This is a genomic window from Pantoea sp. GM_Pan_4 (genome assembly GCF_026541005.1).
GTDB classification, from domain to species: domain Bacteria; phylum Pseudomonadota; class Gammaproteobacteria; order Enterobacterales; family Enterobacteriaceae; genus Pantoea; species Pantoea dispersa.
The window spans coordinates 115344-171479 of record NZ_JALNUZ010000004.1 but is presented as its reverse complement, the minus strand read 5'-3'; the positions used below and the strand labels follow the sequence as shown (position 1 = coordinate 171479).

Annotated in this window: 55 protein-coding genes and 1 tRNA gene (2 of these 56 running past the window's edge); 27 read left to right on the top strand and 29 right to left on the bottom strand. The window is 57.8% G+C overall.

The features are described from left to right. Positions 1-316, bottom strand: the beginning of a protein-coding gene (locus tag OXR61_RS11945; RefSeq protein ID WP_021509236.1) for an MFS transporter. The gene continues 839 nt to the left of window position 1, outside the view; 316 of the gene's 1155 nt are visible here — the first part of the coding sequence; it begins with the start codon at positions 314-316; the stop codon falls past the left edge of the window. Positions 317-1208: 892 nt separating this feature from the next. Here OXR61_RS11945 and ompC point away from each other — a divergent pair. After that, the gene (ompC, locus tag OXR61_RS11940) at positions 1209-2318 is read left to right on the top strand and encodes a porin OmpC (RefSeq protein WP_031280043.1); all 1110 of its coding nucleotides are present in this window, start codon (positions 1209-1211) and stop codon (positions 2316-2318) included. Between the two features lie 22 nt (positions 2319-2340). Here ompC and OXR61_RS11935 read toward each other — a convergent pair whose 3' ends face one another. Continuing rightward, positions 2341-2904 carry a TetR/AcrR family transcriptional regulator gene (locus tag OXR61_RS11935; RefSeq protein WP_021509238.1) on the bottom strand — a complete coding sequence of 188 codons (564 nt, stop codon included), beginning with the start codon at positions 2902-2904 and terminating at the stop codon, positions 2341-2343. Between the two features lie 97 nt (positions 2905-3001). On the opposite strand from OXR61_RS11935, the gene OXR61_RS11930 reads away from it, so the two are divergent. Then, the gene (locus OXR61_RS11930; RefSeq protein ID WP_021509239.1) at positions 3002-3457 is read left to right on the top strand and encodes a nuclear transport factor 2 family protein; all 456 of its coding nucleotides are present in this window, start codon (positions 3002-3004) and stop codon (positions 3455-3457) included. Position 3458: 1 nt separating this feature from the next. Here the strand turns inward: OXR61_RS11930 and OXR61_RS11925 are convergent, their stop codons facing one another. Next, positions 3459-3614: a hypothetical protein gene (locus OXR61_RS11925; RefSeq protein WP_021509240.1), complete on the bottom strand. Its 156-nt coding sequence runs from the start codon at positions 3612-3614 to the stop codon at positions 3459-3461. 146 nt (positions 3615-3760) lie between these two features. Continuing rightward, a complete protein-coding gene (locus OXR61_RS11920; RefSeq protein WP_021509241.1) occupies positions 3761-3874 on the bottom strand; it encodes a hypothetical protein in 114 nt (37 codons plus the stop codon). A 141-nt stretch (positions 3875-4015) separates the two neighbouring features. On the opposite strand from OXR61_RS11920, the gene apbE reads away from it, so the two are divergent. From apbE to OXR61_RS11905, 3 genes are all read left to right on the top strand, one after another. After that, entirely contained in the window at positions 4016-5047 is a 1032-nt protein-coding gene (gene apbE, locus OXR61_RS11915; RefSeq protein WP_021509242.1) for an FAD:protein FMN transferase ApbE, read from the top strand. Positions 5048-5064: 17 nt separating this feature from the next. Continuing rightward, a complete protein-coding gene (alkB, locus tag OXR61_RS11910) occupies positions 5065-5706 on the top strand; it encodes a DNA oxidative demethylase AlkB (RefSeq protein ID WP_021509243.1) in 642 nt (213 codons plus the stop codon). An 86-nt stretch (positions 5707-5792) separates the two neighbouring features. Next, the gene (locus OXR61_RS11905; RefSeq protein WP_021509244.1) at positions 5793-7445 is read left to right on the top strand and encodes a multidrug ABC transporter permease/ATP-binding protein; all 1653 of its coding nucleotides are present in this window, start codon (positions 5793-5795) and stop codon (positions 7443-7445) included. 153 nt (positions 7446-7598) lie between these two features. On the opposite strand, the gene OXR61_RS11900 is transcribed toward OXR61_RS11905, so the two are convergent. Together OXR61_RS11900 and OXR61_RS11895 are read right to left on the bottom strand one after the other, a co-directional pair. Then, the gene (locus OXR61_RS11900; protein ID WP_021509245.1) at positions 7599-8324 is read right to left on the bottom strand and encodes a 4'-phosphopantetheinyl transferase superfamily protein; all 726 of its coding nucleotides are present in this window, start codon (positions 8322-8324) and stop codon (positions 7599-7601) included. Positions 8325-8400: 76 nt separating this feature from the next. Next, the gene (locus OXR61_RS11895) at positions 8401-8604 is read right to left on the bottom strand and encodes a hypothetical protein (protein ID WP_010618078.1); all 204 of its coding nucleotides are present in this window, start codon (positions 8602-8604) and stop codon (positions 8401-8403) included. Positions 8605-8998: 394 nt separating this feature from the next. Between OXR61_RS11895 and OXR61_RS11890 the strand changes: the two genes are divergently transcribed. Together OXR61_RS11890 and OXR61_RS11885 are read left to right on the top strand one after the other, a co-directional pair. Next, positions 8999-9502, top strand: a complete 504-nt coding sequence (locus tag OXR61_RS11890; RefSeq protein ID WP_021509246.1) for a hypothetical protein — start codon at positions 8999-9001, stop codon at positions 9500-9502. 143 nt (positions 9503-9645) lie between these two features. Next, positions 9646-9918: a hypothetical protein gene (locus tag OXR61_RS11885; protein ID WP_031280046.1), complete on the top strand. Its 273-nt coding sequence runs from the start codon at positions 9646-9648 to the stop codon at positions 9916-9918. Positions 9919-9951: 33 nt separating this feature from the next. On the opposite strand, the gene OXR61_RS11880 is transcribed toward OXR61_RS11885, so the two are convergent. The 4 genes from OXR61_RS11880 to OXR61_RS11865 all read right to left on the bottom strand — a co-directional run bounded on the left by OXR61_RS11880 (position 9952) and on the right by OXR61_RS11865 (position 12588). After that, positions 9952-10278, bottom strand: coding sequence for a four-helix bundle copper-binding protein (locus OXR61_RS11880; RefSeq protein WP_021509247.1), 327 nt, complete (start codon positions 10276-10278; stop codon positions 9952-9954). A 161-nt stretch (positions 10279-10439) separates the two neighbouring features. Then, positions 10440-10516: transfer RNA gene (locus OXR61_RS11875), tRNA-Pro, on the bottom strand. 72 nt (positions 10517-10588) lie between these two features. Next, on the bottom strand, positions 10589-12337 hold the full coding sequence (yejM, locus tag OXR61_RS11870; protein WP_021509248.1) for an LPS biosynthesis-modulating metalloenzyme YejM: 1749 nt from the start codon (positions 12335-12337) through the stop codon (positions 10589-10591). A 23-nt stretch (positions 12338-12360) separates the two neighbouring features. Continuing rightward, positions 12361-12588, bottom strand: coding sequence for a YejL family protein (locus tag OXR61_RS11865; RefSeq protein ID WP_021509249.1), 228 nt, complete (start codon positions 12586-12588; stop codon positions 12361-12363). Positions 12589-12746: 158 nt separating this feature from the next. Between OXR61_RS11865 and yejK the strand changes: the two genes are divergently transcribed. Beyond that, positions 12747-13751, top strand: coding sequence for a nucleoid-associated protein YejK (gene yejK, locus OXR61_RS11860; RefSeq protein ID WP_021509250.1), 1005 nt, complete (start codon positions 12747-12749; stop codon positions 13749-13751). 64 nt (positions 13752-13815) lie between these two features. Here the strand turns inward: yejK and rplY are convergent, their stop codons facing one another. Then, positions 13816-14100: a 50S ribosomal protein L25 gene (gene rplY / locus OXR61_RS11855; RefSeq protein WP_010618083.1), complete on the bottom strand. Its 285-nt coding sequence runs from the start codon at positions 14098-14100 to the stop codon at positions 13816-13818. Positions 14101-14231: 131 nt separating this feature from the next. After that, complete coding sequence (locus OXR61_RS11850) at positions 14232-15986, bottom strand: DEAD/DEAH box helicase (RefSeq protein ID WP_021509251.1); 1755 nt, start codon at positions 15984-15986, stop codon at positions 14232-14234. A gap of 225 nt (positions 15987-16211) precedes the next feature. Here OXR61_RS11850 and rsuA point away from each other — a divergent pair, with 225 nt between their 5' ends. The 3 genes from rsuA (at position 16212) to OXR61_RS11835 (ending at position 18798) form a co-directional block, all read left to right on the top strand. Continuing rightward, positions 16212-16934, top strand: a complete 723-nt coding sequence (rsuA, locus tag OXR61_RS11845) for a 16S rRNA pseudouridine(516) synthase RsuA (protein ID WP_021509252.1) — start codon at positions 16212-16214, stop codon at positions 16932-16934. Positions 16935-16946: 12 nt separating this feature from the next. Next, entirely contained in the window at positions 16947-18140 is a 1194-nt protein-coding gene (locus OXR61_RS11840) for a Bcr/CflA family multidrug efflux MFS transporter (RefSeq protein WP_021509253.1), read from the top strand. 331 nt (positions 18141-18471) lie between these two features. Further along, positions 18472-18798 (top strand): hypothetical protein, encoded by a 327-nt coding sequence (locus OXR61_RS11835; RefSeq protein WP_021509254.1) that lies wholly within the window; start codon positions 18472-18474, stop codon positions 18796-18798. On the opposite strand, the gene yejF is transcribed toward OXR61_RS11835, so the two are convergent. The 9 genes from yejF to yeiP form a co-directional block, all read right to left on the bottom strand. Then, positions 18792-20381 (bottom strand): microcin C ABC transporter ATP-binding protein YejF, encoded by a 1590-nt coding sequence (yejF, locus tag OXR61_RS11830; RefSeq protein ID WP_021509255.1) that lies wholly within the window; start codon positions 20379-20381, stop codon positions 18792-18794. The two genes, OXR61_RS11835 and yejF, sit on opposite strands and share 7 nt — an antisense overlap. Further along, positions 20382-21404, bottom strand: coding sequence for a microcin C ABC transporter permease (locus OXR61_RS11825; RefSeq protein WP_021509256.1), 1023 nt, complete (start codon positions 21402-21404; stop codon positions 20382-20384). Beyond that, complete coding sequence (locus tag OXR61_RS11820) at positions 21404-22495, bottom strand: microcin C ABC transporter permease YejB (RefSeq protein ID WP_021509257.1); 1092 nt, start codon at positions 22493-22495, stop codon at positions 21404-21406. The genes OXR61_RS11825 and OXR61_RS11820 overlap by 1 nt, the downstream gene beginning before the upstream one ends. A 10-nt stretch (positions 22496-22505) precedes the next feature. Then, positions 22506-24314 carry an extracellular solute-binding protein gene (locus OXR61_RS11815; RefSeq protein WP_021509258.1) on the bottom strand — a complete coding sequence of 603 codons (1809 nt, stop codon included), beginning with the start codon at positions 24312-24314 and terminating at the stop codon, positions 22506-22508. A 65-nt stretch (positions 24315-24379) separates the two neighbouring features. After that, positions 24380-25945: a cyclic di-GMP phosphodiesterase gene (locus OXR61_RS11810; RefSeq protein WP_021509259.1), complete on the bottom strand. Its 1566-nt coding sequence runs from the start codon at positions 25943-25945 to the stop codon at positions 24380-24382. A 227-nt stretch (positions 25946-26172) separates the two neighbouring features. Next, positions 26173-26748: a bifunctional murein DD-endopeptidase/murein LD-carboxypeptidase gene (gene mepS / locus OXR61_RS11805; protein ID WP_031280047.1), complete on the bottom strand. Its 576-nt coding sequence runs from the start codon at positions 26746-26748 to the stop codon at positions 26173-26175. Between the two features lie 514 nt (positions 26749-27262). After that, complete coding sequence (locus OXR61_RS11800; RefSeq protein ID WP_031280048.1) at positions 27263-27970, bottom strand: phosphatase PAP2 family protein; 708 nt, start codon at positions 27968-27970, stop codon at positions 27263-27265. Positions 27971-28015: 45 nt separating this feature from the next. Continuing rightward, positions 28016-28990 (bottom strand): GTP-binding protein, encoded by a 975-nt coding sequence (locus OXR61_RS11795; RefSeq protein ID WP_021509262.1) that lies wholly within the window; start codon positions 28988-28990, stop codon positions 28016-28018. Between the two features lie 99 nt (positions 28991-29089). Further along, positions 29090-29662 carry an elongation factor P-like protein YeiP gene (gene yeiP, locus OXR61_RS11790; RefSeq protein WP_031280049.1) on the bottom strand — a complete coding sequence of 191 codons (573 nt, stop codon included), beginning with the start codon at positions 29660-29662 and terminating at the stop codon, positions 29090-29092. A gap of 152 nt (positions 29663-29814) precedes the next feature. Between yeiP and OXR61_RS11785 the strand changes: the two genes are divergently transcribed. The 4 genes from OXR61_RS11785 to fruA all read left to right on the top strand — a co-directional run bounded on the left by OXR61_RS11785 (position 29815) and on the right by fruA (position 34126). Continuing rightward, the gene (locus tag OXR61_RS11785; protein WP_031280051.1) at positions 29815-30069 is read left to right on the top strand and encodes a YkgJ family cysteine cluster protein; all 255 of its coding nucleotides are present in this window, start codon (positions 29815-29817) and stop codon (positions 30067-30069) included. 277 nt (positions 30070-30346) lie between these two features. Continuing rightward, the gene (gene fruB, locus OXR61_RS11780) at positions 30347-31477 is read left to right on the top strand and encodes a fused PTS fructose transporter subunit IIA/HPr protein (RefSeq protein WP_021509265.1); all 1131 of its coding nucleotides are present in this window, start codon (positions 30347-30349) and stop codon (positions 31475-31477) included. Next, complete coding sequence (fruK, locus tag OXR61_RS11775) at positions 31474-32412, top strand: 1-phosphofructokinase (protein WP_021509266.1); 939 nt, start codon at positions 31474-31476, stop codon at positions 32410-32412. The genes fruB and fruK overlap by 4 nt, the downstream gene beginning before the upstream one ends. Before the next feature lie 16 nt (positions 32413-32428). After that, positions 32429-34126, top strand: a complete 1698-nt coding sequence (gene fruA, locus OXR61_RS11770) for a PTS fructose transporter subunit IIBC (protein WP_021509267.1) — start codon at positions 32429-32431, stop codon at positions 34124-34126. 70 nt (positions 34127-34196) lie between these two features. Here fruA and nfo read toward each other — a convergent pair whose 3' ends face one another. Next, on the bottom strand, positions 34197-35042 hold the full coding sequence (gene nfo / locus OXR61_RS11765; RefSeq protein ID WP_021509268.1) for a deoxyribonuclease IV: 846 nt from the start codon (positions 35040-35042) through the stop codon (positions 34197-34199). A gap of 56 nt (positions 35043-35098) precedes the next feature. Continuing rightward, the gene (locus tag OXR61_RS11760; RefSeq protein ID WP_021509269.1) at positions 35099-36145 is read right to left on the bottom strand and encodes a YeiH family putative sulfate export transporter; all 1047 of its coding nucleotides are present in this window, start codon (positions 36143-36145) and stop codon (positions 35099-35101) included. A 106-nt stretch (positions 36146-36251) separates the two neighbouring features. Here OXR61_RS11760 and OXR61_RS11755 point away from each other — a divergent pair, with 106 nt between their 5' ends. The 5 genes from OXR61_RS11755 to OXR61_RS11735 all read left to right on the top strand — a co-directional run bounded on the left by OXR61_RS11755 (position 36252) and on the right by OXR61_RS11735 (position 41571). Next, positions 36252-36629, top strand: coding sequence for a YkvA family protein (locus OXR61_RS11755; protein WP_021509270.1), 378 nt, complete (start codon positions 36252-36254; stop codon positions 36627-36629). A 9-nt stretch (positions 36630-36638) separates the two neighbouring features. Beyond that, complete coding sequence (gene yieE / locus OXR61_RS11750; RefSeq protein WP_021509271.1) at positions 36639-37505, top strand: DNA-binding transcriptional regulator YeiE; 867 nt, start codon at positions 36639-36641, stop codon at positions 37503-37505. 136 nt (positions 37506-37641) lie between these two features. Further along, complete coding sequence (locus tag OXR61_RS11745; RefSeq protein WP_021509272.1) at positions 37642-39108, top strand: amino acid permease; 1467 nt, start codon at positions 37642-37644, stop codon at positions 39106-39108. 595 nt (positions 39109-39703) lie between these two features. Continuing rightward, positions 39704-40783 (top strand): iron ABC transporter permease, encoded by a 1080-nt coding sequence (locus tag OXR61_RS11740; protein ID WP_021509273.1) that lies wholly within the window; start codon positions 39704-39706, stop codon positions 40781-40783. Next, the gene (locus OXR61_RS11735; RefSeq protein WP_021509274.1) at positions 40783-41571 is read left to right on the top strand and encodes an ABC transporter ATP-binding protein; all 789 of its coding nucleotides are present in this window, start codon (positions 40783-40785) and stop codon (positions 41569-41571) included. Before OXR61_RS11740 ends, OXR61_RS11735 begins: the two co-directional genes overlap by 1 nt. Before the next feature lie 47 nt (positions 41572-41618). On the opposite strand, the gene fghA is transcribed toward OXR61_RS11735, so the two are convergent. The 3 genes from fghA to OXR61_RS11720 are packed head-to-tail and all read right to left on the bottom strand — an operon-like array spanning position 41619 to position 44555. Next, positions 41619-42461: an S-formylglutathione hydrolase gene (fghA, locus tag OXR61_RS11730; protein ID WP_021509275.1), complete on the bottom strand. Its 843-nt coding sequence runs from the start codon at positions 42459-42461 to the stop codon at positions 41619-41621. Positions 42462-42473: 12 nt separating this feature from the next. Further along, positions 42474-43598 carry an S-(hydroxymethyl)glutathione dehydrogenase/class III alcohol dehydrogenase gene (locus OXR61_RS11725; protein WP_021509276.1) on the bottom strand — a complete coding sequence of 375 codons (1125 nt, stop codon included), beginning with the start codon at positions 43596-43598 and terminating at the stop codon, positions 42474-42476. 45 nt (positions 43599-43643) lie between these two features. Beyond that, positions 43644-44555, bottom strand: coding sequence for a LysR family transcriptional regulator (locus OXR61_RS11720; RefSeq protein ID WP_021509277.1), 912 nt, complete (start codon positions 44553-44555; stop codon positions 43644-43646). Between the two features lie 103 nt (positions 44556-44658). On the opposite strand from OXR61_RS11720, the gene OXR61_RS11715 reads away from it, so the two are divergent. The 7 genes from OXR61_RS11715 to mglC all read left to right on the top strand — a co-directional run bounded on the left by OXR61_RS11715 (position 44659) and on the right by mglC (position 52901). Beyond that, complete coding sequence (locus OXR61_RS11715; protein ID WP_021509278.1) at positions 44659-45789, top strand: YbfB/YjiJ family MFS transporter; 1131 nt, start codon at positions 44659-44661, stop codon at positions 45787-45789. Positions 45790-45913: 124 nt separating this feature from the next. After that, entirely contained in the window at positions 45914-46579 is a 666-nt protein-coding gene (gene folE / locus OXR61_RS11710) for a GTP cyclohydrolase I FolE (RefSeq protein ID WP_021509279.1), read from the top strand. Between the two features lie 54 nt (positions 46580-46633). Then, entirely contained in the window at positions 46634-47794 is a 1161-nt protein-coding gene (gene yeiB / locus OXR61_RS11705; protein WP_021509280.1) for a DUF418 domain-containing protein YeiB, read from the top strand. 141 nt (positions 47795-47935) lie between these two features. Then, positions 47936-48976: an HTH-type transcriptional regulator GalS gene (gene galS / locus OXR61_RS11700; protein ID WP_021509281.1), complete on the top strand. Its 1041-nt coding sequence runs from the start codon at positions 47936-47938 to the stop codon at positions 48974-48976. 308 nt (positions 48977-49284) lie between these two features. After that, positions 49285-50280: a galactose/glucose ABC transporter substrate-binding protein MglB gene (gene mglB, locus OXR61_RS11695; protein WP_021509282.1), complete on the top strand. Its 996-nt coding sequence runs from the start codon at positions 49285-49287 to the stop codon at positions 50278-50280. A gap of 71 nt (positions 50281-50351) precedes the next feature. After that, a complete protein-coding gene (mglA, locus tag OXR61_RS11690; RefSeq protein ID WP_021509283.1) occupies positions 50352-51872 on the top strand; it encodes a galactose/methyl galactoside ABC transporter ATP-binding protein MglA in 1521 nt (506 codons plus the stop codon). 18 nt (positions 51873-51890) lie between these two features. Further along, entirely contained in the window at positions 51891-52901 is a 1011-nt protein-coding gene (gene mglC, locus OXR61_RS11685) for a galactose/methyl galactoside ABC transporter permease MglC (RefSeq protein WP_021509284.1), read from the top strand. Between the two features lie 190 nt (positions 52902-53091). On the opposite strand, the gene sanA is transcribed toward mglC, so the two are convergent. The 3 genes from sanA to cdd form a co-directional block, all read right to left on the bottom strand. After that, complete coding sequence (gene sanA / locus OXR61_RS11680; protein ID WP_031280053.1) at positions 53092-53811, bottom strand: outer membrane permeability protein SanA; 720 nt, start codon at positions 53809-53811, stop codon at positions 53092-53094. A gap of 139 nt (positions 53812-53950) precedes the next feature. Continuing rightward, the gene (locus OXR61_RS11675) at positions 53951-55648 is read right to left on the bottom strand and encodes an NAD-dependent malic enzyme (RefSeq protein WP_021509286.1); all 1698 of its coding nucleotides are present in this window, start codon (positions 55646-55648) and stop codon (positions 53951-53953) included. Between the two features lie 158 nt (positions 55649-55806). Next, positions 55807-56136 carry the final stretch of a cytidine deaminase gene (cdd, locus tag OXR61_RS11670; protein ID WP_021509287.1) on the bottom strand. 567 nt of this gene lie beyond the right edge of the window, so only the last 330 of its 897 coding nucleotides appear in the window; the start codon falls outside the window, past its right edge — the gene reads right to left on this strand; it ends in the stop codon at positions 55807-55809.

The following is a 56136-nucleotide window of genomic DNA, read 5'->3' as shown; positions in this document are numbered from 1 at the left end:
TCAACCACATCACATCCAGCGTTGCCAGCAGCGGCAGTACTGCCAGTATCACCAGCGTGGAGCACAGCATAACGCGGCGGCAGCCAAAGCGTGCCACCAGCGCACCGGTCACCGGCATTGCTGCCAGTGAACCAATGCCAAGACACAGCAGCAGGCCGCCCAGCGACGCGCCCGTCAGCTGGAGACGCTGGCTGGCAAACGGCACCAGCGGCGCCCAGGCAGACATGCTTAAACCGGCGATGAGAAAAACGAGGCGTGTTCCCAGATTGACACGCTGATGCAATTTGTTGGGCTGTGCGGCGTCCAGTGCTGTCATAAAGGTGTCGTTGTCATAAGTCGTTCGAGCGACGAAGTTTAGCATTAAAGCTGGCGCGGCACCGCTCAATGAAGGAGAAGAGCAGGGCAAAAATGGTCGCCAGAAAAGAGCATATTACCGATCTTTTGCCAGGCGCTGCGCTTTTCCAGACATTTCCTGGACTTCATAAGCTCTCTGGCTCTTGGTAAGCCGACAGATTCAGTGAAAATTTGGCTTAAGTTGGGGTGAAAATCGATTACTGCGGCAACGCTAACTCACTGAATAATGGTAAAGAATATTCCGCAAACGGCCAGGCAAACGCATCGGCTATATTTCCGTGCAACTTTATTACGTCCGGAAATTAACATTGCGCAATCATGGCTAAGTAATGAACAAAAAGTGCGAAAACGAACAAATAATGGCGTCCTGAGTGGCGGTTAATTTAACCTCAGTAAACAGGTTTACATAAAATTACAGAGTGGAAGAAAAATGGCAGGCAAAAAAATGCCGGACAATCATGTCCGGCGGGAATTAGGGTAAATCTCTCATTCGGGGTGAATGAAGGTAATAATGAAATAAATGATGATAGCGGGAGTAATTGTATGCGCTGAGTGGCGTTAAGTTTTATCATTCAGTGCGGCAGCTTATCTCATCTTATCCCTATGTATTTAAATGAATAAAATTCGGTTTATCAATTAGTGCGATATTTTTTGCCGATGTGTGCTGATTATTAGTTCCGCGAAATTTACATTTAGAAATAACTATTTAATACAATGAAACAATTTCGGAAATTTAGTATCATTTTCGTGATAGATTATTGCTCTCCATAAAATAACAATGGCTTGCCAGCTGAATTTTTAAGCATTCAGTTAGCAGTGGCACATATAAAAGGCACATTACAGAGGGTAATAAAATGAAACGTCGCGTTCTCTCCCTGATGATTCCTGCATTGCTGGTGGCAGGCTCAGCAAGCGCAGCTGAAATTTATAATAAAGATGGCAACAAATTAGACCTCTACGGCAAAGTAGACGGCCTGCACTATTTCTCGGACAACGATGGCCAGGACGGTGACCAGTCTTACCTGCGTTTTGGTTTTAAAGGTGAAACTCAGGTGACCGACCAGCTGACCGGCTACGGTCAGTGGGAGTACCAGGCCGCGCTGAACACCGCAGAATCGCAGGGTACCGCTAACAGCTACACCCGTGTCGGCTTCGCCGGTCTGAAATTCGGTGATGCGGGCTCGTTCGACTACGGCCGTAACTACGGCGTACTGTATGACATCGGCGCCTGGACTGACGTGCTGCCGGAGTTTGGTGGTGACACCTACGGCGCGGACAACTTCATGTTCCAGCGCAGCAACGGCCTGGCGACTTACCGCAACAGCAACTTCTTCGGCCTGGTGGATGGCTGGAACTTTGCCGTGCAGTATCAGGGCAAAAACGACAACCCAACCGAATCCTCTTCCGGTCGTGATGTCCTGGGTGAGAACGGCGACGGCTGGGGTCTGAGCACCACCTATGATCTGGGCTCCGGCTTCGGTCTGGGTGCGGCGATGTTCCAGTCTGACCGTACCAACAATCAGAACGGCAACGCGCCAGGCATTCTTGGTCGCGGTGATAAAGCCGAAGCCTACACCGGCGGTCTGAAATATGACGCTAACAACGTGTATCTGGCGGCGATGTACACCCGTTCTTACAACGCAACCCGCTTCGGCGCGGTGGATTCCGCTGCGTACGGCTATGCCAACAAAGCGGACAACTGGGAACTGGTGGCACAGTATCAGTTTGACTTCGGTCTGCGTCCGTCGCTGGCCTTCGTCTCCTCACGCGGCAGCGATATCGAAGGTTACGGCAGCCAGAACCTGAAAAAATATGTCGACGTGGGTGCGACCTATTACTTCAACAAAAACATGTCGACCTATGTTGATTACCAGATCAACCTGCTGGACGACAACAACTTCACCGATGCGGCCGGTATCAACACCGACGACATCGTTGCGCTGGGCCTGGTTTACCAGTTCTAAGCCGGAGAGCGTGGCCTGCGGGTCACGCTCTGCTCTCCAGCAGCGCGTTCAGCGCCGCCTGCAGCGTTGCCGTCACCTGCTGCGCCGCTTCCCCCATCTGAACCTGCACGATTGCGCCATCTACCAGCAACACGATCTGCCCGGTTTTATCCTGCTGCGCTGTGCTGAGTCTTTCGGCAATGGCGGCCGCCATCTCACGCTTGTGCTGGCGAATCAGTGCGCTCGCTTCCGGCAGGGTATCAGCCAGTTCTGCCGCGCTATTAATAAACGCACAGCCGCGGAAATCCTCCTCCTGAAACCAGCTCAGTAACGCAGCCGGCAGCGCCACGTTGATGGCAGGCTGCTGCGCCAGCGCGCTGCGAAAGCCGCTCATCCAGCGCTGATGACGCTGCTGCAGAAACGCCAGAATTAAGTCATTTTTGGCCGGGAAGTGGCGGTAGAAGGTCACTTTGGTCACGCCAGCCGCGGCAATCACTTTATCGATGCCGGTAGCACGGATGCCTTGCGCATAAAACAGCTGTTGCGCACTGAGCAGGATGCGGTCACGCGCGCTGGCGCTGACATCAAACAGCAGGGGTGCGAGCATAAGAAAAAATTCCTGTTTACGGGGGTAGACAGAATTGTCTACATACGGCAGGATGAATCAAGTAGACAGACCTGTCTACATCATCAGGAGATAAAAAATGCTCATTCCCCCGTTCGATTATCAAAGTGCCTTAGAAAAAGTGCGTATGGCGGAAGATGCCTGGAACAGCTGCGATCCGCAGCGCGTGTCGCAGGTTTACAGTGAAGATACCCGCTGGCGCAATCGCAGCGAATTCGTTAACGGCCGCGCGGACGTCGTGACCTTTCTGCAGCGCAAATGGGCCCGCGAGCTGGATTATCGGTTGATTAAAGAGTTGTGGGCGTGGCACCACGATAAGCTGGCGGTGCGTTTTGCCTATGAGTGGCGCGATGACAGCGGCAACTGGTTCCGCAGCTACGGCAATGAAAACTGGCACTTTGGTGCCGATGGTCTGATGATTCAGCGCTTCGCCTGCATCAACGATTTGCCGATCAGCGCTGAAGCGCGACTGTTTCACTGGCCGGCTGGCAGACGCCCGGACGATCATCCGGGCCTGAGCGAGCTGGGTCTGTAATTTACGACGCGTTGCGCCAGCGTCTGGCCTTTGCCGCCTGCTGCGGGGATGTGGTGGCAGGCGGCAGGCTGCCTTCCAGCGCCACGCCCGCCAGCGTAAAGGCGGAAAAGCTCAGCCAGCGCTGCCATTTATCCTGTTGTTCTGTTGCCTTACTCATCTTGCACCTCGCTGATGTTCAACCCAGCATCAACGCTGCACAATTCATGCCATGCTACCGCTCTCAGCGCCACGCGCCCCGTGGCCGCTTTGTTACACTGCGCCAGCGCTGAAGCGGTGCAGGATGCACGACGCTGGTGCAATGCCTTAACGTCGGCGCGACGGATAGTGCTGAATCAGGCGGTGGCGATAGTGCTGCCAGCAACGGAAGCTTCCGTAAGCAAATAACCCGGCGGTAATAGCAAGAATCATATAAATCATCTGTCGCTCCTGTAAGGATTCTCGTGCAGGAACGCAGTATGCTGTGCCAGCCAGCGATCAACTTCAAGCAGCTTTAGACGGTTTTACAAGCGAGTTATGCTTTGTAATAGGCTGTAGTAATGATTTACAGACGAGGAATTGATGAATTTTCAGAACATTCTGCTGACCGGCATGGTAGCACTGCTGCTGAGCGGGTGCGAGCAAAAACCGGCGCAGCAGGCGCTGGTGCTGGAAGGCAAAACCATGGGAACGGTGTGGCGCGTGAGTCTGGCGGGCGTGGATGCTCAGCGTAAGGCCGCGCTGCAGCAGGCGATTCAGCAGCAGCTCGATCGCGACGATGGCGAACTCTCCACCTGGAAAAAGGACTCGGTGCTGTCGCGCTTCAACCAGTATCAGGGACAGGATCCCCAGCCGGTCAGTGCCGATATGGCCGATATCGTCACCCGCGCGCTGCGCATCGGCCAGCTGACCGGCGGCGCGATGGACATTACCGTCGGGCCGCTGGTGAATCTGTGGGGCTTTGGCCCGGCGCAGCAGCCGGCGCATACGCCATCGGATGCCGCCATCGCCGCCGCCAAAGCGCAGACCGGCCTGCAGCACCTGCGCGTGATTGAGACGGTGAACGGCCAGTGGCTGCAGAAAGATCTGCCTGGCCTGTATGTCGATCTCTCCACCATGGGCGAAGGCTACGCCACCGATCACCTGGCGCGGCTGATGGAACAGCAGGGCATCACTAATTATCTGGTGTCGGTGGGCGGGGCAGTGCTGAGTCGCGGCCTGAATGCCAGCCAGCAGCCGTGGCGGGTCGCCATCCAGAAACCGACCGATCGCGAGAACGCGGTGGAGGCACGCGTTGATCTGCAGGGGCACGGAATCAGCACCTCCGGCAGCTATCGCAACTATTATGAACTGGATGGCAAACGCATCTCGCACGTGATCGATCCGGCCAGCGGCCGACCCATCGATCACCGGCTGGTCTCAGCCACGGTGATTGCCACCACCGCGCTGGAAGCCGACGGCTGGGACACCGGGCTGATGGTGCTCGGCACCGAGCGTGCCAAAGCGCTGGCGCTGAAACAGCATCTGGCGGTGTATCTGATTACGAAGCAGGGCGACGGTTTCAGCCACTGGATGTCGCCACAGTTTAAATCGTTTCTTATCGATCAGCCCTGACCTGACAGGAGGTAACTGTGCTGGATCTATTTAGTGAAGACGCGCCATGGCAGGAGCCGCTGGCCGAGGGCGCGGTGATTCTGCGGCGCCGGGCGCGCGAGCAGGCCGATGCGCTGCTGGCGGCGATTCATGACGTCGCGGCCCTTAACCCGTTTGCCCACCGCATCACGCCGGGTGGCCATCGCATGTCGGTCGCCATGACCAACTGCGGCGATTTCGGCTGGTCGACCGATTCGCGCGGTTACCAGTACACCGAACAGGATGTCAGCAGCGGCCGTAAATGGCCGCCGATGCCCGCACTGTTCCGCACACTGGCGCAGCAGACCGCGCAGGAGGCCGGCTTTGTCGGTTTCAATCCGGATGCCTGCCTGATTAACCGCTATGAGCCCGGTGCCAAACTGACGCTGCATCAGGATAAGGATGAGAAAGACTTACGCCAGCCGATTGTCTCGGTATCGCTTGGCCTGCCGGCCGTTTTTCAGTTTGGCGGTTTCGAGCGCGGCGATGCGACGCAGCGCGTGCTGCTGGAGCACGGCGATATCGTGGTGTGGGGCGGTCCGTCGCGCCTGCGCTATCACGGCATTTTGCCGCTAAAAGCGGGCATCCATCCGCAGGCTGGCGCGTTCCGTTACAACCTGACATTCCGCCGCGCCCAGTAACCGTAAAACGGATGAGAATTATTCTTGCCTTCACCCGAGGCGCCATTAAACTGCAGGCTGCCTGGTTGACCTCTGGATAATTTTTAATGGCATTGCTTCAGGTTGTTTTTCGCCAGTACCGCTGGCCGTTTATTGGCGTGATTGTGCTGACGCTGCTCAGCGCCGCGCTGGGTATCGGGCTGATCGCCTACATCAATAATGAACTGATCGTGGCAGTTAATACCTCGCTCACCGTGCTGCCGGGCTTTCTCGCCCAGCTGTTTCTGCTGATGGCGGTGACGCTGGCATCGCAGCTGGCGCTGACTCAGCTCGGCCACCATTTTGTCTGGCGGCTGCGCGGTGAGTTTATCAAGCGTATTCTGGATACCCGGGTTGAACGCATTGAGCAGATTGGTAACGCTCAGCTGCTGGCCGGCCTGACCAGCGACGTGCGTGCCATCACTATCGCCTTTGTGCGCCTGCCGGAACTGATTCAGGGCATCATTATTACGCTGGGTTCCGCGATCTATCTGGCGTGGCTGTCACCGCAAATGCTGTTGATCACCACGCTGTGGCTGGTGGTGACGCTGATCGGCGGCTGGCTGCTGGTGTCGCGCGTCTATCAGCACATGGCGAAGCTGCGCGACATCGAGGACGAGCTGTACCGCGATTTTCAGACCATCATTGAAGGGCGCAAAGAGCTGCAGCTTAACCGCGAGCGCGCCCAACTGATTTACGACACCGTGTATCAGGAAAATGCCACGGATTATCGTCGTCACATTGTGCGCGCCGATACCTTCCATCTCAGCGCGGTGAACTGGTCGAACATTATGATGCTCGGCGCGATTGGTATTGTGTTCTTCATGGCCAACGGTCTGGGCTGGGCCAATACCGCTGTCGCCGCGACCTATTCGCTGACGCTGCTGTTCCTGCGCACGCCGCTGCTGGCGGCAGTAGGCGCGCTGCCGACGCTGCTCAGCGCACAGGTGGCATTGCGGAAAATTAATACCTTCGATCTGGCCCCTTATAGCGCCGGATTCAACGCGCTGCCGACGGTGAGCGACTGGCAGACGCTGGAGCTGCGCGACGTCTGTTTCCATTATGGCGAGCACGGTTTTGCCGTCGGGCCGATCAACCTGACGCTGCGCCGCGGTGAACTGGTGTTTCTGATTGGCGGTAACGGCAGCGGTAAATCTACGCTGGCGATGCTGCTGACCGGCCTGTATCAGCCGCATTCAGGCCGCCTGCTGCTGGACGGTAACGAGGTGGACTGGCATAACCTTGATGCTTATCGCCAGCACTTCTCGGCGGTGTTCACTGACGTGCACCTGTTTGATCGCCTGATTCGTCGCGGTGGTGAGCCGGCTAATCCGGCGCTGGTGCAGCAGTGGCTGGAGCGGCTGAAAATGCAGGACAAGCTGAAGCTGGAAGGCAACCGGGTACTCAACCTGCAGCTGTCGAAAGGGCAGAGCAAGCGCCTTGCTCTGCTGCTGGCGGCGGCAGAGGAGCGCGATATCCTGCTGCTCGATGAGTGGGCGGCCGATCAGGACCCGCACTTCCGCCGCATCTTCTACCGCGAGCTGCTGCCGTGGCTTCAGGCGTCCGGCAAAACCGTGTTCGCCATCAGCCATGACGATCACTACTTTATTCATGCCGATCGGCTGCTGGAAATGCGCGATGGGCAGTTAAGCGAGCTGACTGGCCGCGAGCGCGAAATGGCCACGCTGGACGCTGTCAAACGCACCGATACCGGCCATTGACGGCTGGCGGCAAAGCTTAGCAAAAACCCTTATTGGGCAGGACGTTGTCAGCGGGATACAGTGAATGGCAGCAGAGATCCTCGTCTCTGCCTCCCTGGAACACTTCTGTCGTCTTGTGTTGTCACCGGCCCGGGCTCATTCCGCGCCGGTTTTTTATTGCGTGCAGGCCGGGTGAGTGAGCAGTGTGACCACGCGCGCCGGCTGCAGCCAGAAGCGTGCGTCCAGCACGGTGCTGCGGGTAAATTCCGCGCTGAAATCCTGACAAAGCTGCAGCCGCGCGCGCTGCTGCGGCAGGTCGAGATCTATCAGCGCAGCCTGATGAAACGCCATGGGCTGATGCAGCCGCGGCCATAGCGCCTTATAAAGACTCTCTTTCAGCGAAAACAGCAGCGTTGCTGCCTGCGCAAAGGGCAGCGGCTGGCCCTCAAGCAGCGCGCGCTCCTGCGCGTTCATCAGCAGTTCCGCCGTGTCCTGCGCGGTTTCCTCTGCCATCACCTGCTCAACATCAATACCCACATACAATGCCTCGCGCGTCGCGGCCATCACCACGCAGTCATGGCTGTGCGACAGTGAAGCACGAATGCCTGCCGGCCAGCACGGTGAGCGATCCGGCGCGTTGTGCAGCACAAAATCAGAGATTCCCAGCTGCGCCAGCTGTTGCCGCACCAGCCAGCGGCTGGCGAGATATTCAATTTTGCGTTTGCTGGCTGCCTGCTGTAGCGCGGACGGCAGCGGCAGTTGCCACTGCGCAGGTAAAGCGGCGTGCCACTGTTGCCGATCAAAGCGGCACCACGCCAGCGACAGCGATTCAGCGGTGTGGCCAGCGGCGGTGATAAATCCACAAGCGGGCAGCGGCAGGGGCGTTTCGGCTGAGAACATAACGAGTAACGGCTGATGGAAAAGCGTGTTTTACCAGTCAGCCGCGGGCAGAGCAAGCCGAAAAGGCTGCTGCGGGTTAGCGATTTGGCGGGATAGCGAAGCTCTTCATCTGCACCACAAAATGGTGGTGGCCTTTGGTAATGCGTGCACCACGGTCGCACCAGTGGCTCGCCAGGCGGAAGAAATCATCGCTGCCAATATCATACGCCAGCTCTACTTTGCTGATGCCTGAGTGCAGGAGTTCTTCCGCATCCTGCAGGTTTTTTGCTTTGATGACCATAACCAGATTCCATCAAATAAACGGGAGCTTTAGGGTAGGGGAAATCTGTGACAGTTTTGTTTCACTTTAATGAATTGCTGTCACAAATCAGTAAAAACGTGATCCCGGTCGGCTTTGCTGACTTCAGTTAAGTACCTGATTCGCAGCATGAATGAAGTATGATGCGAGATTATGCTGCAGGATTTTGCGCCCTGAACAATAAGGTCAGGGCCAGTTGCAGTGGTGACGAATAGCCGCGTCTGGCGCGGTAATGGCGCCGTCATTTTCCATCTCTATCCTACCTGTGGTGGCTGTATTATGAAGCCCATCACACATCGATAGCCGCTTCGTTTAACCGGGGTAAAGCGTGGGCGTAACATGCTGGTGGCTGACGAAAGAGGCTAAGGAGCGAACGATGCAAAAACTGGCTGGCATAATGTTACTGGGTTGCATGAGCGTAGGCGCTGCACAGGCAGCAGATCTCAGCTTCCAGAATGCGCAGGGCAATATTGAAGTGGTGCCTGGCAAACCCACCTTTGTGCATAAATTGCACTACCGCAAACTCTATGATGAAAAGCCGTTCCCGGATGCGGTGATTTATTACTACAGCAACGGGGTGTATAAGATCCTGTCGCAGGGCGAAAATCATTATGGCCTCTACGTGATGCAGGGCAGCGTTGAGGACCAGAGTTACACCATCCGCTATATTTCAGCGCCGTCAAAAGACTGGGGCAACAAAACCGCCTTCCATCAGCTCACCTTTGTGAATGGCGCGCAGGCAAAGGTGTTTATTCAAAACGCGATTACCGATACCGGTGAGCAGATCGCCCAGCAAAACGGCGAGTTTTTGCTGCAGGATCACGATCCCGCAAACGCGGCGGCAGACCGCTGGGATGATGAATTGAAAATCAGACGCTGAAGGTCAAAGCCTTCCCTCTGCGCCGCAACCGTTACGGATCGGGTTGCGGCGCCCGATGTGCCTGCGTTAGCAAAGATTTTCCCTATTCCAGCGAGAATTGTTTCCGGCTGGCAACGCGGCCAAATCTCGATAATTATCAGGGCATGACTAAATATCGTGTAAGAGTGGGTTTTCACAACCCCTCAGCCCTGACCTTCAGGCAGCTGGATGAAATCCTGGAACCGCAACGCTTCTGGCGCAGCGACACGCGCAGCGGTACGTTTCGCTACTTCATGGAGTATGAATATGAGTCGGACGTACGCGATATCTGCGAAGTGTGCGAGCTGGCTTATTCGCAGGCGTGTAAGGTGAAGAAATGTCCGCTGATTCTGGTACAGCCCTGCGAGGCAGAGGTTTCACTCAGCGTTAACGATTGAGACTCGCCGCAGCGAATCTCAATCCTGCTGGCATCATGCCGCCATTTTACGGCACTCTTCTGCACAGCGCTGACAGGCCTGAGCGCATTGCTGGCAGTGCTGGTGTTGATGCTGCTGGCACGCCTGCGCGCACTGCTGGCAGATGTCGGCGCAGAACTGACAGAGTTGCTGCACCGATTCACTGTTTAGTGCCATAAACTGCGCCGTGAGGCGACAGGTATTGGCGCACTGCATATCCAGCCTGATGCATTCGCGCATCATCTCCACATTTTCCTCATCCAGACAGGATGTTGCGCAGTGGTCGCACGCGGCTGCGCACAGATAACAAGCCTCCACGCAGCGTTTATATTCATCAAGCATGTTTCCTCCTTGCATTGGTGATTAACCGTTTAAGCCTGGAAAGGATTGGTCATTATGCAATGAAGGAAAGCGTTAGGATTTATTACCGCGCTGTGCTTAACGCCGCGATTTTACAGCAGAAAATAAAAAAGCAGCCATAAAGGCTGCTTTCTTTGGGATTTTGGTCGGCACGAGAGGATTTGAACCTCCGACCCCTGACACCCCATGACAGTGCGCTACCAGGCTGCGCTACGTGCCGAACGTGGAGGGTTATACTACTGGTTCCGTTGGCGATTGCAATATGCCGGCAGCTTAACTGCCTCATAATTAATCAGTTTGCCGTGAACCGTTTCTCTTCCGTCAGCACCTGCAACAGTAGCGCCAGCTGAGGTTTATGATCTTTCAGCTCTTTGCCCTGGGCATCGTACGCGCTGTAGTTACCGTTGTTGCTGAGCACCAGCGTCACCGTTGGCGTAGTCACCACCAGTTTGCCATCTTCACTGCTGGCGACCCAGTTATGGCTGCGCTGCGCGGCAAACAGATCTTCACCCTGTGAATAGTTAACCGGATTGGTGCGCACGTGCAGCAGGCGCTGCATCAGCGTGGTCATCACATCCTGCTGATCGGTCAGGCGATCGATGCTCTGCGCCGGGGTATTCGGCCAGTGCACCACCAGCGGCACCTGCAGCGTCGCGCGGTTGCCCGGATTATCGCTGTTGTCGAAGGTAATGGCGCGCTGCGCCGTGATCACCACCACGGTATTCTTCAGCGCATCATTCTGCTGCAGCGTATGCAGCACCGTTGCGATTTGTTCATCCACGCCTGTCGCCTGGCGCATATAGCTGCGCTGGCGCGCTTTGGTGCTGTCGCCGGTTACCGTCACGCCGTTGAGCGCGATCCATGAGAACCAGGGCGCGCCGCCTTTCTGACCATTGAGCCAGTTCTGCCACTGCGTCACCGTGGTGCTGTTGGGCTGGGTATCAGCCTGCGGCAGGCTGTAATCCGCCAGCAGCGCCTGACGGTACAGCGGCTGGCTAAAGCCATCGGAAGAGAACAGGCCGAACTGATAACCCTGGCTGTTCAGCGCGCCGAGCAGGGCAGAGGGCATGCGCGCCGCCAGCACGCCGTCCATGTAGCTGGAGGAGATACCATAGAACAGGCCGAACAGGCCTTTTTCCGGCTGCAGTCCGGCGCTGTAATGCTGGGTAAAGCGCACATTTTCACTGGCGAACTGATTGAGCGACGGCAGCGCTTTATCCACCGTGGCATTGTTCAGTCCGTCCACCGTCAGAATCAGCAGGTTGTGGCGCGTTCCGCCATCGCGGAACGTAATATCGCTGAGCGGATACTGCACCGACAGCGCTTCCGGATCGCCCTGTTGCACCAGACGGCGCTGATACTCCTGCGCATCCAGCAGGCCGTGTCGCTCCAGAAAGCGCCGTGCGGTCATCGGATAGGAGAGCGGCAGGTTGGCACGCTGCATGGTAATCGGCCGGTAGAAGTTGGCGTCGGCCCAGATATACAGCAGATGACTGGCAAAGAAGGCGCTGATAAACAGCGCGGCCAGCGGCTTGCCAAACGAACGCCGGTTAAGGCTGCGCAGCTTTTGCCAGCTCCAGGTGGCAAATAGCATCTCAACGAGGAAAATCAGCGGTACGCTGATAAACATCAGCTGCCAGTCGCGCGCCATCTCGCTTTGATCGGGGTTGACCACCAGTTCCCACACCACCGGATTGAGGTGCAGATGGAAACGGTTGAACACCGCGCTGTCGACCATAATCAGCGTCAGCCCGGCCGTGGCGACCACGGCGGAGAGCACGCGCAGCAACCGCTGCGACATGGCGACAAACGTCAGCGGGAAGATAATCAGCAGATAAGCGGCAAACACGATAAAGCTGAAATGGCCAATCCAGCTGGTAAACGCATAAATACGGCCGGCGAGGGAAGAGGGCCAGTCGGCGACCAACAGGTAGCGGCTGCCTAAAATAAGCGCAAACAGAATATTAAACAGGGCAAACCAGTGCCCCCAGCTGATCATCTGGGAGACTTTTTCACGGTAGCGCTGCCGGTTGGTTACCATATTTATGAGGTCAAATCTGCAATTTAGTGGGCGTTGTCATCGCGCACGGAAGACTGCAGCGCTTCCGCAAACGAGCGGGCGAGGCTGCGGCGCTGGGCCGGTGCGATGTCGGTGTTGATCAAATTGGTCACCATGTTCCCCAACACCATCAGGGAAAGATCGGTTGGCGCTTTGTCTTTTTCAAGAACCTGCGCCAGCTGCGCGAGAAGCTGTTCGACGCGCGCGTCGCTGTAACGGGATGATTGTGGCATATCGTCGACTAATCAAGTGTGAAAACGCGGTATATTACCGTAACAACGCACTTTTTTCCGCAATTTTATCGCAAGCAGAACGATCAGTTTGTGCGCGCAGTTGAAAGCGGCTGCGGGCGGTGTTTGAATACGCGCCTGAGCCAAAAGGAGAGTCTACCATGAGTCTGGATATCGACCAGATTGCCCTGCATCAGTTAGTCAAACGTGATGAAAACCAGCTGGAACTGGTGCTGCGCGATACTCTGTTACCTGCCACGCAGGCGGTAGAAGAGATGGCGGAAGAGTTACACCGCGTCTATAGCGCCAAAAGCAAGGCTTACGGCCTGTTTAATGAAGACAGCGAGCTGGCGGAAGCGCTGCGCAACTGCCGTAAAGGGCAGGATGACTTCCTGGCGTTCAGCCGTGCGGCTACCGGACGCCTGCGCGACGAGCTGAGCAAATACCCGTTCGCCGAAGGCGGCGTGGTGCTGTTTCTGCACTATCGCTATCTGGCGGTGGAGTATCTGCTGGTGGCGGTGCTGAACAGCCAGTCGAGCATGCGCGTTAATGAGCAGCTCGACATCAGCAGCACGCACTATCTGGATATCAACCATGCCGATATCGTGGCGCGTATCGATCTCACCGAGTGGGAAACCAACCCGGAATCCACGCGCTACCTGACCTTCCTGCGCGGACGCGTGGGGCGCAAAGTGGCCGATTTCTTCATGGATTTCCTCGGCGCCAGCGTCGGTCTGGATACCAAAGCACAGAACCGCGGGCTGCTGCAGGCGGTAGATGATTACTGTGCCGAGTCCAGCCTGGATAAAAATGAGCGCCAGAACTATCGCCAGCAGGTCTACAGCTACTGCAATGAACAGCTGCAGGCGGGCGAGGAGATTGCGCTGGAAGATCTCTCCAGCGAGCTGCCGCCGCTGGGCGAAAAAACCTTTCAGGCGTTTACCCAGGAGCAGGGTTATGAGCTGGAAGAGCATTTCCCGGCCGACCGCAGCACCCTGCGTCAGCTGACGAAATTTGCCGGTAGCGGCGGGGGATTAACGCTTAACTTTGATGCCATGCTGCTGGGCGAGCGCATTTTCTGGGATCCGGCCACCGATACGCTGACCATCAAAGGCACGCCGCCGAATCTGCGCGATCAGCTGCAGCGTCGTACCGGCGGCCAGTGATCGCCGGATTTGCGCCATAAAAAAACGCCGCAGATGCGGCGTTTTTTCGTCAACCCGTTAGCGATTAAGCGCGAACGAAGTCGATGTGGTGCAGTTTTGGCTTGAACGGGTGACGCTGAACAGCCTGAACTTTAACTTTGGTTTCTTTACCGTCAACAACCAGAGTCAGCACGTCGCTGTAGAACTCAGGCTTAGCCTGCATGTTCATCACAGCGTCGTGGTCCAGTTCGATAGAAACCGCAGCGTCTTTACCGCCATAGATGATGGCCGGGAATTTGTTCGCTGCGCGCAGGCGGCGGCTCGCACCCTTACCCTGCTCTTTACGTACTTCTGCATTAATAGTGAACATCTTAAGATCTCTTCTATAGTTCCTGCTACAGGCGACCCAGCAACAGGACGGTTATTCAATACGCTTTTACGGATGCAAAAGCGGGCGGCATTATAGCCGGATTGCCACAGCGGGGCAAATGATTCCGCCGCTTAGCGCAGCTCGTTAGCACGGCGATAGCGTCCCTGATAATCGAACATTTTTTCCCGCACCTGCCAGAAGTGGCCTTTGGCGCGCGCCACCACAAAATCGGGATGGCGCAGCAGCGGCTGCAGCGCCACCACATCAGCGGCGGTCTGCCAGCCGAGCTCCACGCCGGGCGCACGCTGATGTGGCCGCATAAACAGCTGCTCAAAGGCGGTGCGCTGCGCCGGAGTGCGCAGGCGAAAGCGCTCGCTGACGCTGGTGCCATCCTCATCAAAATAGGTGGCTTGCAGCCATTCGCCTTTATCATCGCGTCCGTGCGCCAGCGTCATACCACTGCAGCGCAGTACGCGCGCGTCTTTCAGCTTCAGCGCCGCTTTCAGCATATCATCGGGGTCGACCAGCACCTTGTCGCACTGCTGGCAGCGGCGCGCGGCGATATCATTTTCTGCACCGCAGTCCGGGCAGCTTTTGAAGCGGAAACGGTAGTCGCACTGCGCGCGATTGCCCTCGTCATCGTCGAGCACGCCCTGACAGCGGCGGCCAAAGTGCTCAATGACGTGGCCATCTTCGGTCGCCTTGCCCCAGAAGGTATTCGCAAAGCCGCAGGCCGGACAAAACACCTGCACCGGCTGGTTATCGCTGGCGCCTTTCGGTGCGCCGACTTCGGGCGTAAAGAGATCGTGCGGGTTTCCGGCGTAATCGAGGATCAGGCAGTCGGTTTTGCCCGGTGCCAGCCGCAACCCGCGACCGACAATTTGCTGATACAGGCTGACCGATTCGGTCGGGCGCAGAATGGCGATCAAATCGACGTGCGGCGCGTCGAAGCCGGTGGTCAGCACCGCCACGTTAACCAGAAACTTAAGCTGCTGCGCTTTGAACTGCTGAATCAGCCGGTCACGCTCTTTCACCGGGGTTTCTGCCGATACCAGCGCACTGTTTTCCGGCAGCAGGCTGAGAATTTCCCGCGCGTGTTCAACGGTTGCGGCAAACACCATCACGCCGCGGCGCGTCTCAGCGAACTCAATGATCTGTCGCATAATCTGCGGCGTGACGCGCTGCTGCTGTTTCAGTTCGCGGTTAAGATCGGCCTCACTGAACAGGCCATTATTCTGCGGGATCAGCCGACTGAAATCGTACTGCACCACCGGCATATCCAGCCGCTCGGGTGGCACCAGAAACCCATGTTTGATCATATAGCGCAGCGGCAATTCGTAGATGCAGTCGCGGAACAGCGCGTTATCGTCGCCGCGCACCATACCGTGATAGTGGTACTGGTAAATCCAGCCTTTGCCCAGACGGAATGGCGTGGCGGTCAGCCCCAGCAGACGCAGTTGCGGATTGTGCTGGCGCAGATGGGCGAACAGCTGCTGATACTGGCTCTCCTCGTTGTCGCTGATGCGATGGCACTCATCGACGATCACCAGCGAAAAGGCGCTGTCAAAACTGGCCAGATTGCGCGCCACCGATTGCACGCTGCCGAATACCACTTTACCTTCGCTCTGCTTGCGCTGCAGGCCCGCGGCGAAGATATCCGCCTGCAGGCCATACGCCTGATATTTACTGTGGTTCTGCTCCACCAGTTCTTTGACGTGAGCCAGCACCAGCACGCGACCGCGCGCCAGCCGCGCCAGTTCAGCGATCACCAGGCTTTTGCCGGCGCCGGTCGGCAGCACAATCACCGCTGGCGTGGCGTGGCGGCGAAAATGGGCAACGGTGGCATCAACGGCTTCTTGCTGATAGGGGCGCAGGGTAAACGACATGGGAACCGGCTTTTTCTGGAACGGACGCGCATTATGCCATGAAAGTGGCTAAAACGCAGGATCGGCACTATTAGCAGGCGAAGGTTCAGGCTATACTGCCCACACTTTTTCAACGGTTAACCCTGCTCTCAATTATGCCGTGGCCGCCGCGCTACGCTGTAAATGATTTACCGGGCAAATGCCGTTTCAGTTCCCCTCCGCAGTAACAGGCAAAAAAGCGAATTCATGCGACTCGACAAATTCATATCTCAGCAACTGGAAGTTAGCCGTGCCATCGCCGGCCGTGAAATACGTGGCAGAAAGATCACCATCAATGGCGAAGTGGTGCGCGACACCGCGTATAAAGTCCTGCCGGACGATGCCGTAGAGTACGACGGCAATCCGCTGACGGTGCAGCAGGGCCCGCGCTATTTCATGCTGAATAAACCGCAGGGCTATGTCTGCTCCACCGACGATCCGGATCATCCCACCATTCTCTATTTCATTGAGGAGCCGGCGGCGTTCAAACTGCACGCGGCAGGGCGGCTGGATATTGATACCACCGGGCTGGTGCTGCTGACCGATGATGGTCAGTGGTCGCATCGCATTACTTCTCCGCGCCATCACCTGGAGAAAACCTACCTGGTGGAACTGGAGCAGCCGCTTGACGCGGGGCTGATCGAAAAATTTGCTGCCGGCATTCAGCTGCACAATGAGAAAGATCTGACCAAACCGGCGCAGCTGGAAATCCTCGATGAGAAAGCCGCGCGCCTCACTCTCAGTGAAGGGCGCTATCACCAGGTGAAACGTATGTTTGCGGCGATGGGCAACCACGTCACGGCGCTGCATCGCGAAAGCATCGGTGAGATTGTGCTGGATGAGGAGCTCGGTGAAGGCGAATACCGTGAACTGACCGAGGCGGAAATCAACAGCATCGGCCTGCCGGACGAACTGAAACAGCGCAAATAGCGGGAGACAGCGGTGCGTAAGGAAAAAAATTCACCGGTGGGATTAGTGGTGATTCTGGGATTGCTGGCGATGCTGATGCCGCTCTCCATTGATATGTATCTGCCGGCAATGCCGCAAATCGCCCGTGAATTCGCGGTGTCGGCCGGCAGCGTACAGATGACGCTGAATCTCTACATCCTTGGCTTCGCCATTGGTCAGCTGGTGTATGGCCCGCTGGCGGACAGCTACGGACGTAAACCGGTGATTGTGCTTGGCACGCTGATTTTTGCCTGCGCGGCAGCAGCCTGTGCGCTGTCGCAATCCATTGACCAGCTGATTCTGATGCGTTTCCTGCACGGGCTCTCCGCCGCCGCGGCCAGCGTGGTGATTAACGCCCTGATGCGCGACAGTTATTCGAAAGAAGATTTCTCGCGCATGATGTCGTTTGTCATGCTGATCACCACCATTGCGCCGCTGCTGGCCCCGATCATCGGCGGCTGGCTGCTGTTGCTGTGGAACTGGCACGCCATCTTCTGGACGCTGGCATTGGCCGCACTGATTACCACGGTGCTGGTGGTAACGCAGATCCGCGAAACGCTTAAGCCCGAGCAGCGGCAGCGTTTTCACCTGCGCACCACGCTGAGCAATTTTGTCGCGCTGGTGCGGCACAAACGCGCCTTCAGCTATATGCTGGCAAGCGGCTTCTCGTTTGCCGGGCTGTTTACCTTTCTTAACGCCGGGCCGTTTGTTTACATTGAAGTGAACCATGTGTCGCCGCAAAATTTCGGCTACTACTTTGGCCTCAACGTGGTGTTTCTGTTTGTCATGACGCTGATTAACAGCCGCGCGGTGCGCCGTTTCGGACCGCTGGCGATGTTCCGCCTCGGTCTGCTGATTCAGTTTGCCATGGGCATCTGGCTGCTAATTGTCAGCGCGCTCAACCTCGGTTTCCTGCCGCTGGTGTTTGGCGTGGCTATGTTTATTGGCTGCGTATCGACCGTCTCCTCCAATGCGATGGCGGTGATCCTCGACGAATTTCCCCATATGGCCGGCACCGCATCCTCGCTGGCCGGTACGCTGCGCTTTGGCGTCGGTGCGCTGGTTGGCGCGCTGCTGTCGCTGGTCAGCGTCAACAGCGCCTGGCCAATGGTCGCCACCATCGCGCTGTGCGCTACCGTCTCAATCGTGCTGTTCAGCTACGCCGCCCGTCCGCGCCACACCGCGTGATGGCGGCGGGTCGATCCTTAGCCTGCAGTTATTTCACCTCCTGATTTGCCCCTCTTCGCACTCTCGCTCTGCTTAATGTTTCTATATTGTGAAAATTAATTGATAAAAAAGTAACGACATTGCGTCTAAAATGATTGTTAAGCGCCGCGTAACGCGGTAAACATAGGCATAAATGCGAGAAAGCTCGCAAATAATAAAGTTGCATCACGCTTTGTGCTTAAAACGAGAAGGCTATCCTTGACGTCCGTATGCTGAGCTTGCCAGGTGGGGATTCACCGCGATGAAGCCGTCCGTTGTGAATAACGTTACTGTCTCTGGGAACCGAAACACTATGCTGCAACTCTCGGTTGTGCATCGTTTACCACAACTTTACCGCTGGTCGCTGGAACATGCTGGCGCCATTGAACGCCAGGAAGCAGCGAACGGCGCGCATGACGGGGATCTGGTCGCGCTGCGCCTGCTGAGCCATGACGGCCATCCGGCGCTGGAGATCCTGCAGCAGCTACAGGAAACGCTGGCGCAGATTCAGGTCGAGTGCAAAATTGCCGAATGTGAAGGGCAGCCGTGTTTGCTGATTCAGCGCGGCGACGAGAGCGCCACTAACTGTTGTCTGAAAAATCAGGGCGTGGCGATCGCCGAAACCTTTGACGGTCACTGAGGCCCGATCCCGCCCTGCGCGGAGGCCAGCAGCTGACGCGTATACTCCGCTGCGGGCGCGTTGAACAGCGCTTCGCATTCACCCTGTTCCACCACTTCACCCTGGCGCAACACCACCAGCTGATGACACAGCGCGCGCACCACCTGCAAATCGTGACTGATAAACAGATACGCCAGCTGATGCTGCTGCTGTAAACGGCGCAGCAGGGTGAGGATCTGCTTTTGCACCGAGCGGTCCAGCGACGAGGTGGGTTCATCCAGCACAATCAGCTGCGGCTGCAGGATCAGCGCGCGGGCAATGGCGATGCGCTGGCGCTGACCGCCAGAGAATTCCGCCGGGTAGCGACTGCGGCTCGCTGCCTCCAGGCCAACCTCTTCCATCACCGCAATGACTCTGGCTTCCTGTTCGGCAGCGCTGAGCTGCGGCTGGTGCACCGCCAGCCCTTCGGCAATCACCTGCTGTACCGTCATGCGCGGATTGAGTGAAGAGTTGGGATCCTGAAACACCACCTGAATGCGCTGGCGCAGCGGCAGTAGCTGCTTCGCGCTCAGCCGATGCAGCGGCTGTCCGTCGAACCAGATCTCGCCGCGCGCAGCAATCAGGCGCAGCAGCGCCAGGCCGGTGGTGCTTTTGCCTGACCCGGATTCGCCGACTAACCCGAGGCTTTCGCCGCGCCGCAGGGTAAAACTGAGATTGTGTAGCGCGGTTTTTTCCGCCACGGTGCGCTTCAGCAGTCCACGGCGAATCGGGAAACCCACCTGCAAATTAGTTACCTGCAACAGCGGCGGCGCGTCGATCAGCGGCACCGGTGCGCCGTCCGGCTCGGCGGCCAGCAGCTCACGGGTATAAGGCTGCTGTGGCTGGCGAAACAGTGCGTCACAGCGGTTGTGTTCCACCTCGCGCCCGTTGCGCATCACCGTCACGCTGTGGGCCAGCTGACGCACAATGTTCAGGTTATGGGTAATGAACAGCATGCCCATGTTCAGTTCGCGCTGCAGTTCGCGCAGCAGCTGTAAAATCTGTGCCTGTACCGTGACATCCAGCGCCGTGGTGGGCTCATCGGCAATCAGCAGTTTGGGCTGGGTCAGCAAGGCCATGGCGATCATCACGCGCTGGCGCTCGCCGCCGGACAGCTGGTGCGGAAAATCCTGCAGGCGCGTCGCGGCCTGGCGAATGCCTACGCGATCGAGGCAGCTGAGAATTTCAGCGCGCGCCGCTTCACGCCGCATGCCACGGTGCAGCGACAGCACTTCATACAGCTGCTTTTCCACGCTGTGCAGCGGATTGAGTGACACCATCGGCTCCTGAAAAATCATCGCCATCTGGTTGCCGCGCAGCCCGCGCATCTCACGTTCGCTGGCCTGTAACACATCGCGTCCGTCAAACAGGATCTCGCCCTGCGGATAACTCACCGGCGGTTGCGGCAGCAGACGCATAATTGACAGTGCCGTCACGCTCTTGCCCGATCCCGATTCGCCCACCAGCGCCAGCGTTTCGCCGGCGTCGATGCGCAGCGAGATATCTTCCACCACGCGGCGCGGCCCGAACGCCACCGCCAGATGCTTCACCGTTAACAAACTCATTTAGCGCCCCCGGCTCGGATCAAAGGCATCGCGCACCGCTTCGCCGATAAAAATCAGCAGCGACAGCAGCAGGGCGAGGGCGAAGAAGCCAGAAAGGCCAAGCCACGGTGCCTGTAAATTGTTTTTTCCCTGCAGCAGCAGTTCGCCCAGCGACGGCGAGCCCACCGGCAGGCCGAAGCCGAGAAAATCCAGTGAGGTCAACGTGGTGATCGAACCGCACAGGATAAACGGCAGAAAGGTGAGCGTGGCAACCATGGCGTTGGGCAACATGTGGCGTAGCATGATGCGGCTATCGCTCACGCCCAGCGCGCGTGCGGCGCGGATATAGTCAAAGTTACGCGTGCGCAGGAACTCGGCGCGCACGACGCTCACCAGACTCATCCAGCCGAAGATCACCGTCAGCAGCAACAGCCACCAGAAATTGGGCTGAATCACGCTGGAGAGCAGAATCAGCATGAACAGCGTAGGCATGCCGGACCACACCTCAATCAATCGCTGGCCGATGAGGTCAACGCGGCCGCCAAAGTAGCCCTGCAGGGCACCCACCACAATGCCAATCACGCTGGAGAACAGCGTTAACAGCAAACCGAACAGCAGCGAGATGCGTGTGCCATACAGCAGACGCGCCAGTACATCGCCACCGTTAGCATCGGTACCCAGCCAGTTTTGCGCGGACGGCGGTGACGGGAAGGGCACGTCGGTGGCGAAATGAATGGTGCTGTCGCTGAAGCGGATGGGGGCCCACAGCGCCCAGCCCTGCTGGTCAATACGTTGCTTCAGCCACGGATCCTGGTAATCGGCCGCCGTGGCAAACTGGCCGCCAAAATCGCTCTCGCTGTAGTTAAACAGCAGCGGTGCGTACCAGCGCTGCTGGTAATGCACCAGCAGCGGTTTGTCATTGGCTAATAATTCCGCGCCCAGCGACAGCACAAAAATGAGCAGAAACAGCCACAGCGACCAGTAGCCGCGCCGGTTATGACGAAAGCGCTGCCAGCGCTGCTGGTTAACGGGAGATAAACGCATCAGCGGCCCTCAAAATCAATGCGTGGATCGACCAGCGTATAGGTCAGATCGCTGAGAATATTCATCAGCAGGCCAATCAGCGTAAAGATATACAGCGTGCCGAACATCACCGGATAGTCGCGCTGAATGGTGGCATCATAGCCGAGCAGCCCCATGCCGTTGAGTGAGAACATCACCTCGATCAGCACCGAGCTGGTGAAAAACATACTGATAAAGGTGGCGGGAAACCCGGCGATCACCAGCAGCATGGCGTTGCGGAACACGTGGCCGTACAGGATGCGCTTCTCATCCAGGCCCTTGGCGCGCGCCGTGACGACGTACTGTTTGCGCACCTCATCAAGGAACGAATTTTTCGTCAGCATGGTCAGGGTGGCAAAGCCGCCAATCACCGTAGCCAGCACCGGCAGGGTGATATGCCATACATAATCGCTGATTTTGCTGTACCACGGCAGCGTGTCAAACTGCGGCGAAGTGAGGCCGCGGAGCGGGAACCAGTCGAGATAGCTGCCGCCGGCAAACAGCACAATCAGCATGATGGCAAACAAAAACGCCGGAATAGAGTAGCCGATGATGATAAAGATGCTGCTCCAGATATCAAACGCGCTGCCGTTGCGCACCGCTTTTTTGATGCCCAGCGGAATCGACACCAGATAGATGATCAGCGTGCTCCACAACCCGAGGCTGATCGACACCGGCAGGCTCTCTTTAATCAGCTGCAGCACCGTGGCGTTACGAAACAGGCTGTCGCCAAAGTCAAAACGCAGGTAATTCCACAGCATTTCGCCATAGCGCTGCAGCAGGGGCTTATCGAAGCCGTAGCGATGGGTTATTTCTGCCACCACCTCCGGATCCAGCCCGCGCGCGCCGCGGTACTGGCTGTCGCCGGGATTGTCGCGCACCAGCGCACCGCGCGCACCGCTGTCACTGCCGCCGCTGCCAGGCAGACCGGTACTATGACCAAACTGGATGTTGGCCAGCGCCTGATCGACCGGACCGCCCGGCGCAATCTGTACGATAAAGAAATTCAGGGTGATGATGGCCCACAGCGTGGGAATAATCAGCAACAGCCTGCGCAGGAAATAAGCACCCAAACCGCTCTCCTCAGCGTCGATCGGCCGGTAAACGACCGGCTTTGTTCACATCGTACCACCAGTTTTCCAGCCCGGTGGCAAACGCCGGTTTAATCTGCGGATGGGAAAACTTGTCCCACCAGGCCAGCCGCTGCTCGGCGTTGTACCACATCGGAATCATGTAGGCGTTCCACAGCAGCAGGCGATCCAGCGCCTGACCGAGCGGCAGCAGCGCTTTTTCATTGCCCTGATGCGCCACGATCTGCTGCACGAAATGGTCGACCAGCGGATCTTTTACCCGCGCGGTGTTCCACGAGGAGCTGATGTAATCCGACTGCCAGACATATTGCAGGCTGGTGGAAGGCCACGGCATCGCCTGATAAAGCGACGGAATCATGTCGTAATCGCCTTCGCGCAGCCGGCGCAGATATTGCGAACTGTCCACCTGACGCAGAGTCATCGTAATGCCAAGCCGTGCCACGCTGTGCTGGAACGGCAGCGCCCAGTCGTTCTGAGAACCGCTGCGCAGCAACAGTTCAAACTGAAACGGCTGGCCGGTTTTCACGTTCACCAGCTGCTGATTTTTGATCTGCCAGCCGGCCTGCTTCAGCAGCGCCATCGCCCGCAGCAAATTGTTGCGGTCAAAGCCGCTGCCGTCAGAATGCGGCGGCGCGTAGGCGTTGTTAAAGACCTCGGCAGGCAGCTGCGCCTTGTAGGGCGCGAGCAGGACCAGCTGATCGGCGTCAGGATAGCCTCTGGCGGCATAAGCGGTGTTCTGGAAGTAGCTGTCGGTCCGCTTGTAAGCGCCGTAGAACAGCGCTTTGTTCATCCACTCAAAATCAAACGCCAGCGTCAGCGCCTCGCGCACGCGGCGGTCGGAAAATAATGCTTTCTCGTTATTGAACGCCAGCCAGCGCGTGTCGGTGGCGACGTCATTCGGCGTGGTGGCTTTCACAATGGCGTGGCTGGTGAAGTTGCGCCCGCGATATTGTGTGGCCCATTTCTTCGCCGAACTCTCCTCGCGCAGATCATAGGCACCGGCCTTAAACGCTTCAAAAGCCACGTTGTCATCGAGATAGTAGTCGTAGCGCAGGGTATCGAAATTAAAGCGACCGCGGTTCACCGGCAGATTGGCCGCCCAGTAGTTCTTCACCCGACTATATTGGATGAACTGGCCGGATTTGTACGAAGTGACGCGGTAAGGCCCACTGGCGAGCGGCGGATAGCCAATCGGCTCATTGAATTTTTTGTTCTGCCAGAATTTTTCCGGCAGCACCGGCAGCGTGATCCAGCTCAGCACCAGGTCTTTATCCGGTTTGGGCATCTCAATGCGCACTGTCAGCCGGTTCAGCGCTTTCACCTGCACGCCACGAAACGCCACGCGAAACTGCGGCACGCCTTCGGTCATGAATTTGCCGAAGGTGAAGGCGACATCCTGCGCGGTGATCGGTGTACCGTCCTGAAACTGCGCGTGCGGATTGATAGACACTTCCATCCAGTGATAATCGCTGGGATAGCGTGCTGATTCGGCGATCAGCGGATAGTAGCTGCCGGGCTCATCGTCTGAGGTGGTAAACAGGCCGTCGTACAGCGTGTCAGTGCCGATACCGGGGTTGCCGCGCGACGCATAGCGGTTGAAGTTGTCGTAAGTGCCCACCACGGCGAGGGTGATCTTGCCACCTTTTGGCGCCGCCGGATTGGCGTAATCATAATGGGTGAAGTTGACCGCGTATTTCGGTTCGCCCAGCTTCGCAAAGGCATAGCTTTCATGGATAGTGACCGCGTGCGCCGGCGCAATGGCGCTGCACATCAGTAGTGCTGTGGCAAGACGAAGCAGCATAAGTGGGGCGCTCTCCTGTGATAATCCGCACTGTATGGTAGCAGTTTCATGCGCGGTACGTGACGTTAACCCAAACTGACCTGGCTCTGATAGTAGCTGATCAGCTTTTCCGGGCGCAGCGGGCGGCTAAACAGATACCCCTGCAGATGTGTGACGCCCCGGTTAACCAGCCAGGCCGCCTGGTCGCCGGTTTCCACGCCTTCCGCCACGGTTTTCAGGTTGAGTTTCTTTGCCAGCAGCAACACGGTGTCAAGTACCGGCGAGGTTACGGTTTCGGTGCCGATACTCTGCACAAAGCCGCGATCGATTTTCAGGTAGTCGAACGGATATTTTTCCAGGTAGATCAGCGCGCTATGGCCAGTGCCGAAATCATCGATGGCAATCTTGAAATTGTGTTCATGCAGCCAGGCGAAGATTTCGCCGGCGTTCTTCTCCCGCACCATGGTGCGCTCAGTGATTTCAAATACATAGTTAAAATGATCGGCGGGCATACTGGCGATCCACGCTTGCACGTCGCGGCGAAAACTGGCCGATGCCAGATGCTGCGGTGACATATTCAGACTGAGACGGGTGCCGCGCGGCAGTTGCTGACAGAGAAAACGCGCGTCGCGCGCTACCAGGCTGAACAGATGTTGGGTCAGAGGAATAATCAGGTTCTGCGCTTCGGCGTGGCTGATAAATACATCGGGTGGGATCATGCCTTCAACCGGGTGAGTCCAGCGCAGCAGCGCTTCAACGCCATAGGGTTTGCCGTTGTGTGCCGTTACCAGCGGCTGATACTCAACGTGAAACTGACCGCGCCGGATGCCGAGCAGGATTTCACGTCCCGGTCGCTGATGCAGCGACAGCAGCAGCCAGCTGATTGCGGCAACCAGCAGCGCCAGCAGCAGGCCGGTCAGCAACGCCAGCGTGTAATCGCGTGAGGCCAGCGTGCTGCCGTAAAGCACAAAGCGCATGCTGCCGTCATCAAGCGTCAGGTCGGTGAGGGCGGGCGGCAGATCGCGGCTGCGCACCACCTGGCTGGTGCCGCTGAGCAGCGCGCTGTCGCCTGCCACCAGCGCCATGCGCGTGATTTCGGGATGGTAAGAGGCCAGCAGCTGGTAAGGCGTCATGCTGAGGTTCATTGTGGCGAGGATGCCGGTTTCGCTCGCTCCTGGACTTTTCAGCCACAGCGCCAGCGCTGGCTTGGCGGGCTGCAGCGGTGTGCCGGGCAGCAGGCGGACGTCACGGTCGCGCTCCAGCTCTGAATCGGGTGAAATGGCGCTGGCGGCCAGCAGAAATGCGCCGGTAGCCGAAGAGCAGTAAGCGTTGCCGTCGCGTACCAGTAATATCGCGCGAATGTTGCCGGCAAAGGCGGCGCGAGAGGTCAGCTCACGGTTGACACTGTTGCAGCTGAGTTGAGTGTATTGCTGCAGTGGATAAAGGCTCTCGACCAGGGTTGACATCACCTGTTGCAGATCGTCACGGCTGTGAGCCAGCAGCTGCTGGTGTTGCTGGACGCGTTTTTGCCAGGTCAGCGTGAGCAGGACGGTGACAAACAGGATAAAAAACGCGACCCCAATAATTACGCTACTCCAGGCGATGCGCCGCGAGTAGCTGGCATGACGATTTAACGTCCCCGACAGTGGCATGGAGTTGGTTCCCCTGATCTTGCCCTTTTTATTATAAAAACGCATACAACTGTGCTGGTTCAAGGCAACGAGAATATAACGAGGCTGCGCGAAAAGTCTCGTTATATTTTTGATTCACAATTACTTTTTCCGCCATGGATTTGGCTTAAGCAACCGCAGACGAAAAAAAACGCTGCCGGGGCAGCGTTTTCAGATTCTCTGGCTGAGAACATCAGGAAGGAAGGGGGTTAACTGGGGTTTTTTGCCAGTACCCGACGCGCTTCGCGGTAGCGGTTTTTCCAGTAACTGTCGTTAAGGCTGGAAATCATCACGCCGCTGCTGGTAGACGCGTGTACAAAATTGTCGTTGCCGAGATAGATGCCGACATGGCGACCGGTGGAGCCGGCGCGGAACAGCACTAAATCACCCGGACGCAGTTTACTGCGTGAAATCTCTTTACCGCTGTCCTGCTGTTCCGATGTGGAACGCGGCAGCTCTAAACCAAACTGTTCGCGAAAGGTGCGCTGAACAAAAGCAGAACAGTCAATGCCGCGTTTGGTGTCGCCGCCTAAGCGATAACGCACACCTTTCCAGTCACTGTACTGCTCCATGATGCGGGACTTAACGTCCACGTTCTGCACCATTTGTTCAAATTCGTCCTGAGACGCCTGAAGTAAAAAACCATTCTGGTTGTTAACTTCATGATTCTCGTTATTCGCGTTCTGACCGTTATGGGTACTGCTACATGCCGATAAGAGGGTTGCTAATGCTACTGCGGGAATAATCCGCCTGAGGTATCTCAGAATTGGTTGAGACTTGACCATTGTACGTGTTTTCCTTCGATGTCCTTACGACAGAATGTCGCCAGCCAGATGACAAAACGGGTTGAGATTAATAAGTGCGACCCTCTAAGACAATTCCTTAATTACTAAAATGTGTTAATGCACACATTTTTGTTGCTTAAGGTACCGAATTTTATGCTGCACGGTAGTAATCGGAGTTGAGGTTAACCGATTACAGACCGCGTGGCGAGTGCTTTTATATAAATTTTTATAGGTTTTTTTGATGTGAAATCAATCTGTAACACAACGGTTACTTTATCAACAACTGGTAGCGATTTAAGCGTCAATTAACGGCAGGAACAGCGGCTAATTCTGGCGCTCAGGGAGATTTTAAGAGGGTTCTGACTGGACAGGCCAGGAATAACGCCATTGTCAGACGATTTGACGCATAGGTTTTTCTTTTATCAGAAAACGCTTAGTCCGCTAATAATTTATTGCAGGATTAAATAAGCGCAGGCGATCTTAAAAACAAGAAATAATCGCCCGCGCTAAACAATTACGCCTGGGGTTTATATTTTCCGGGCAGCGAACGATAGAGCCAGTTCACCAGTTTGTCGCTGGCCGGTGTTAATAACCACCAGCTCAGGCCCACCAGCACCACCGACAGCGAACCGACCGCGATATCGGTAAACCAGTGTGCGCCTGCCATTACGCGCGGCAGGGAAAAGAGCACCACAATCAGCAGGCCCATCAGGAAGGCGCGGAAGCCGAAATAGCGCCACATAAAGCAGGCGAAGATAATCAGCATCATGCCGTGGTCGCCGGGGAAGCTGTCTCGGGACGCATCTTTTGCCGGAATGCCGGTCAGTTCGCTGACGCGATGCACGTTATCAAAGAACAGCGTCGGGCTGGCATGCTTAACCGGCAGCAGATGGCCCAGCTGGTTAAGAATCACCGCCGTCAGCAGCATGGTGATACCAATCGCCAGCATACGACGTCGGCCCTGCGGCGTTTCGCGGCGCCAGAACCACAGATAGAGCAGGCCCATCGCCAGCAGCGACACCGCATCAAAACCGCGGAAATTGGTGATCGCCACCAGCAGCGCAAAGCCGTGATGGTCGACCATCTGGTCGTTAAAGCCAAAAAAGATGCCTTTGTCGAGAGCGAACCAGAACCCGTGCTCCGGCGGCAGATACCACGACATAAATAGCATCACACCCAGCGCATTCAGCAGCAGGATGGTAATCAAACGAGAAGTGCGCATAAAAGTAACTCAAAAGGAAAAAAATAACGGGCAAACCTACCGCAGCTAATTTAAACGAATCTTCAACAGGGCAGTCTGCAAGGCGTTCCAGTCGGTGGCCTGATGGTGGATCAATTCGATACGGCTATCCGGCGGCGTGACCGGGCGCGTTTCGATGAACAGGTCTTCACCCTGACGGTTAATGCTGACCAGACCGTCAGCGGTACGCAGCACGCCTTTCACGCGATCCACCGGCGCAAGCCGCGCCCACTCTAAAGCCGGAATAGTATCGAACACCGTGTCACCATCGAAAATCCAGCCACAGGAAGCATAGCCCTGACCTTCATTTAACGCACGACGCCAGCGCGCTTCACCTTCCAGTTTCAGCGCCGCCAGCCCCTGCGGGCGTGGCGAATGATGATGATGCGCGGCATCGGGTACCGCACGATCCGCCAATGCCGGCTGACTCAGCAACGCCGGATCAATGTTGCCCCAGCTGGCTTCCACCAGTTGACGGTCGCCCAAATGCTGCTGCTGCCAGCTCGCCAGCCGCTGACGATCTTCCGCATCCCACTTGTCGCTTTTGTTGGCGATGATGATGTCTGCGGCGATCAGCTGGTCGCGAAAGTTTTCATTCTCCGTGACGCGCGTATCGGCTAACTGACGCGGATCGAGCAGCGTCAGCGTGGCGTCCACGCGGATCCACGGCTGATAGACCGCTGCGCGCAGCATATTCAGTAACTGTTTGGGATGGCCAAGGCCGGTGGGTTCGATAATCAGGCGGTCCGGCTGAGTCTGCTTCAGCAGCATATTCAGCCCGACCTGCAGCGGCAGGCCGTTAACACAGCACATACAGCCGCCGGGGATCTCTTTCAGCGTGGCGCCGCGGTCGGCGAGCAGGGCGCCGTCAATGCCGATCTCGCCAAACTCGTTGACCAGAATGGCCCACTTTTCATTGGCAGGTTTGTGCGCCAGCAGATGTAACAGGGTGGTGGTTTTACCGCTACCGAGAAAACCGGTAATCAGGTTCACGCGCGTCATGATTTACTCCGTTAAAATAGCCGCGCCGGACAACTGTATCCGGCGCGCAGGCTGTTGTTATACTATAACAATCAACCGCCGCCGGAGAAAATCGTGCGCTTAATCGGCGCGTCCCATATAACGGCGCTCGGCAATATGGATACGGATGCGATCGCCATTGCTCAGGTACTCCGGCACCTGAATCGACAGCCCGGTGCTCATGCCCGCCGGTTTGGTGCGCGCACTGGCAGATGCCCCTTTGATGCCTGGTGAGGTATCAACAATCTCCATGTCTACCGTCTGCGGCAGTTCCAGCGCCAGCACCTGACCATCCATGGTGAGCACCTGGATACCGGGAATGCCGCCTTCCGGAATAAACAGCAGCTCTTCTTCGATCTGATCTTTTTTAAAGCTGTACGGCGTGTAATCTTCGTCATCCATAAACACGTATTCGTCGCCGTCAATGTATGAGAAGGTCACTGCGCGGCGGCTGAGCTGAATGGCATCAATAATATCGTCGCCCTTGAAGCGCTCTTCAACTTTCAGGCCGGTGCGCACATCGGTGAAACGCATCTTATACAGCGTGGCGGCACCGCGCGCGCTCGGGCTCTGGACATCGATATCCTTCACCAGCAACAGTTTACCGTTCCAGGTGACGGCCATTCCTTTTTTGATTTCGTTTGCCTTTGGCATAATGCTTGACTCGCTATAACCAGGTAGATGCGCGCCAACTTACTCGCGCGGTGAAAAACAGGCAAGTGAGGCCGGTGAAAATTGTTGGCCGCGCATAGAATTCCGCGGTGCAGACTGCTATTGTCGGCCGCTAATCTTTGCAGGAGCGCATGATGTTATGTCGAGACCAGTGCGGTGCCTGCTGCACAGCCCCCTCCATCTCTTCCCCCATTCCGGGTATGCCTGACGGCAAACCGGCCAATACCCGCTGCGTGCAGCTCGACGAACAGCAGCGCTGCAAAATTTTTGGCTCGCCGCTGCGTCCGGCGGTGTGTGCCGGTTTACAGCCACAGGCGGAGATGTGCGGCAGCAGCCGCGCCGACGCCATGATCTACCTGCTGCTGCTGGAAGCCGATACCGCGCCCTGAGTTTGAGCTGACGCGAGCTGAACAGAACGAGCGTCACAGGCGCCGCGTTACAGCAACGCGTCAGCGCGCCCGCTGTGAAAAATCCTAAATCCGCCGCGAAGTGTGCGGAGCATCAAAAATCTGCTACGCCGATTGCGCATTTTCTTGCCTGTAATCGGGTGCTGTACCATATTCCCTGAAACGTTTCAGCGTTGTCCTCCCGGCTAAGTCCGTGTCGCACAGCGTATTTTTTCGCCATCAGGCTGAAACGATTCACTTTCAGCAAGCGAGGAGAAATATGTTCCAGCTCGAAGTTCAGGCCATTCACACCGGCGCCAGCGCGTCCGATAAAGAACAGGCCATTCGTCAGGTTGCCGCTGCGCTTACTGCGGCCGGAAATGTGGCCGAAGGCTACGTCGACGGCATGCTGGCGCGCGAACAGCAAACCACCACCTTTCTCGGCAACGGCATCGCCATTCCGCACGGCACCACCGATACCCGCGATCTGGTGCTGAAAACCGGCGTACAGGTTTATCAGTTCCCGCAGGGCGTGGACTGGGGCGATGGCCAGACGGCGTACGTCGCCATCGGCATTGCCGCCAAATCTGACGAGCACCTCGCGCTGCTGCGCCAGCTGACCCACGTATTAAGCGATGACAGCATCGCGGAGCAGCTGAAATCTGCCTCTGCTGAAGAGCTGCGCGCGCTGCTGATGGGTGAAAAGCAGGCCGCTGAATTCCAGTTCGATACGTCGCTGATCGCCACCGACGTGGCCGCCAGCGATCTGATGACGCTGCAGGCGCTGAACGCCGGTCGTCTGCAGGCGGCCGGTGCCGTCGACGCCAGCTTTGTCGCGGACGTCGTCTCGCACGCGCCGCTCAGCCTCGGTCAGGGCATCTGGCTGAGCGACAGCACGCACGGCAACCTCAACAGCGCGGTGGCAGTGAGCCGCAGCGCGACGCCGCTGACGCATCAGGGCGAACCGGTAGCGCTGCTGCTGACGGTCGCCGCCACCGATCAGCGCCCGCTTGAGGTGCTGGGCTACCTCAGCAATCTGCTGCTGAACAATCAGGCTGAACGCCTGCTGAAGGCGGACGCGGCAGGTATTCTCGCGCTGCTGACCAGCGAAGTTGATGAAGCTGCGGACGTCTTAACCGCGGAATTCACCATCCGCAACGAGCACGGTCTGCATGCGCGTCCGGGCACCGCGCTGGTGAGCGTGATCAAGCAATTCAACAGCGATATCACCGTGACCAATCTCGACGGCAGCGGTAAGCCGGCTAACGGGCGCAGCCTGATGAAGGTGGTCGCGCTGGGCGTGAAGAAAGGCCATCGTCTGCGTTTCACCGCCAGCGGTGACGATGCGCAGCAGGCACTGCACGCTATCGAAGAAGCCATTAATAGCGGTCTGGGCGAGGGGGCAGCATGAGTCGTCGCGTTGCCACTATCACCCTGAACCCGGCGTACGATCTGGTCGGCTACACGCCGGAGATCGAGCGCGGCGAAGTTAACCTGGTCAAAACCACCGGGCTGCACGCTGCGGGTAAAGGCATCAATGTCGCCAAAGTGCTGAAAGATCTCGGCATCGACGTCACCGTCGGCGGCTTCCTCGGTAAAGAGAATCAGGACGGCTTTCAGCAGCTGTTCAGCGAACTCGGTATCGCTAACCGTTTTCAGGTGGTGCAGGGCCGTACCCGCATTAACGTTAAGCTGACGGAAAAAGACGGCGACGTCACCGACCTCAACTTCTCAGGCTTTGACGTCACGCCACAGGACTGGGACCGCTTCACCGCCGACTCGCTGACCTGGCTGGGCCAGTTCGATATGGTGTGCGTCAGCGGCAGCCTGCCAGCCGGCGTTGCGCCGGACGCGTTCACCAAATGGATGAGCGATCTGCGCACCCACTGTCCGTGCATCATTTTTGACAGCAGCCGTGAAGCGCTGGTGGCCGGTCTGAAAGCAGCACCGTGGCTGGTAAAACCCAATCGCCGCGAGCTGGAGATCTGGGCCGGCCGCAAGCTGCCGACGCTGCAGGATGTGATTGACGCCGCGCACCAGCTGCGCGAGCAGGGCATTGCCCACGTCGTGATCTCCCTCGGTGCGGAAGGCGCGCTGTGGGTCAATGCCTCAGGCGAATGGATCGCCAAACCGCCTGCGTGTGAAGTGGTCAGCACCGTAGGCGCCGGAGATTCGATGGTTGGCGGCCTGATTTATGGCCTGCTGATGCGGGAATCCAGTGAACACACGCTGCGTCTGGCGACGGCGGTGGCGGCCATGGCCGTCAGCCAGAGCAACGTCGGCGTGACCGATCGTACCCAGTTGGCCGCGATGATGGCGCGCGTCGACTTACAACCCGTTAACTAACAGCAGGAGAGCGATAATGAAAACGCTGCTGATAAAAGATTCTTCACTCGGTCTGGCATCAGGCCATTTAGCCTCAGAACGTCTGCAGGCGGCGGCAGGGCAGGCGGGACTGACGCTGGTCGACAGCGCCGCGGACGCCGAACTGGTGCTGGTGATTGGCCAGCAGGTTACCGACAACGCGCAGCTCGCCGGCAAGTCCGTTGCCCTCGTGGACGTGCAGCAGGCGCTGCGCGATCCGCAGGCCGCGCTGGCGCTGGCTAAAGATGCGGCGCAACCGTGGCAGCCGGCTGCGGCAACCCCGGCGGCAAGCGCACCGGCGCAGAGCACCGGGCAGAAACGTATTGTGGCCGTCACCGCCTGTCCGACCGGCGTGGCGCATACCTTCATGGCAGCCGAGGCGATTGAGGCGGAAGCCAGCAAGCGCGGCTGGTGGGTAAAAGTGGAAACCCGCGGCTCAGTCGGCGCCGGCAACCCGATCACCCCGGAAGAAGTGGCGGCGGCCGATCTGGTGATCGTTGCGGCGGATATTGACGTTGATCTGGCGAAGTTTGCCGGCAAGCCGATGTACCGCACCTCCACCAGTCTGGCGCTGAAGAAAACCGCACAGGAGCTGGATAAAGCGCAGGCGGAAGCTAAAGTCTGGCAGCCTTCCGGCAACCAGGCGGCAGCCAGCCAGAGCGACAGCAAAGAGAAAGCCGGTGCCTATCGGCATCTGCTGACCGGCGTATCTTATATGCTGCCGATGGTGGTCGCCGGCGGTCTGAGCATTGCGCTGTCATTCGCCTTTGGGATTACCGCGTTTAAAGAGCAGGGCACCTTAGCCGCGGCGCTGATGCAGATCGGTGGCGGCAGCGCCTTTGCGCTGATGGTGCCGGTGCTGGCGGGCTTTATCGCCTTCTCGATTGCTGACCGTCCGGGCCTGACGCCGGGTCTGATTGGCGGCATGATCGCCACCAGCATCAACGCCGGTTTCCTTGGCGGCATCATCGCCGGTTTCATCGCCGGTTACGCCGCGAAACTGCTAAGCAGCAAAGTGAAGCTGCCGCAAAGTATGGAAGCGCTGAAGCCGATTCTGATCATTCCGCTGGTGGCCAGTCTGATTACCGGCCTGCTGATGATTTACGTGGTAGGCAAACCGGTTGCCGGCATCATGAGCGGCCTGACCAGCTGGCTGGCGAACATGGGCACCGCTAACGCGGTCCTGCTGGGCGCGATTCTGGGCGGCATGATGTGTACCGACATGGGCGGTCCGGTGAACAAAGTGGCTTACGCCTTTGGTGTTGGTCTGTTGAGTTCGCAAACCTACGCGCCGATGGCCGCGATCATGGCGGCCGGTATGGTGCCACCGCTGGCGATGGGGCTGGCAACGCTGGTAGCGCGTCGTAAGTTCAATAAAGGTCAGCAGGAGGGCGGTAAAGCCGCGCTGGTACTCGGCCTGTGCTTTATCTCCGAAGGTGCCATTCCGTTTGCGGCGCGAGATCCGATGCGCGTGCTGCCATGCTGTATCGTGGGTGGCGCAGTGACCGGTGCGATCTCCATGGCGATGGGTGCCAAACTGATGGCGCCGCACGGCGGGCTGTTCGTCCTGCTGATTCCAGGCGCCATTACCCCGGTGCTGGGTTACCTGCTGGCGATTGTGATTGGTACGCTGATTGCGGGTCTGGGCTATGCGATTCTGAAACGTCCGGAAGAGGAACTGGCCAAAGCCGCGTAACGGCAGCCAGGAACAACAAAGGGAGCCGCGGCTCCCTTTTTTTATTGGCGACAGGCCCCGGTGAAACCCGTTACGCCTGCTGCTCGGCCTTCAGCCAGGCAATTTCATCCTTCCAGATATCCGGATTGATGGTTTCGAGAATCATCGGGATACCGTCAAAACGCGCATCCTTCATCAGCCAGCTAAACGCGGTCTTGCCAATGTTGCCCTCGCCGAGGCTGTGATGGCGATCCACGCGGCTGCCGAGCGTACTTTTAGCATCGTTGAGGTGCATACCGCGCAGATACTGGAAGCCTACCACGCGCTCAAACTCGGCAAAGGTGGCTTCACAGTCGGCTTCGCTGCGTAAATCATATCCGCCAGCGAAGGCGTGGCAGGTGTCGATGCATACGCCGACGCGCGATTTATCCTCGACGTGGTCAATAATCGCCGCGAGGTGTTCAAAGCGGAAACCGAGGTTGCTGCCCTGACCGGCGGTATTCTCAATCACCGCTACCACGTTGTGGGTTTTATCCAGCGCAATGTTGATCGACTCGGCGATGCGCTTCAGGCAGGCATCTTCATCAATCTGCTGCAGGTGGCTGCCGGGATGGAAGTTGAGCAGCGTCAGACCAAGCTGTTCGGCGCGCTGCATCTCATCGATAAACGCCTCGCGCGATTTCTCCAGCGCGTCCATCACCGGATGGCCGAGGTTAATCAGATAGCTGTCGTGTGGCAGGATTTGCGCGGCGCTGAAGTTGTACTGATCGCAGGCGGTTTTAAAAGCGTCGATCACCTGCGCAGAGAGCGGCGCGGCTTTCCACTGGCGTTGATTTTTAGTGAACAGCGCAAAGGCTGTGGCTTCGATTTCATGGGCCCGGATCACTGCCTGGTCTACGCCGCCGGATGCGCTTACGTGTGCGCCGATATATTTCATGCCGCTCTCCTGAATGGGCGATTGCTGATGCAAAACGCCCATGATAGCGGATGCGCTTACGCCATGAAATGTTGCACCAGCACATTCAGTGCGCCGCCGCCGAGAATCAGCCAGATAAACATCAGCAGACCGAGCAGCAGCGGTTTGACGCCCGCCTGCTTCAGCGCGCCGAAACGGGTGGTTAAGCCCAGCGCCGCCATCGCCATCGCCAGCAGCAGATTCGCCAGCTGATTCAGTCCCGTTACCACCGGCGGTGGCAGCAGATGCAGCGAGTTAAACAGCGCCACCACAATAAACAACAAGGCAAACCACGGAAAGCGGATCGGCTGCTGTGCCTGACGTTGGTGGCTGCGCTGGCGCTGCAGCCAGCTGCCGAGGATCAGCAGAAACGGTGCCAGCATCATCACCCGCAGCATCTTGGCGATGACTGCCGTGTTCTCCGTTTCCGCGCCCATTGCATGGCCGGCCGCCACTACCTGCGCCACTTCGTGCAGCGTCGAGCCGGTAAAGACGCCAAAGTGCTGCGCGCTGACCTGCGGCAACAGCGTCCAGAGAAACGGGTACAGCACAATGCCGACGGTGCCAAACAGCACCACGGTGGCCACCGCGACCGCCACTTTCGACGGTGCGGCTTTGATCACCGGTTCACTTGCCAGCACCGCTGCCGCACCGCAAATGCTGCTGCCGGCACCAATCAGCCACACGGTTTCGCGATCCATTTTCAGTACACGGATGCCGATCAGGCAGGTGATCAGAAAGGTTGAGCTTAGCACCAGCACATCAATCAGCACGCCGCTGACGCCGACATCGGCGATCTGCTGCACGGTGATGCGGAAGCCGTAAAGAATGATGCCGAGTCGCAGCAGTCGCTGTTTGGCCAGCAGCACCCCACTGTCGCACGGGGTCGCAACGCGGGGATACAGGCTATTACCCAGCACGATGCCGATAATGATGGCCAGCGTCAGCGCGCCGAATCCCGCGCCCGCCAGCCACGGCTGACTGGCCAGCCACGCGGCACCTGCGGCGATGGCGGCGGTCAGCAGCAGTCCCGGCAGCCAGCGATGAACATGAAAAGGGGTTTTGTTGACGCTTAGTTCAGCCATAATACGCTTCTCCTCAGTGAGGCTTTAGCGTGCGCCTGGCTGGCTTAAAAGTGAAATTGATAATATATTTATAATCAACCGGAATAAGTGATAAGGAAGGGCAACAATGTTCATGCGCTTGCGCCGCTGGGCGAAGCTCATCAAACGGGACGTGCTGACGCTGTGGTTTGCCTGTCGCGATCCGCGTACGCCGTGGTGGTTTAAGCTGCTGGCGTTTGGCATCGTCGCTTATGCGCTCAGCCCCATCGATCTGATTCCGGACTTCATCCCGATTATTGGCCTGCTGGATGACGCGATTATCATCCCGCTTGGCGTGATGGTCCTGCTGCGTCTGCTGCCGCGCGACGTGCGCATCAGCAGCGCCGAACGCGCCGAGGTGCAACGGGCGCGCGGCAAAAAGATCGTCAGCTGGAGCGGCCTGATTCTGATGCTGCTGATCTGGCTGGCGGTGGTGATCTATCTGGTGAAGCGGTACGCCATGTAAGGAGCACGCATGCACATTACGCTGCGTCAGATTGAAGTGTTTACCGAGGTGCTGAAAAGCGGCTCCACCACTCAGGCCTCGCAGGTGCTGGCGCTGTCGCAGTCGGCGGTCAGCGCGGCCCTGGCCGATCTGGAAAGTCAGCTCGGTGTACAGCTGTTCGACCGCGTCGGTAAACGGCTGGTGCTCAACGAGCACGGCCGGCTGCTCTATCCGCGTGCGGTCGGGCTGCTGGAGCAGGCGATTGAGATCGAACAGCTGTTTAAAGAGGACAACGGAGCGATTCGCCTGTTTGCCAGCAGCACCATCGGCAACTATCTGCTGCCGGGGATGATCGCCGCGTATCGTCGCGATTTTCCCACGCTGCCGCTGGAGCTGAGCGTTGGCAACAGCCAGGACGCCATCAATGCGGTGGCCGATTTTCGCGTCGACATTGGCCTGATTGAAGGGCCGTGCCATGAGCCGGATATCATCAGCGAACCGTGGCTGGAAGATGAACTGGTGGTGTTCGCCGCGCCGGATGCGCCGCTGTTACGGCAGCCGGTGACGCTGGAGACGCTGGCCGCTGCGCCGTGGATCCTGCGTGAGCGCGGTTCCGGTACGCGTGAGATTGTCGATTACCTGCTGCTGTCGCACCTGCCGCAGTTTCAGCTGGGGATGGAGTTGGGCAACTCGGAGGCGATTAAACACGCGGTGCGCCACGGCATGGGCATCAGCTGCTTATCGCGCCGGGTGATTACCGATTTGCTGGAGGCGGGCACGCTGACGGAAGTCCCGGTGCCCCTGCCGCGCCTGACGCGCACCCTGTATCGCATCCATCACCGGCAGAAACATCTGTCGAAAGCGCTGAGCCGCTTCCTCGCCTATTGCCGGGAATAGCCGCAGTCTCCCCTGTGCTGTGGCTAATAATTCCCGGCCGATTATGAAGGTAACTAATAACCCGAGGCGAATGCTATACAGTGCAGGCTTTGCTGCTACAATCGCGCCTTATTTTTATCCAGCATAGCGTTTACACATGCATAATGACTCAAAAACAACACAACAACCTGGGCTGCGCCGTGAATTAAAAGCGCGCCATCTCACCATGATCGCCATTGGCGGTTCCATCGGCACCGGCCTGTTTGTCGCCTCGGGTGCCACTATCTCTCAGGCGGGTCCTGGCGGTGCGTTACTCTCCTACGCGCTGATCGGCCTGATGGTCTACTTCCTGATGACCAGCCTCGGCGAACTGGCGGCGTTTATGCCGGTCTCCGGTTCCTTTGCCACCTACGGCGCCAAATATGTCGAAGAGGGCTTTGGCTTCGCGCTGGGCTGGAACTACTGGTACAACTGGGCGGTGACCATCGCCGTTGACCTCGTCGCCTCACAGCTGGTGATGAACTACTGGTTCCCGGACACGCCAGGCTGGATCTGGAGCGCGCTGTTCCTTGGTCTGATGTTCCTGCTCAACTACATTTCGGTCAAAGGCTTCGGCGAGGCGGAATACTGGTTCTCACTGATCAAAGTCGCCACCGTTATCATTTTTATTGTGGTCGGTGTGCTGATGATTACCGGCATCCTGCGTGGCGCAGAAAATGCAGGCTGGCACAACTGGACGGTGGGAGATGCGCCGTTTGCCGGCGGGTTTGCGGCGATGATTGGCGTGGCGATGATTGTCGGCTTCTCCTTCCAGGGCACCGAACTGATCGGGATTGCCGCCGGTGAATCAGAAGACCCGGCGAAGAATATCCCGCGCGCGGTGCGCCAGGTGTTCTGGCGTATTCTGCTGTTCTATGTGTTCGCGATCCTGATCATCAGCCTGATTCTGCCGTATACCGATCCGCAGCTGCTGCATAACGATGTCACCGATATCAGCGTCAGCCCGTTCACGCTGGTGTTTCAGAATGCCGGTCTGCTGTCCGCGGCGGCGGTGATGAACGCGGTGATCCTGACGGCGGTGCTGTCGGCGGGTAACTCCGGCATGTACGCCTCAACGCGTATGCTGTTTAACCTGGCGCAGGAAGGCAAGGCACCGCGCATTTTTGCGAAACTGTCGAAAGGCGGCGTACCGCGCAATGCCCTGCTGGCGACCACGGTGGTGGCAGCGCTGTGCTTCCTGACCTCGAAATTTGGCAATCAGGAAGTGTACCTGTGGCTGCTGAATACCTCAGGGATGACCGGCTTTATCGCCTGGCTCGGCATTGCTATCAGCCATTATCGCTTCCGCCGCGGCTATGTGGCACAGGGGCTGAATCTGGCCGATCTGCCTTACCGCTCCGGCTTCTTCCCGCTGGGTCCGATGTTTGCGTTCGCGCTGTGTCTGATCATTACGCTGGGGCAGAATTATCAGGCATTTCTCGCCGATCGCATCGACTGGTACGGCGTAGCCGCAACCTATATCGGCATTCCGCTGTTCCTGGTGATCTGGCTGGGCTATAAGCTGACGCGCGGCACCCGCTTCGTGAAATACAGCGAGATGGAATTCCCTTCCTTTAAGCAGTAATGCCTGACAACGCGGCCTTGACGCGTTTTTGCGCGATGAATCGCGCCGCTACAAATCGGTGCAACCCTCTGTTGCGGCGCAATTTATTGCGCTGGCAAACAGGCAGTAGTGCCCGACAACGCGGCCTGGAGGCGTTTTTGCGCGATGAATCGCGCCGCTACAAATCGGTGTAACCCTCTGTAGCGGCGCAATTTATTGCGCTGGCAAACAGGCAGTAATGCCTGACAACGCTGCCTTGGGGCGTTTTGCGCGATGAATCGCGCCGCTACAAATCGGTGCAACCCTCTGTAGCGGCGCAATTTATTGCGCTGGTAAACAGGCAGTAATGCCTGACAACGCGGCCTGGTGGCGTTTTTTCGCGATGCATCGTGCCGCTACAAATCGGTGCAACCCTCTGTAGCGGCGCAATTTATTGCGCTGGCAAACAGGCAGCATTGCATGACAACGCGGCCGCGGCCGCGTTTTTTTGCGATTTATTACGCTATGCAAACCTGGCGCAAACCATTCGGGCTTTGTTACAGAGACAGCATTGATAATTATTATCACCTGCTCTATTGTGGCAGCCGTTATAAGGCGACAGGAAACAGGTAGAACAATGCGTAGTACGGACTCCGCGCTGGTGGCGGAACATGGCACCGAAGCCGATACCCTGACCCGTTATCGTCAGGTTCTGCGTCAGCGACTGCTGCTGATTGGTGTGCTGGTGCTGGCGATCCTCGCTTCAGTTATCCTCGATTTCACCCTTGGCCCGGCCGGCCTGACGCTCGACACGCTGTGGCAAACGCTGCTCCATCCCGCAGCGGTGGACGCTGGCACGCGCGTGATCGTCTGGGACATCCGTCTGCCGTATGCGCTGATGGCGGTGGTGGTCGGCTTCTCACTCGGCCTCGCCGGTGCAGAAATGCAGACCATCCTCAATAACCCGCTGGCCAGCCCGTTTACGCTCGGCGTCTCGTCGGCAGCGGCGTTTGGTGCCGCGCTGGCGATCATTCTCGGCATTGGTATTCCCGGCGTGCCGGACCAGTGGCTGATCTCCGCCAATGCCTTTGTCTTCGCCTTGTTTGCCGCGCTGATGCTGGATGGCATCACGCGCTGGACCAAAGTCTCAACCTCCGGCGTGGTGCTGTTTGGCATCGCGCTGGTGTTCACCTTTAACGCCCTGGTTTCGATGATGCAGTTCATCGCCAGCGAAGATACGCTGCAGGGCCTGGTGTTCTGGACCATGGGCAGTCTGGCGCGTGCCTCATGGGAAAAACTGGGCGTGCTGAGCGCCGCCTTTGCCATCCTGCTGCCATTCTCGATGCTCAGCAGCTTGAAACTCACGGCGCTGCGCCTTGGTGAAGATCGCGCGGTGAGCTTCGGCATTGATGTGCGGCGTCTGCGGCTGGCGACGCTGTTGCGCATCAGCATTCTCTCAGCGCTGGCGGTGGCATTCGTCGGCCCGATCGGCTTTATCGGCCTGGTCGCGCCGCACATTGCGCGCATGATGTTTGGTGAAGATCACCGCTACTATCTGCCGGCCAGTGCGCTGATCGGCGCGCTGGTGCTGTCGCTGGCGTCGGTGGCCTCGAAAAACCTCATTCCCGGCGTCATCATTCCGGTCGGCATCGTCACCTCGCTGGTGGGCGTGCCGTTCTTTCTCAGCATTATTCTGCGGCATCGGGGGACAGTGTGATGGAGCAGGGCTTACGCGTCAGCCACTTTTATGCCGGTTACCCGAAGCGGAACGTTATCGACGATCTCAATGTCACGCAGCTGCCACGCGGCAAAATCACCGTGCTGCTGGGGCCCAACGGCTGCGGCAAATCGACGCTGCTGCGCGCGCTGGCCGGTCTGAGCAAAGGGCAGGGCGAGCTGTGGCTCAATGGCGAAGAGCTGATGAGCCAGCCGTTTGCCCGGCGCGCGCAGCGCGTGGTCTATCTGCCGCAGACGCTGCCAGCCGGTGTGCATCTGCACGTGCTGGAGTCGATCATCGTGGCGCAGCGTGCCTCCGGTGGATTACACAGCGCCGCCAGTGAAGCGGAAATCATGCACCTGCTGGAGCAGCTGGGCATTGCCCACCTGGCGATGCGTTATCTCGATCAGCTGTCCGGTGGCCAGAAGCAGCTGGTCGGGCTGGCGCAGTCGCTGATTCGCCGTCCGGAACTGCTGCTGCTGGATGAACCGCTCAGCGCGCTGGATTTGAATTATCAGTTCCACGTGATGGATTTGGTGCGGCGCGAAACCCGGCTGCGCAACATGGTGACGGTGGTGGTGGTGCATGACATCAATATCGCGCTGCGTCATGCCGATCACGCGCTGATGCTGAAGCAGGGGCAACTGCTGGCCGACGGTGTGCCGTCGCAGGTGATTACGCCGGAGACGCTGGCGCAGGTGTATGGCGTGCGCGGCCGCATTGAGCACTGCTCACAGGGCATGCCGCAGGTAATGATTGATGGGCTGGTGGCGGAATCGCTGGCCTGACGCCAGACACGTTCTGCCCCTCAGCATCAGAGGGGCAGAAAAGTGCACTACGCCAGTAAATGCTGCGCGTGGAACCGCAGATGGTCCTCCACAAAGCTGGCGATAAAGAAGTAGCTGTGGTCATACCCCGGCTGGATACGCAGCTCCAGCGGGAAGTTCTGCTCGCGCGCCACTGCTTCCAGCCGCTCCGGGCGTAGCTGATCGGCGAGGAACTGATCGCTATCGCCCTGATCGATCAGCACCGGCAGGCGATGTTCAGCGTTCTGCATCAGCAGGCAGCTATCCCACTCGCGCCACGTCTGGCGATCGTCGCCCAGATAGGCGGCAAAGGCTTTCTGTCCCCACGGCACTTCGGTCGGATTGACGATTGGCGCAAACGCGGACGCCGACGCAAAGCGCCCGCCGAGGCGCAGCGCCAGCACCAGCGCGCCGTGGCCGCCCATCGAATGCCCCATTACCGACTGGCGATCGCTCAGCTTGAAGTTATCCGCCACCAGTGCCGGCAGCTCCTCGCTGAGATAATCGAACATGCGATAATGTGCCGCCCACGGTTGCTGCGTGGCGTTGAGATAAAACCCGGCACCCTGGCCCAGATCGTACCCGCTGTCATTGGCCACTGCATCGCCGCGCGGGCTGGTGTCCGGCATAATCAGCACCAGACCGAGTTCGGCCGCCACGCGCTGCGCACCGGCTTTGGTGGTGAAGTTCTCATCGTTGCAGGTCAACCCGGCGAGAAACCACACCACCGGCGGTGGCGCGTCGTCGCGCGGCGGTGGCAGAAAAATGCTGAACGTCATCGGGCAGTTGAGCACGGCCGACTGATGACGCCAGCGCTGCTGCCAGCCGCCAAAAATACGGTGTTCTTCCAGCAGCTCCAGAGTGGATGCCATGTCGCCTCCTGCTTATTTATTAAAATGCACCACGGAACGGATCGATTTGCCTTCATGCATCAGCTCAAATGCCTCGTTGATCTCTTCCAGCGGCATGGTGTGGGTGATGAAATCATTCAGCGCAAACTTACCGTCGAGGTAATCCTGCACGATGCCCGGCAGCTGAGTGCGTCCTTTCACGCCGCCAAACGCCGACCCGCGCCATACGCGACCGGTAACCAGCTGGAATGGTCGGGTAGATATCTCTTCGCCGGCACCGGCAACGCCAATAATCACTGATTCGCCCCAGCCTTTATGGCAGCACTCCAGCGCGGAACGCATCACGTTGACGTTACCGATACACTCAAACGAGAAGTCCACGCCGCCGTCGGTCATCTCGACGATAACCTCCTGAATTGGCTTAGCAAAATCTTTCGGATTAACCAGGTCGGTTGCGCCCAGTTTGCGCGCCAGGTCAAACTTGCTGGTATTGATATCAATACCGATGATGCGACCGGCCTTGGCCATTTTCGCCCCAATGATCGCCGACAGGCCAATACCGCCGAGGCCGAAAATCGCCACGGTGTCGCCTTCTTTCACTTTGGCGGTATTCATCACCGCGCCCATGCCGGTGGTCACGCCACAGCCAAGCAGGCACACTTCTTCCAGCGGCGCTTCTTTGCTGATTTTCGCCAGGGAGATTTCCGGTACGACGGTGTACTCAGAGAAGGTCGAGGTGCCCATGTAATGGAAGATTGGCTTGCCGTCTTTGAAGAAGCGGGTGGTGCCGTCGGGCATCAGCCCTTTGCCCTGCGTGGTGCGGATTGCCTGACACAGGTTGGTTTTGCCGGAGAGACAGAATTTACACTTGCCGCACTCTGGCGTGTACAGCGGGATCACGTGATCGCCGACCGCTACGCTGGTAACGCCTTCGCCCACCGCTTCAACCACGCCGCCACCTTCGTGACCGAGGATCGCCGGGAATACGCCTTCCGGATCTTTACCTGACAGGGTGTAAGCATCGGTATGGCACACGCCGGTGGCAACGATACGCACCAGCACTTCCCCTTTCTGTGGCGGCATCAGATCCACTTCTTCAATCTTCAGCGGTTCGCCAGCAGCCCAGGCCACGGCCGCGCGGGTTTTAATCATGTTCATGCAATCCCTCTTCCTGTGATGTCGTGATTGGATAAAAAATAACGCTTACTCAGCGGCCTGCAGCGGATGCAGCAGTTCATCGTTGAGCGGGCGGTCATCAAACATTTCAATAATCAGATACTTCAGCGCCTCAACGTTGGGCGTAAAGGCGTCGCGGCGCCACATCAGCCAGGTGGCCGTGTCGCGCCAGGTCGGCGGCAGGCTGTGCTGCTGCACGCGCGCGCGGGCCGGCATCTGCGCCAGCACCGAGGCGGGAATCATCGCCACGCCGCCGCCACCGGCTACGCAGGCGACCATGGCGTGATAAGACTGAATCTCCATAACGCTGTGCGGTGCGCTCTGGCTGTCGCGATACCAGGACTCCAGCCGGGTGCGGTACGAGCAGCTGTTGCCAAAGGCAAACAGCGTATCACCCTGCGTATCGCGGGCGCTGAGAATCGGCGCGTGTTCGAGGCTGGTGATCAGCACCATCTCTTCACGAAAGGCGATGCAGCCATTCAGGTCATCATGACTGGCCGGACCGTCCACCAGCGCCGCCGCCAGCGTGCCGGCGCGCACTTTATCGATGATATCGCCTGAGGTGCCGGTCACCAGCGACAGCGCGACGTTGGGGAAGCGCTGATGATAGGCGGCCAGCAATCCCGGCAGGCGGGTGGCGGCGGTGCTCTCCATCGAACCGAAGGCAAAGTTACCACCGGGTTCACCGGCGCGCGCCATGTTCAGCGCCTCGTCGCTCAATGCCAGAATGCGCTGCGCATAATTGAGGAAATTGTGGCCCATCGGCGACAAACGAATGCGCTGCTTCTCACGAATAAACAGATCGACGCCGATTTCTTCTTCCAGCTGTCGCAGTCGCGTGGTGAGATTAGACGGCACGCGATGCAGCATTTCGGCGGCGCGCGCCAGTGAGCCGGTTTCGGCCACGGAACAGAACATGCGGAGCTGTACTAAATCCATATTCTCTTCTCGTAAACAACTTGGTTAATATTATTCACTTTTCGTGAGTCTAAACGTCATGCATGCTGCTGACAAGTGATAATCCAATCGATCCGGAGTCAGAATGGCGTGGCGAGTCGCGCTTAGCGCGTTTTTAAGTTTAGTGGTTGCAATGGGGATTGGGCGATTTGCGTTTACCCCGCAGGTGCCGCTGATGATTCACGACGGTCAGCTCACGCTCGCCAGCGCCAGCCTGGTCGCCGCGCTGAACTATCTCGGTTATCTGGCCGGATCGTTTGACGCGATGCGCGCGCAGCGGCGCGTGGAGTGGCGGCTGCAGCTGGGCGTCTGGGGTGCCGTCGCGCTGACGTTGCTGTCCGCCTGTATCAGCGGGCCGTGGCTGCATGCGGTGGTGCGTTTTCTGATCGGCGTTGCCAGCGGCTGGGCAATGGTGCTGGTGGCAGCATGGAGCAATGAGCAACTGCTGCATCACGGCCGGCCGGGCCTGTCGGCAGCGGTGTTTGCCGGTCCCGGCACCGGCATCTTCATCAGCGGCATGCTGGCGGTACTGCTGCACGCCAGCGGCGTGAGCGCGGCGTTTGCCTGGGCGGCGTACGGTGTGCTGGCGCTGCTGCTGATTGCCGCGATTGCGCGCTTCCTGCCGCGCAGCGGACAGCTGCATCGTCCGCAACAGGCCGCCGAGCCGCTGCTGCTGACGCGTGACCTGAAGCGCCTGATCCTCAGCTACAGCCTCGCCGGTTTTGGCTATATTCTGCCCGCTACCTTCCTGTCGCAAATGGCGGCGGCGCGCTTCCCTGATAGCGCTTTTGCGCAGTTTGTCTGGCCGGTATTTGGCGGCGCGGCGGTGATCGGCATCGTGCTGGGGATCGTGACGCGCCACTGGGGCAGCAGCCATCGGCGGCTGGCGCTGGTGCTGTGGGCGCAGGCGCTGGGCGTGATCGCCGCCATCGTACTGCCGGGCATCAACGGTCTGCTGCTGGCGGCGCTGCTGATTGGTGGCGGCTTTCTCTGCGTGGTGCAGCTGTCGCTGCAGTACAGCCGGGAGCTGGCACCGCACCACGCGCGCTATCTCGCCGGCCTGCTCACGACCGGTTATGCCATCGGACAGCTCGGTGGGCCGCTGCTGTCCTGGATTTCCAGCCTGCTGTGGCACCGGCTCGATCCGGCGCTGTGGGTGGCCGGAGGCGGGTTGCTGCTGGCGGGGGCGCTGGTGATGCGGCGATCGCCCACCTGAAACGCTTTCATTTCCAATCGGATTGATTGCTGGATTAAGCGCGCGTTGTGTTTCACAATACGCGCTCAGAATTTCCCCCGCAGGCGCAGACCTGCGGGCGCATCACCTGCCGGAGAAGAGTACGATGAGCACCTTAAGTCAGGAAGCCGCCCTGGTTCACGAAGCACTGCTGGCGCGTGGCCTGGAAACGCCATTACGCGCCCCGGTGCGCGACATGGACGACGCGTCACGCAAGCGCGAGATCGCCGGCCACATGACCCAGATTATGCAGCTGCTGAATCTGGACCTGGAAGACGACAGCCTGATGGAGACGCCGCACCGCATCGCCAAGATGTACGTCGACGAAATCTTTTCAGGTCTGGATTACGCTAACTTCCCGAAAATCACCGTCATCGAAAACAAGATGAAGGTGGACGAAATGGTCACCGTGCGTGATATCACCCTGACCAGCACCTGTGAACACCACTTCGTGATCATCGACGGCAAAGCCACCGTGGCCTATATCCCTAAAGACAAGGTGATTGGCCTGTCGAAGATCAACCGTATCGTACAGTTCTTCGCCCAGCGTCCGCAGGTGCAGGAGCGTTTAACCCAGCAGGTGCTGGTGGCGCTGCAAACCCTGCTGGGCACCAATAACGTGGCGGTGTCGATCGATGCGGTGCACTACTGCGTGAAAGCGCGCGGCGTCAAAGATGCGACCAGCGCGACCACCACCACTTCACTCGGCGGATTGTTCAAATCGAGCCAGAACACGCGTCAGGAGTTCCTGCGCGCGGTACGCCACAGCTAAGCAGCGCGGGCGGCGTCGTTGTCGCCCGTGTTCCTCTCACCGTCAGGGCACTCGATGCAACGCTATCTCGCGCTGGATTTCATTCGTGGTTGCGCCATTCTCGGCATATTGCTGCTGAATATCGTCGGCTTTGGTCTGCCCTCGGCGGCCTATCTCAATCCGGCCTGGCAGGGTGAAGCCTCCGTTTCTGATGCCTGGACCTGGGCAATCATGGATGGTCTGGCGCAGCTAAAATTCCTGACGCTGTTTGCGCTGCTGTTTGGTGCCGGACTGGCCCTGCAGGTGCCGCGCGGCAGCCGCTGGATCTCCTCACGCTTAACGCTGCTGGTCTTCATCGGGTTCATCCACGCGGTGTTCCTGTGGGAAGGCGACATCCTGCTGGATTATGGGCTGATTGGGTTGATTGTCTGGCGCATGCTGCGTGACGTGCCGTCGGAGCGGGCGTTATTACATACCGGCGTGCTGCTCTATCTGGTGGGCTGTGCCGTGCTGCTGGTGTTTGGCGTCATCTCCAGTCCGCAGCCGACGCGTTCGTGGCTGCCTGGCGCGGCAGATCTGGAGTATGAGAGCTACTGGAAACTGGTCGGCGGCTGGGAAGCGGTGCAGAATCGCCTCGAACACCTGTCATCCGGCCTGATGGCGCTGGCTTCGCAGTATGGCTGGCAGCTGGCCGGGCTGATGCTGATCGGTGCCTCGCTGATGCGCAGCGGCTGGCTGAGCGGCCAGTTTAGTCTGCAACACTACCGACGCGCGGCGGCGCTGTTACTTACCATCGGCTGGCTGATTGCCATACCCGGCGTGCTGGCACAGTGGCTGCTACAGTGGGAATTTCGCTGGAGCGGCTTTTTCCTGCAGGTGCCACGCGATCTCGCCAGTCCGTTTATCAGCCTTGGCTACGCTGCACTCTGTCTCGGTTACTGGCCGGCCATCGCCGCCACGCGGATCAGTTACGCCATTCAGTGCGTCGGGCGCATGGCGCTGAGCAATTATCTGCTGCAGACGCTAATCTGCACCACGCTGTTCTATCGCTTCGATCTGTTCCTCAAATTTGACCGCCTGCAACTACTGGCTTTTGTACCGGCTATCTGGCTGGTCAATATTCTGTTCTCCGTGCTGTGGCTGCGCGTCTTCCCGCAGGGACCGATGGAGTGGATCTGGCGCCGGCTGACGCAGCTCGCCGCCGGAAAAGCGGACAACGCGTCCGCCGGCAGATAATGATGTTCATCACAAAGGTTGCATAATTGTATGTAACCGTTTTCATCCGTGTGACGTAATTCACGCAGCTGTTTCTGATGCCCTGACAGAATAGCGCCGTTACGCGCCAGTCGCGCCTTTTCTCCTCTGTGGAACAACTGCATGATAACGATTCGTGATGTCGCCCGTCAGGCCGGGGTTTCTGTTGCCACCGTGTCGCGGGTGCTCAATAACAGCAGTGCAGTCACCTCTGATACCCGCGAAGCCGTGCTGCAGGCGGTTGAATCGCTCGGCTACCGGCCGAATGCCAACGCGCAGGCGCTGGCTACCCAGGTGAGTGATACCATCGGCGTGGTGGTCATGGACGTTTCCGATCCCTTCTTTGGTGCGCTGGTTAAAGCGGTGGATACCGTGGCGCAGCGCATGCACAAGCACGTGCTTATCAGCAATTCGTGGCATCAGGAAGAGAAAGAACGCCACGCCATTGAGGTGCTGATCCGTCAGCGCTGCAACGCGCTGGTGGTGCACGCGAAAACGCTTACAGACGCGGAGCTGGCCCGGTTTATGGACCAGGTTCCCGGTATGGTCCTGATTAATCGTACTATTCCGGGATACGAGCACCGCTGCGTCTGCCTCGACAATGTTACCGGGGCGCAGGTAGCGACGCGCATGCTGTTACAGCAGGGCCATCAGCGCATTGGTTACCTCAGCTCCAGCCATCCGATTGAGGACGTGGCGCAGCGCCGCGATGGCTGGCTGCAGGCGCTGGCGGAGCAGGGCATCCGCCCGCCGGAGGGCTGGATTGCGCATGCCGAACCGGACATGCAGGGCGGTGAAGCCGCGATGGTGGAACTGCTGGGGCGCAATCTGCACCTCACTGCGGTGTTCTCCTATAACGATGGCATGGCGGCCGGTGCGCTCACCGCGCTGAAAGATAACGGTATTCAGGTGCCGCAGCATTTCTCTGTCATCGGCTTCGATGACATCCCCATTTCCCGTTACACCGACCCGCAACTGACCACGGTGCGCTATCCCATTGTTTCTATGGCGAAACTGGCGACTGAGCTGGCCCTGCAGGGCGCAGCAGGCACGCTCGATCCGCACGCCGCGCACTGCTTCATGCCTACGCTGGTGCGGCGCCATTCGGTGGCGCAGCGGCAAATTGTGGAGTCGGTCACTAATTCAGGCGATAGCGCCGTGTAACCGTTTCCAATCTGTGATTGTATTCACAGTTAATTAACATGGCGCTCACTATGATGGCAGCGTCTTACCGGACTGAAACATTATGTAACGCCGGGCTTTCCTTCCCCGGTCTGGTTTCAGTAGCCGATTGAAATGGTTCACAACACACTTCAGGAAGCGTTTACCTACAGGGAAGTCAGGATAGCGATGGTGGTCCGGCTTGGTAGCAGCGCCTGCCCCATAAAAAATAGCGTTTCAACCGACTGCGCTGTCTGCCCGCAGGCAATACGGCGCGATGAAATACCCTGCATAAAAAAACCGGAGATACCATGAATAAGAAGGTTTTCACGCTCACAGCACTGGTTGCCAGCATGATGTTTGGTGCAACTGCGCACGCCGCCGATACCCGCATTGGCGTGACAATTTATAAATATGACGACAACTTCATGTCGATGGTGCGCAAAGACATCGAAAAAGAGGCGAAAGCCGTTGGCGGCATTCAGCTGCTGATGAACGACTCACAGAACGACCAATCCAAACAGAACGACCAGATTGACGTGCTGATGGCGAAAGGCGTGAAAGCGCTGGCCATCAACCTGGTGGATCCGGCTGCTGCGGCAGTGGTGATCGACAAAGCGCGCTCGAACGACGTGCCGGTGGTGTTCTTCAACAAAGAGCCTAACGCGAAAGTGCTGGCCAGCTACGACAAAGCTTACTATGTCGGTACCGACTCCAAAGAGTCCGGCATCAAGCAGGGTGAGCTGATCGAGAAACACTGGAAAGCCACGCCAGCCTGGGATCTGAACAAAGACGGTCAGATTCAGTTCGTGCTGCTGAAAGGTGAACCGGGCCATCCGGATGCCGAAGCGCGTACCAAATACGTTATCGAAACCCTGAACAAAGACGGCATCAAAACCCAGCAGCTGGCGATGGATACTGCAATGTGGGATACCGCGCAGGCGAAAGACAAAGTGGACGCCTGGCTGTCTGGCCCGAACGCCAACAAAATTGAAGTAATCATCGCGAACAACGATGCGATGGCGATGGGTGCGGTTGAAGCGCTGAAGGCGCACAACAAAACCAGCATTCCGGTATTTGGTGTTGACGCCCTGCCAGAAGCGCTGGCGCTGGTGAAATCCGGTGCGATGGCCGGTACCGTGCTGAACGATGCGGAAAACCAGGCGAAAGCCACGCTGGACATTGCTAACAACCTGGCCAATGGCAAAGAGCCAACCGCAGGTACCAACTTCAAGATGGATGGCAAAGTAGTACGCGTACCGTACGTACCGGTTGATAAAGAAAACCTGTCGCAGTTTGTGAAGTAATTCGTCCCGGGCGCGGCTTTTCTGCCGCGCCTTATTGCATCTGACCAACGCTTTTTTTAGCCAGGTAAATTATGGCCAGTGAGAATCCGACCACACAGCGAGAATATCTGCTGGAGATGACGAATGTCTCGAAATCATTTCCAGGGGTGAAAGCCTTAGATAATGTGAATTTAAAAGTGCGGCCGCACTCCGTCCATGCCTTAATGGGTGAAAACGGCGCCGGTAAATCCACTTTATTAAAATGCCTGTTTGGGATTTATAAAAAGGATACGGGGAGCATCCTGTTTCAGGGTGAGGAAATAGATTACAAATCCTCCAAAGAGGCGCTGGAAAACGGCGTTTCAATGGTGCATCAGGAATTAAATCTGGTGCTGCAGCGCAACGTGATGGACAACATGTGGCTGGGGCGCTATCCGCGCAAAGGTCCGTTTGTCGATCAGGATAAAATGTATCGTGATACCAAAGCGATCTTTGATGAATTAGATATTGATATCGATCCGCGCGATAAAGTCGCGACGCTTTCGGTATCGCAAATGCAGATGATTGAAATCGCCAAGGCGTTTTCCTATGACGCGAAAATCGTCATTATGGATGAGCCCACGTCATCGCTGACCGAAAAAGAAGTTAACCACCTGTTTACCATTATCCGTAAGCTGAAAGATCGCGGCTGCGGTATTGTTTATATTTCGCATAAAATGGAAGAGATTTTCCAGCTGTGCGATGAGATCACCATTCTGCGTGACGGCCAGTGGATTGCCACTCAGCCGCTGGAAGGGCTGGACATGGACAAGATCATCGCCATGATGGTCGGCCGTTCGCTCAACCAGCGCTTCCCGGACAAAACTAACGTGCCGGGTGAAGTGATTCTGGAGGTGCGCAACCTGACCTCGCTGCGCCAGCCATCGATCCGTGATATCTCGTTTGACCTGCACAAAGGCGAGATTCTCGGGATTGCCGGCCTGGTGGGCGCCAAGCGTACTGACATTGTGGAAACCTTATTTGGTATCCGTGAGAAGTCGGGCGGCACCATTAAGCTGCACGGTAAAGCGATTAATAACCACAGCGCCAACGAAGCCATCAACCATGGTTTTGCGCTGGTAACGGAAGAGCGGCGTTCCACCGGGATTTATGCCTACCTGGATATTGGTTTTAACTCGCTCATTTCTAATATCAAGAAATATAAATCCAGTATGGGTCTGCTGGATAATAAACGCATGAAAAGCGATACCCAGTGGGTCATTGATGCCATGCGGGTGAAAACACCCGGCCATCATACCCAAATTGGATCGCTCTCCGGCGGTAACCAGCAAAAAGTCATTATTGGTCGCTGGTTATTGACGCAGCCGGAAATACTGATGCTTGATGAACCGACGCGCGGTATTGACGTCGGCGCTAAATTCGAGATTTATCAGCTGATCTCGGAGCTGGCGAAAAAAGAAAAGGGCATCATTATTATCTCTTCTGAAATGCCAGAGCTGCTGGGCATTACCGACCGTATTTTGGTAATGAGTAATGGTCAGGTAGCGGGCATTGTCGATACTAAAACGACCTCGCAGAATGAAATCCTGCGTTTAGCGTCATTACACCTTTAATGAAGCAAGGGCTTTAACATGAAAGCGACTACTAAAAAGAATGCGCTAACCTGGTTAAAAGAGGGCGGCATTTATGTTGTCCTGTTGGTACTGCTGGCGATTATTATTTTCCAGGATCCGACCTTTTTAAGCCTGATGAACCTGAGTAACATTCTGACTCAGTCATCGGTCCGTATTATTATCGCCCTGGGCGTAGCCGGTCTGATCGTGACCCAGGGCACTGACCTGTCGGCGGGTCGCCAGGTGGGTCTGGCGGCGGTGGTGGCAGCAACGCTGCTGCAGTCGATGGATAACGCCAATAAGGTGTTCCCGCATCTGGAAACCGTGCCGATTCCGCTGGTGATTCTGACCGTGTGCATCATCGGTGGCGTGATTGGTCTGGTTAACGGCGTGATCATCGCTTACCTGAAGGTGACGCCGTTTATCACCACGCTGGGCACCATGATCATCGTTTACGGCATCAACTCGCTGTACTACGACTTCGTGGGCGCTTCACCGATTGCCGGTTTTGACGCTGGCTTCTCGAAGTTTGCCCAGGGCTTCCTGCGCTTCGGCGACTTCAAGCTGTCGTTCATCACCTTCTATGCGATTATCGCTATCGTGTTCGTCTGGATCCTGTGGAATAAAACCCGCTTCGGCAAAAACATTTTTGCTATCGGCGGTAACCCGGAAGCGGCGAAAGTCTCTGGCGTTAACGTTCCGCTTAACCTGATCCTGGTGTATGCGCTGTCCGGCGTGTTCTATGCCTTCGGCGGGATGCTGGAAGCGGGCCGTATCGGCAGCGCCACTAACAACCTCGGCTTTATGTATGAGCTGGATGCGATTGCGGCCTGCGTGGTGGGCGGCGTGTCGTTCGCCGGTGGGGTAGGTACCGTCGCGGGTGTGGTGACCGGTGTGATCATCTTCACCGTCATCAACTACGGTCTGACCTACATCGGCGTGAACCCGTACTGGCAGTACATCATCAAGGGCGGCATCATCATCTTCGCCGTGGCGCTTGATTCGCTGAAATACGCACGCAAAAAATAGCAGAGAACAAGTTTAACCATCAGGGCTGCGGCAACGCGGCCCTCGTTGTTTTTTTGCACATTGAGAATAGCGGTGAGACTTGCAGGGGATGGCCGGTATTTTGTAGGGTGCGCATTGATGCGCACCGGCAGCATCGCCGCGATCCTGCTTAACTCGCCAACGTCAGATCCGGCTGCTGGCCTCTCGCCGATTATTTCCGCAGCTTCTCTTCCAGCTCGAGCAACTGCTCCGGTGTGACCGCCGGGTAGCTCTGGGCATCTTCCGGCACTTCATGCACCGCCGGAATCGGCACCAGCGGGCCAAGGAAACGCGGCTCACGCTTCATCAGATAGAGATCCGCCAGCGCACCGAGGCGTGCACCCACCTCGCGGAACCGCACCGACAGCATATTCTTGGGCGACGGCACGGCATAACACTGCGCCTGAATGCCCAGATGCTGGGCGATATACAGTGCGCGTTCGCAGTGGAAGCGCTGGGTAATGATGATGAAGTCGTTGGTGTCGAAGACTTTGCGCGTGCGCACAATCGAGTCCAGCGTACGGAAACCGGCATAATCCAGCACGATGTCAGAGGGATCGACGCCGGCTTTGATTAAATCGCGTCGCATGGTCATCGGCTCGTTGTAGCTCTGCAGCGCATTATCGCCGCTCAGCAGCAGATAATTTACCTTGCCGCTGTTGTAAGCGTTGAGCGCGCCCTGAATGCGATACAGATAATACTGATTGATGACGCCGGTGCGATAATACTTGGCGGTGCCCAGCACCACGCCGACCTGACGATGCGGCAGCGAAGCGACATCTTCATAAATAAACGGCGCGGTTCGCCAGCTAATCCAGCGATCGAGGCCGAGCGCGGTCGCCATCACCAGTAAGATGATGATAAACAGAGCAAAGAAAACGCGTTTAAGTATGCGCACGGGCACTCGGTTGACGAAAATTCAGATGGGTCAAGGCTACTTGAGGCGGCACGGCTAAGCAAGTTCGCGCCGGTCGGCTGGCGTTTTTTTAAGCGCTGCCGCACCTGAAGCGTGCGGCAGCGTCGGTCTGCAATTAAATCGAGGTACGGCGGTAGTGACGATACTGCGGCAGCCAGAAGTTGTTGTTGATGGCTTTCGACAGCACGTCCTCGGAGGTGACCACCGCCACGCCCGCCAGCTGCGCCGCTTTGCCCACTTCCATGGCGATCACTTTGGAGACGCCCTGGATGTCCTTAATCTCTGGCAGCACCGGACCTTCACCGTCGTTAACCAGCGGTGAGCAGTCAGCCAGCGCGCGGCTGGCAGTCATCAGCATCGAATCCGTTACGCGGGTGGCGCCGGCAGCGATCACGCCGAGACCGATACCCGGGAAGATATAGGAGTTGTTGCACTGGGCAATCGGGTAGGTTTTGCCTTTCCAGGTGACCGGTGCAAACGGGCTGCCGGTGGCGACCAGCGCGTCACCGTCGGTCCAGGCGATAATATCTGCCGGGGTCGCTTCCACACGTGAGGTCGGGTTCGAGAGCGGCATCACGATCGGGCGTTTGCAGTGCTTGTGCATCTCGCGAATGATCTCTTCGGTGAACAGTCCCGGCTGGCCGGAAACGCCGATCAGGATATCCGGCCGGGCATTGCGCACCACGTCGAGCAGTGAAATCGAATCGCTGGTGACGTCCCAGTCTTTCAGATTGTCGCTCTTCTGCACCAGCTTGCTCTGGAAATCGAGCAGGTTAGGCAATTTGTCAGTGAGCAGGCCGAAACGGTCTACCATCATCACGCGCGCGCGCGCTTCATCATCGCTCAGGCCTTCAGATTTCATCTGTGCGACGATCTGTTCGGCGATACCGCAGCCGGCGGAACCGGCACCGAGGAACACCACTTTCTGCTCGCACAGACGGCTGCCTGCAGCGCGGCTGGCGGCGATCAGCGTGCCCACCGTGACAGCGGCCGTGCCCTGAATATCATCATTGAAGCAGCAGATCTCATCGCGGTAACGCTCCAGCAGCGGCATGGCGTTTTTCTGCGCGAAATCTTCAAACTGCAGCAGCACGTTTGGCCAGCGGCGCTTCACCGCCTGAATGAATTCATCAACGAAGGCTTCATACTCTTCGCCGGTGATGCGCGGATGGCGCCAGCCCATGTAGAGCGGATCGTTCAGCAGTTGCTGATTATTGGTACCGACATCCAGCACCACCGGCAGGGTGTAGGCCGGGCTGATGCCGCCGCACGCGGTGTACAGCGACAGCTTACCGATAGGAATGCCCATGCCGCCGATGCCCAGATCGCCGAGGCCGAGAATACGCTCGCCGTCGGTGACTACGATGACTTTGACATTCTGCTTGGTGGCGTTTTGCAGCATGTCTTCAATGCGGTCGCGGTTGTTGTAGGAGATAAACACCCCGCGCGCGCGACGGTAAATTTCAGAGAAGTGCTCGCACGCCGCGCCAACCGTTGGGGTGTAGATGATCGGCATCATCTCTTCCAGGTGGTTGTCCAGCAGGCGATAGAATAGCGTTTCGTTGGTGTCCTGGATGTTGCGCAGGTAGACGTGCTTGTCGTTATTGTTTTTGAAGTCCAGGAACTGACGCCAGGCGCGCTCGGCCTGCTCTTCGATGGTTTCTACGGCGTCTGGCAGCAGGCCATTGAGGTTAAATTCGTTACGTTCTTCCAGCGAGAAGGCGCTGCCTTTGTTCAACAGCGGAAATTCCAGCAGGATCGGACCCGCGTAAGGAATATACAGCGGACGTTTACTTTCGTACTCGAGTTCCATGCAGTGTTTGCTCCGGTTGCAGTGTTTTCTGACGTGTCGCCAGCAAGAAGGTAACGCCAGACCCGTTTATTGTGAAGTTCTGGCGCCCGATCCTATGAAAATTCCTGCAGATGTACAGCTTTTGTTAATAGAAGGTCACAAAAGCGGTAAAAGGATCACTAAACTGTTGGTTTCGAAACTAAAGTAACTGAGAAATTGCTGCAGCCGAGCGCGGCGAGGGTGGTGCGCGTGGCATCAAACTGGCTCAGCGTGGCGTCGGCGCTTTCTGCCAGCACCGCCTGCTGAATCTCCTCCAGCGCTTCGTTGTGCATATTCATCAGAATCAACGCGGCCTGTAATGGCGGCAGGCTCGGGTTAAAGGCGGCATTTTCGGCATAGCGCCCGGTGTAAATCTGGCCGCTGCGGCTCTGTAACGCCACGCCGCTATAACTCTGGCTGTAAGGTGCATGGCTGCGGCTGGCGGCATCAATCGCGGCCTGCTGCAGCGC

Coding starts and splice junctions, on each gene's coding strand:
- OXR61_RS11725 (WP_021509276.1), bottom strand. CDS start 43,598: ATGAACATGATTAAAACCCGCGCGGCCGTGGCCTGGGCTGCTGGCGAA.
- OXR61_RS11740 (WP_021509273.1), top strand. CDS start 39,704: ATGCGTAGTACGGACTCCGCGCTGGTGGCGGAACATGGCACCGAAGCC.
- OXR61_RS11760 (WP_021509269.1), bottom strand. CDS start 36,145: ATGGCTGAACTAAGCGTCAACAAAACCCCTTTTCATGTTCATCGCTGG.
- yejF (WP_021509255.1), bottom strand. CDS start 20,381: ATGAGTTTGTTAACGGTGAAGCATCTGGCGGTGGCGTTCGGGCCGCGC.
- yieE (WP_021509271.1), top strand. CDS start 36,639: ATGCACATTACGCTGCGTCAGATTGAAGTGTTTACCGAGGTGCTGAAA.
- OXR61_RS11895 (WP_010618078.1), bottom strand. CDS start 8,604: ATGGTCATCAAAGCAAAAAACCTGCAGGATGCGGAAGAACTCCTGCAC.
- yejK (WP_021509250.1), top strand. CDS start 12,747: ATGAGTCTGGATATCGACCAGATTGCCCTGCATCAGTTAGTCAAACGT.
- rsuA (WP_021509252.1), top strand. CDS start 16,212: ATGCGACTCGACAAATTCATATCTCAGCAACTGGAAGTTAGCCGTGCC.
- yeiP (WP_031280049.1), bottom strand. CDS start 29,662: ATGCCAAAGGCAAACGAAATCAAAAAAGGAATGGCCGTCACCTGGAAC.
- mglC (WP_021509284.1), top strand. CDS start 51,891: ATGAAAGCGACTACTAAAAAGAATGCGCTAACCTGGTTAAAAGAGGGC.
- OXR61_RS11885 (WP_031280046.1), top strand. CDS start 9,646: ATGACTAAATATCGTGTAAGAGTGGGTTTTCACAACCCCTCAGCCCTG.
- mglB (WP_021509282.1), top strand. CDS start 49,285: ATGAATAAGAAGGTTTTCACGCTCACAGCACTGGTTGCCAGCATGATG.
- fghA (WP_021509275.1), bottom strand. CDS start 42,461: ATGGCATCCACTCTGGAGCTGCTGGAAGAACACCGTATTTTTGGCGGC.
- OXR61_RS11715 (WP_021509278.1), top strand. CDS start 44,659: ATGGCGTGGCGAGTCGCGCTTAGCGCGTTTTTAAGTTTAGTGGTTGCA.
- OXR61_RS11735 (WP_021509274.1), top strand. CDS start 40,783: ATGGAGCAGGGCTTACGCGTCAGCCACTTTTATGCCGGTTACCCGAAG.
- yejM (WP_021509248.1), bottom strand. CDS start 12,337: ATGGTAACCAACCGGCAGCGCTACCGTGAAAAAGTCTCCCAGATGATC.
- ompC (WP_031280043.1), top strand. CDS start 1,209: ATGAAACGTCGCGTTCTCTCCCTGATGATTCCTGCATTGCTGGTGGCA.
- OXR61_RS11720 (WP_021509277.1), bottom strand. CDS start 44,555: ATGGATTTAGTACAGCTCCGCATGTTCTGTTCCGTGGCCGAAACCGGC.
- OXR61_RS11675 (WP_021509286.1), bottom strand. CDS start 55,648: ATGGAACTCGAGTACGAAAGTAAACGTCCGCTGTATATTCCTTACGCG.
- OXR61_RS11925 (WP_021509240.1), bottom strand. CDS start 3,614: ATGAGTAAGGCAACAGAACAACAGGATAAATGGCAGCGCTGGCTGAGC.
- OXR61_RS11935 (WP_021509238.1), bottom strand. CDS start 2,904: ATGCTCGCACCCCTGCTGTTTGATGTCAGCGCCAGCGCGCGTGACCGC.
- OXR61_RS11920 (WP_021509241.1), bottom strand. CDS start 3,874: ATGATTTATATGATTCTTGCTATTACCGCCGGGTTATTTGCTTACGGA.
- OXR61_RS11785 (WP_031280051.1), top strand. CDS start 29,815: ATGTTATGTCGAGACCAGTGCGGTGCCTGCTGCACAGCCCCCTCCATC.
- OXR61_RS11800 (WP_031280048.1), bottom strand. CDS start 27,970: ATGCGCACTTCTCGTTTGATTACCATCCTGCTGCTGAATGCGCTGGGT.
- OXR61_RS11745 (WP_021509272.1), top strand. CDS start 37,642: ATGCATAATGACTCAAAAACAACACAACAACCTGGGCTGCGCCGTGAA.
- rplY (WP_010618083.1), bottom strand. CDS start 14,100: ATGTTCACTATTAATGCAGAAGTACGTAAAGAGCAGGGTAAGGGTGCG.
- fruK (WP_021509266.1), top strand. CDS start 31,474: ATGAGTCGTCGCGTTGCCACTATCACCCTGAACCCGGCGTACGATCTG.
- OXR61_RS11930 (WP_021509239.1), top strand. CDS start 3,002: ATGCTCATTCCCCCGTTCGATTATCAAAGTGCCTTAGAAAAAGTGCGT.
- OXR61_RS11755 (WP_021509270.1), top strand. CDS start 36,252: ATGTTCATGCGCTTGCGCCGCTGGGCGAAGCTCATCAAACGGGACGTG.
- galS (WP_021509281.1), top strand. CDS start 47,936: ATGATAACGATTCGTGATGTCGCCCGTCAGGCCGGGGTTTCTGTTGCC.
- OXR61_RS11865 (WP_021509249.1), bottom strand. CDS start 12,588: ATGCCACAATCATCCCGTTACAGCGACGCGCGCGTCGAACAGCTTCTC.
- OXR61_RS11905 (WP_021509244.1), top strand. CDS start 5,793: ATGGCATTGCTTCAGGTTGTTTTTCGCCAGTACCGCTGGCCGTTTATT.
- OXR61_RS11825 (WP_021509256.1), bottom strand. CDS start 21,404: ATGCGTTTATCTCCCGTTAACCAGCAGCGCTGGCAGCGCTTTCGTCAT.
- fruB (WP_021509265.1), top strand. CDS start 30,347: ATGTTCCAGCTCGAAGTTCAGGCCATTCACACCGGCGCCAGCGCGTCC.
- folE (WP_021509279.1), top strand. CDS start 45,914: ATGAGCACCTTAAGTCAGGAAGCCGCCCTGGTTCACGAAGCACTGCTG.
- OXR61_RS11810 (WP_021509259.1), bottom strand. CDS start 25,945: ATGCCACTGTCGGGGACGTTAAATCGTCATGCCAGCTACTCGCGGCGC.
- OXR61_RS11900 (WP_021509245.1), bottom strand. CDS start 8,324: ATGTTCTCAGCCGAAACGCCCCTGCCGCTGCCCGCTTGTGGATTTATC.
- nfo (WP_021509268.1), bottom strand. CDS start 35,042: ATGAAATATATCGGCGCACACGTAAGCGCATCCGGCGGCGTAGACCAG.
- apbE (WP_021509242.1), top strand. CDS start 4,016: ATGAATTTTCAGAACATTCTGCTGACCGGCATGGTAGCACTGCTGCTG.
- yeiB (WP_021509280.1), top strand. CDS start 46,634: ATGCAACGCTATCTCGCGCTGGATTTCATTCGTGGTTGCGCCATTCTC.
- OXR61_RS11815 (WP_021509258.1), bottom strand. CDS start 24,314: ATGCTGCTTCGTCTTGCCACAGCACTACTGATGTGCAGCGCCATTGCG.
- mglA (WP_021509283.1), top strand. CDS start 50,352: ATGGCCAGTGAGAATCCGACCACACAGCGAGAATATCTGCTGGAGATG.
- OXR61_RS11835 (WP_021509254.1), top strand. CDS start 18,472: ATGCTGCAACTCTCGGTTGTGCATCGTTTACCACAACTTTACCGCTGG.
- mepS (WP_031280047.1), bottom strand. CDS start 26,748: ATGGTCAAGTCTCAACCAATTCTGAGATACCTCAGGCGGATTATTCCC.
- OXR61_RS11880 (WP_021509247.1), bottom strand. CDS start 10,278: ATGCTTGATGAATATAAACGCTGCGTGGAGGCTTGTTATCTGTGCGCA.
- OXR61_RS11850 (WP_021509251.1), bottom strand. CDS start 15,986: ATGTCGTTTACCCTGCGCCCCTATCAGCAAGAAGCCGTTGATGCCACC.
- fruA (WP_021509267.1), top strand. CDS start 32,429: ATGAAAACGCTGCTGATAAAAGATTCTTCACTCGGTCTGGCATCAGGC.
- OXR61_RS11795 (WP_021509262.1), bottom strand. CDS start 28,990: ATGACGCGCGTGAACCTGATTACCGGTTTTCTCGGTAGCGGTAAAACC.
- OXR61_RS11890 (WP_021509246.1), top strand. CDS start 8,999: ATGCAAAAACTGGCTGGCATAATGTTACTGGGTTGCATGAGCGTAGGC.